Annotated in this window: 51 protein-coding genes and 1 pseudogene (1 of these 52 only partly in view); 24 read left to right on the top strand and 28 right to left on the bottom strand. The window is 63.1% G+C overall.

The window, feature by feature from the left end; all coding sequences use genetic code 11:
* From dhaL to BLR85_RS09545, 8 genes are all read right to left on the bottom strand, one after another.
* On the bottom strand, window positions 1-508 hold the 5' portion of the coding sequence (gene dhaL, locus BLR85_RS09575; RefSeq protein ID WP_093154520.1) for a dihydroxyacetone kinase subunit DhaL. It extends 131 nt beyond the left edge of the window; the window shows 508 of its 639 coding nt (coding positions 1-508); its start codon is at window positions 506-508; the stop codon falls past the left edge of the window.
* An 11-nt stretch (window positions 509-519) separates the two neighbouring features.
* Window positions 520-1,512, bottom strand: coding sequence for a dihydroxyacetone kinase subunit DhaK (locus BLR85_RS09570; RefSeq protein WP_093154515.1), 993 nt, complete (start codon window positions 1,510-1,512; stop codon window positions 520-522).
* A gap of 10 nt (window positions 1,513-1,522) precedes the next feature.
* A complete protein-coding gene (locus BLR85_RS09565) occupies window positions 1,523-2,290 on the bottom strand; it encodes a GolD/DthD family dehydrogenase (protein WP_093154508.1) in 768 nt (255 codons plus the stop codon).
* A 79-nt stretch (window positions 2,291-2,369) separates the two neighbouring features.
* Window positions 2,370-3,353, bottom strand: a complete 984-nt coding sequence (locus BLR85_RS09560) for a substrate-binding domain-containing protein (RefSeq protein ID WP_093154504.1) — start codon at window positions 3,351-3,353, stop codon at window positions 2,370-2,372.
* A gap of 76 nt (window positions 3,354-3,429) precedes the next feature.
* Window positions 3,430-4,425, bottom strand: a complete 996-nt coding sequence (locus BLR85_RS09555; RefSeq protein WP_093154500.1) for an ABC transporter permease — start codon at window positions 4,423-4,425, stop codon at window positions 3,430-3,432.
* 26 nt (window positions 4,426-4,451) lie between these two features.
* Complete coding sequence (locus BLR85_RS09550) at window positions 4,452-5,933, bottom strand: sugar ABC transporter ATP-binding protein (protein ID WP_093154495.1); 1,482 nt, start codon at window positions 5,931-5,933, stop codon at window positions 4,452-4,454.
* A 435-nt stretch (window positions 5,934-6,368) separates the two neighbouring features.
* Window positions 6,369-6,512, bottom strand: coding sequence for a hypothetical protein (locus BLR85_RS29080; protein WP_170844516.1), 144 nt, complete (start codon window positions 6,510-6,512; stop codon window positions 6,369-6,371).
* Window positions 6,513-6,560: 48 nt separating this feature from the next.
* Window positions 6,561-7,298 (bottom strand): LysR family transcriptional regulator, encoded by a 738-nt coding sequence (locus BLR85_RS09545; protein ID WP_170844515.1) that lies wholly within the window; start codon window positions 7,296-7,298, stop codon window positions 6,561-6,563.
* A gap of 264 nt (window positions 7,299-7,562) precedes the next feature.
* Between BLR85_RS09545 and BLR85_RS29075 the strand changes: the two genes are divergently transcribed.
* From BLR85_RS29075 to BLR85_RS09515, 8 genes are all read left to right on the top strand, one after another.
* Window positions 7,563-7,775, top strand: coding sequence for a hypothetical protein (locus tag BLR85_RS29075; RefSeq protein WP_212635055.1), 213 nt, complete (start codon window positions 7,563-7,565; stop codon window positions 7,773-7,775).
* Between the two features lie 39 nt (window positions 7,776-7,814).
* The gene (locus tag BLR85_RS09540; RefSeq protein WP_244520671.1) at window positions 7,815-9,251 is read left to right on the top strand and encodes an aminotransferase class V-fold PLP-dependent enzyme; all 1,437 of its coding nucleotides are present in this window, start codon (window positions 7,815-7,817) and stop codon (window positions 9,249-9,251) included.
* Window positions 9,252-9,380: 129 nt separating this feature from the next.
* A complete protein-coding gene (locus BLR85_RS28445; RefSeq protein WP_244520670.1) occupies window positions 9,381-9,758 on the top strand; it encodes a tripartite tricarboxylate transporter substrate-binding protein in 378 nt (125 codons plus the stop codon).
* Window positions 9,707-10,504: a tripartite tricarboxylate transporter permease gene (locus tag BLR85_RS09535; RefSeq protein ID WP_212635054.1), complete on the top strand. Its 798-nt coding sequence runs from the start codon at window positions 9,707-9,709 to the stop codon at window positions 10,502-10,504. Before BLR85_RS28445 ends, BLR85_RS09535 begins: the two co-directional genes overlap by 52 nt.
* Window positions 10,505-10,627: 123 nt before the next feature.
* Window positions 10,628-11,656, top strand: coding sequence for an NAD/NADP-dependent octopine/nopaline dehydrogenase family protein (locus BLR85_RS09530; protein WP_093154478.1), 1,029 nt, complete (start codon window positions 10,628-10,630; stop codon window positions 11,654-11,656).
* Window positions 11,657-12,079: 423 nt separating this feature from the next.
* Window positions 12,080-14,605 (top strand): phosphoenolpyruvate--protein phosphotransferase, encoded by a 2,526-nt coding sequence (ptsP, locus tag BLR85_RS09525; protein ID WP_093154473.1) that lies wholly within the window; start codon window positions 12,080-12,082, stop codon window positions 14,603-14,605.
* Window positions 14,606-14,620: 15 nt separating this feature from the next.
* A complete protein-coding gene (locus BLR85_RS09520) occupies window positions 14,621-16,672 on the top strand; it encodes a PTS sugar transporter subunit IIBC (protein WP_093154469.1) in 2,052 nt (683 codons plus the stop codon).
* Between the two features lie 313 nt (window positions 16,673-16,985).
* Window positions 16,986-19,004 carry a DEAD/DEAH box helicase gene (locus BLR85_RS09515; protein ID WP_093154464.1) on the top strand — a complete coding sequence of 673 codons (2,019 nt, stop codon included), beginning with the start codon at window positions 16,986-16,988 and terminating at the stop codon, window positions 19,002-19,004.
* Between the two features lie 31 nt (window positions 19,005-19,035).
* Here BLR85_RS09515 and BLR85_RS09510 read toward each other — a convergent pair whose 3' ends face one another.
* The 6 genes from BLR85_RS09510 to BLR85_RS09485 all read right to left on the bottom strand — a co-directional run bounded on the left by BLR85_RS09510 (window position 19,036) and on the right by BLR85_RS09485 (window position 24,513).
* The gene (locus BLR85_RS09510; protein WP_093154460.1) at window positions 19,036-20,511 is read right to left on the bottom strand and encodes a sulfotransferase; all 1,476 of its coding nucleotides are present in this window, start codon (window positions 20,509-20,511) and stop codon (window positions 19,036-19,038) included.
* Window positions 20,508-20,735: a hypothetical protein gene (locus tag BLR85_RS09505; RefSeq protein ID WP_231700968.1), complete on the bottom strand. Its 228-nt coding sequence runs from the start codon at window positions 20,733-20,735 to the stop codon at window positions 20,508-20,510. Before BLR85_RS09505 ends, BLR85_RS09510 begins: the two co-directional genes overlap by 4 nt.
* Complete coding sequence (locus tag BLR85_RS09500) at window positions 20,723-22,033, bottom strand: arylsulfotransferase family protein (RefSeq protein WP_093154455.1); 1,311 nt, start codon at window positions 22,031-22,033, stop codon at window positions 20,723-20,725. The genes BLR85_RS09505 and BLR85_RS09500 overlap by 13 nt, the downstream gene beginning before the upstream one ends.
* A 103-nt stretch (window positions 22,034-22,136) precedes the next feature.
* Window positions 22,137-22,556, bottom strand: coding sequence for a GtrA family protein (locus BLR85_RS09495; protein ID WP_093154451.1), 420 nt, complete (start codon window positions 22,554-22,556; stop codon window positions 22,137-22,139).
* Window positions 22,553-23,989, bottom strand: a complete 1,437-nt coding sequence (locus BLR85_RS09490) for a UbiA family prenyltransferase (protein WP_244520669.1) — start codon at window positions 23,987-23,989, stop codon at window positions 22,553-22,555. Before BLR85_RS09490 ends, BLR85_RS09495 begins: the two co-directional genes overlap by 4 nt.
* Before the next feature lie 224 nt (window positions 23,990-24,213).
* A complete protein-coding gene (locus tag BLR85_RS09485) occupies window positions 24,214-24,513 on the bottom strand; it encodes a hypothetical protein (RefSeq protein WP_093154447.1) in 300 nt (99 codons plus the stop codon).
* A 267-nt stretch (window positions 24,514-24,780) separates the two neighbouring features.
* Here BLR85_RS09485 and BLR85_RS09480 point away from each other — a divergent pair, with 267 nt between their 5' ends.
* From BLR85_RS09480 to lipB, 4 genes are all read left to right on the top strand, one after another.
* Window positions 24,781-26,214 (top strand): ATP-binding protein, encoded by a 1,434-nt coding sequence (locus tag BLR85_RS09480; RefSeq protein ID WP_093154443.1) that lies wholly within the window; start codon window positions 24,781-24,783, stop codon window positions 26,212-26,214.
* Complete coding sequence (locus BLR85_RS09475) at window positions 26,201-26,884, top strand: response regulator (protein WP_093154439.1); 684 nt, start codon at window positions 26,201-26,203, stop codon at window positions 26,882-26,884. The genes BLR85_RS09480 and BLR85_RS09475 overlap by 14 nt, the downstream gene beginning before the upstream one ends.
* Window positions 26,885-27,073: 189 nt before the next feature.
* Entirely contained in the window at window positions 27,074-29,068 is a 1,995-nt protein-coding gene (locus BLR85_RS09470) for an acyltransferase family protein (RefSeq protein WP_170844513.1), read from the top strand.
* Window positions 29,069-29,096: 28 nt separating this feature from the next.
* Window positions 29,097-29,837 (top strand): lipoyl(octanoyl) transferase LipB, encoded by a 741-nt coding sequence (gene lipB, locus BLR85_RS09465; protein ID WP_093154430.1) that lies wholly within the window; start codon window positions 29,097-29,099, stop codon window positions 29,835-29,837.
* 55 nt (window positions 29,838-29,892) lie between these two features.
* Here the strand turns inward: lipB and BLR85_RS09460 are convergent, their stop codons facing one another.
* The 3 genes from BLR85_RS09460 to BLR85_RS09450 all read right to left on the bottom strand — a co-directional run bounded on the left by BLR85_RS09460 (window position 29,893) and on the right by BLR85_RS09450 (window position 32,319).
* The gene (locus tag BLR85_RS09460; RefSeq protein WP_093154425.1) at window positions 29,893-30,543 is read right to left on the bottom strand and encodes a hypothetical protein; all 651 of its coding nucleotides are present in this window, start codon (window positions 30,541-30,543) and stop codon (window positions 29,893-29,895) included.
* Window positions 30,544-30,573: 30 nt separating this feature from the next.
* Window positions 30,574-31,272 (bottom strand): peptidoglycan-binding domain-containing protein, encoded by a 699-nt coding sequence (locus BLR85_RS09455; RefSeq protein ID WP_093154421.1) that lies wholly within the window; start codon window positions 31,270-31,272, stop codon window positions 30,574-30,576.
* A 300-nt stretch (window positions 31,273-31,572) separates the two neighbouring features.
* A complete protein-coding gene (locus BLR85_RS09450; protein WP_170844512.1) occupies window positions 31,573-32,319 on the bottom strand; it encodes an SDR family NAD(P)-dependent oxidoreductase in 747 nt (248 codons plus the stop codon).
* 249 nt (window positions 32,320-32,568) lie between these two features.
* Here BLR85_RS09450 and ctaD point away from each other — a divergent pair, with 249 nt between their 5' ends.
* From ctaD to BLR85_RS09435, 3 genes are all read left to right on the top strand, one after another.
* The gene (gene ctaD / locus BLR85_RS09445) at window positions 32,569-34,242 is read left to right on the top strand and encodes a cytochrome c oxidase subunit I (RefSeq protein ID WP_093154413.1); all 1,674 of its coding nucleotides are present in this window, start codon (window positions 32,569-32,571) and stop codon (window positions 34,240-34,242) included.
* Between the two features lie 287 nt (window positions 34,243-34,529).
* A complete protein-coding gene (locus BLR85_RS09440; RefSeq protein WP_093154408.1) occupies window positions 34,530-35,030 on the top strand; it encodes a DUF2244 domain-containing protein in 501 nt (166 codons plus the stop codon).
* A 6-nt stretch (window positions 35,031-35,036) separates the two neighbouring features.
* Complete coding sequence (locus BLR85_RS09435) at window positions 35,037-35,951, top strand: hypothetical protein (RefSeq protein WP_093154404.1); 915 nt, start codon at window positions 35,037-35,039, stop codon at window positions 35,949-35,951.
* Window positions 35,952-35,969: 18 nt separating this feature from the next.
* Here BLR85_RS09435 and BLR85_RS09430 read toward each other — a convergent pair whose 3' ends face one another.
* Window positions 35,970-36,401, bottom strand: coding sequence for a GNAT family N-acetyltransferase (locus BLR85_RS09430; protein ID WP_093154399.1), 432 nt, complete (start codon window positions 36,399-36,401; stop codon window positions 35,970-35,972).
* A gap of 67 nt (window positions 36,402-36,468) precedes the next feature.
* Window positions 36,469-37,302 (bottom strand): type II toxin-antitoxin system RelE family toxin, encoded by an 834-nt coding sequence (locus tag BLR85_RS09425; RefSeq protein ID WP_093154394.1) that lies wholly within the window; start codon window positions 37,300-37,302, stop codon window positions 36,469-36,471.
* Between the two features lie 282 nt (window positions 37,303-37,584).
* On the opposite strand from BLR85_RS09425, the gene BLR85_RS09420 reads away from it, so the two are divergent.
* Both BLR85_RS09420 and BLR85_RS09415 read left to right on the top strand, forming a co-directional pair.
* Window positions 37,585-38,277 (top strand): outer membrane protein, encoded by a 693-nt coding sequence (locus tag BLR85_RS09420; protein ID WP_170844511.1) that lies wholly within the window; start codon window positions 37,585-37,587, stop codon window positions 38,275-38,277.
* An 87-nt stretch (window positions 38,278-38,364) separates the two neighbouring features.
* Window positions 38,365-39,174 (top strand): c-type cytochrome, encoded by an 810-nt coding sequence (locus BLR85_RS09415; protein ID WP_170844510.1) that lies wholly within the window; start codon window positions 38,365-38,367, stop codon window positions 39,172-39,174.
* A gap of 9 nt (window positions 39,175-39,183) precedes the next feature.
* Here BLR85_RS09415 and BLR85_RS09410 read toward each other — a convergent pair whose 3' ends face one another.
* Window positions 39,184-39,726 carry a GNAT family N-acetyltransferase gene (locus BLR85_RS09410; RefSeq protein ID WP_093154381.1) on the bottom strand — a complete coding sequence of 181 codons (543 nt, stop codon included), beginning with the start codon at window positions 39,724-39,726 and terminating at the stop codon, window positions 39,184-39,186.
* Between the two features lie 17 nt (window positions 39,727-39,743).
* The gene (locus BLR85_RS09405) at window positions 39,744-40,202 is read right to left on the bottom strand and encodes a GatB/YqeY domain-containing protein (RefSeq protein WP_093154671.1); all 459 of its coding nucleotides are present in this window, start codon (window positions 40,200-40,202) and stop codon (window positions 39,744-39,746) included.
* A gap of 194 nt (window positions 40,203-40,396) precedes the next feature.
* Between BLR85_RS09405 and carA the strand changes: the two genes are divergently transcribed.
* From carA to BLR85_RS29820, 3 genes are all read left to right on the top strand, one after another.
* Window positions 40,397-41,554, top strand: a complete 1,158-nt coding sequence (gene carA / locus BLR85_RS09400; RefSeq protein WP_093154378.1) for a glutamine-hydrolyzing carbamoyl-phosphate synthase small subunit — start codon at window positions 40,397-40,399, stop codon at window positions 41,552-41,554.
* A gap of 91 nt (window positions 41,555-41,645) precedes the next feature.
* Entirely contained in the window at window positions 41,646-43,292 is a 1,647-nt protein-coding gene (locus BLR85_RS09395; protein ID WP_244520667.1) for a glycosyltransferase, read from the top strand.
* 36 nt (window positions 43,293-43,328) lie between these two features.
* Window positions 43,329-43,616, top strand: a complete 288-nt coding sequence (locus BLR85_RS29820; protein WP_244520666.1) for a hypothetical protein — start codon at window positions 43,329-43,331, stop codon at window positions 43,614-43,616.
* Window positions 43,617-43,636: 20 nt separating this feature from the next.
* Here the strand turns inward: BLR85_RS29820 and BLR85_RS09390 are convergent, their stop codons facing one another.
* Entirely contained in the window at window positions 43,637-44,287 is a 651-nt protein-coding gene (locus BLR85_RS09390; protein ID WP_093154374.1) for a GntR family transcriptional regulator, read from the bottom strand.
* A gap of 133 nt (window positions 44,288-44,420) precedes the next feature.
* Between BLR85_RS09390 and BLR85_RS09385 the strand changes: the two genes are divergently transcribed.
* Complete coding sequence (locus BLR85_RS09385) at window positions 44,421-45,071, top strand: pyrimidine 5'-nucleotidase (protein WP_093154369.1); 651 nt, start codon at window positions 44,421-44,423, stop codon at window positions 45,069-45,071.
* Between the two features lie 14 nt (window positions 45,072-45,085).
* Here the strand turns inward: BLR85_RS09385 and BLR85_RS09380 are convergent, their stop codons facing one another.
* Complete coding sequence (locus BLR85_RS09380) at window positions 45,086-45,367, bottom strand: GlsB/YeaQ/YmgE family stress response membrane protein (protein WP_212635052.1); 282 nt, start codon at window positions 45,365-45,367, stop codon at window positions 45,086-45,088.
* 177 nt (window positions 45,368-45,544) lie between these two features.
* On the opposite strand from BLR85_RS09380, the gene BLR85_RS09375 reads away from it, so the two are divergent.
* Window positions 45,545-46,210 (top strand): sulfotransferase, encoded by a 666-nt coding sequence (locus tag BLR85_RS09375; protein WP_093154364.1) that lies wholly within the window; start codon window positions 45,545-45,547, stop codon window positions 46,208-46,210.
* A gap of 240 nt (window positions 46,211-46,450) precedes the next feature.
* Window positions 46,451-47,578 (top strand): beta-ketoacyl-ACP synthase III, encoded by a 1,128-nt coding sequence (locus BLR85_RS09370; protein WP_093154360.1) that lies wholly within the window; start codon window positions 46,451-46,453, stop codon window positions 47,576-47,578.
* Window positions 47,579-47,758: 180 nt separating this feature from the next.
* Here BLR85_RS09370 and lpdA read toward each other — a convergent pair whose 3' ends face one another.
* From lpdA to sucC, 5 genes are all read right to left on the bottom strand, one after another.
* The gene (lpdA, locus tag BLR85_RS09365) at window positions 47,759-49,153 is read right to left on the bottom strand and encodes a dihydrolipoyl dehydrogenase (RefSeq protein ID WP_093154355.1); all 1,395 of its coding nucleotides are present in this window, start codon (window positions 49,151-49,153) and stop codon (window positions 47,759-47,761) included.
* Between the two features lie 143 nt (window positions 49,154-49,296).
* Window positions 49,297-50,781 (bottom strand): 2-oxoglutarate dehydrogenase complex dihydrolipoyllysine-residue succinyltransferase, encoded by a 1,485-nt coding sequence (gene odhB / locus BLR85_RS09360; RefSeq protein WP_093154350.1) that lies wholly within the window; start codon window positions 50,779-50,781, stop codon window positions 49,297-49,299.
* Window positions 50,782-50,785: 4 nt separating this feature from the next.
* Complete coding sequence (locus tag BLR85_RS09355) at window positions 50,786-53,737, bottom strand: 2-oxoglutarate dehydrogenase E1 component (RefSeq protein ID WP_093154344.1); 2,952 nt, start codon at window positions 53,735-53,737, stop codon at window positions 50,786-50,788.
* Between the two features lie 225 nt (window positions 53,738-53,962).
* Window positions 53,963-54,850 carry a succinate--CoA ligase subunit alpha gene (gene sucD / locus BLR85_RS09350; protein WP_093154334.1) on the bottom strand — a complete coding sequence of 296 codons (888 nt, stop codon included), beginning with the start codon at window positions 54,848-54,850 and terminating at the stop codon, window positions 53,963-53,965.
* Window positions 54,851-54,855: 5 nt separating this feature from the next.
* Window positions 54,856-56,049, bottom strand: a complete 1,194-nt coding sequence (gene sucC, locus BLR85_RS09345; RefSeq protein WP_093154330.1) for an ADP-forming succinate--CoA ligase subunit beta — start codon at window positions 56,047-56,049, stop codon at window positions 54,856-54,858.
* An 807-nt stretch (window positions 56,050-56,856) separates the two neighbouring features.
* Between sucC and BLR85_RS09340 the strand changes: the two are divergent.
* Window positions 56,857-57,267, top strand: a pseudogene (locus tag BLR85_RS09340) (IS5 family transposase); the annotation flags it as partial.

The following is a 57,267-nucleotide window of genomic DNA, read 5'->3' as shown; positions in this document are numbered from 1 at the left end:
CGATCGTGCTGTCGCGTCCGGTCTCCGCTGCCGCCTTCATCGCCACCAGCGCCTCCGGGAAGGTATTGCCTGCCGCAATGGACGCATCGAAGGCATCCACGGCGGGGGTGAAGGCATCCAGAAGCGTCTTGTCACCGACCTTGGCCGAGCCGATATCTTGCACGCCTTCGAGCCCGGCACGGATCATTGCCCCGAACTTCGCCGCGTCTATCGTCTCCGCCTCGCCGAGCGAGTCGGCCATGTCCGAGAACATCATGCCATAGAGCGGGCCCATGGAACCGCCGATCTCGGACATGAGCACGTCCGAGAGCACTTGCAGCGCCTCGGTGAGCGTGCCCTCGGGATCGAGCCGGTCAGCGGCCCGCCCGAACCCCTTGGCCATGTTCACGCCATGATCGCCATCGCCGATCTTTCCGTCGATCTCGGAGAGATAGGCCTTGTTGTCGACGATCACGGCGGCGACACCAGAAATGATGCCGCCAGCGCCCTTGTTATTGATTTCCTGCATCGATTTCTCCTTCAGAAGCCCGGGCAGGCCGTGTCCATGTCCAGAAGCGGCTTGAGTTCGTCATCCAGCGCCAGGACCGTGAGGGTCGCGCCAACCATTTCGAGCGAGGTGAAATAGTTGCCGACATAGGCCTTGTAGACCTTGAGCCCGGCAGCCTCGATCTGGCTCGCCATCCGGTCGAAGAGGACATAAAGCTCGTCGACCGGCGTCGCGCCGAGACCGGAGACCAGCACCGCCACTTCCGTGCCCGCGGGCAGGTTGTGGTCGTCGAGCACGATCCTGGTCATGTCGTCGGCCACTTCATTGGCCGTCTTCAGTTCCTCGACGCGGGTGCCCGGCTCGCCGTGGTGGCCGATGCCGACTTCCATCTTGCCCGGCTCGATCTCGAAGTTCGGATGACCGACAGCCGGCAGCGTGCAGGGGCCGAGGCCAACGCCGACGGAGCGGCAGTTGTCGATGGCCTTCTGCGCGGTGGCGATGACCTCGTCGAGCGATGCACCGGTCGCGGCCTTGGCGCCGCCGATCTTCCACATCATGATTTCGCCGGCCACGCCACGGCGCTTTTCGCGCTCGGTGGCAGGTGCGGAGCAGACGTCGTCATTGGCAACAACCGTCTTGACCTCGATGCCGTCCCTCTTGGCCATCTTGGCGGCCATCTTCACGTTCATGTTGTCGCCGGCATAGTTGCCGTAGAGAACAGCCACGCCCGCACCGCCATTGGCGGCCTTGATGCAGTCATGGAAGCTCTTGGCCGTCGGCGAGGAGAACAGCTCGCCCACCGCGGTGGCGTCGACCATGTTCTTGCCGGTATAGCCGATGAAGGCCGGCTCGTGGCCCGAACCGCCACCGGTCACAATGCCGACGCGGTCCTTCTCGCCCGCCCATTGCGAGAGCACGACCCGGTTGTTCTCGGCGTCGAGCTTCACCATGTCGGAATGTGCCCGGACGAAGCCCGCGACCGTTTCGTCGACGATGTCGTCGGGATTGTTGATAAAACGTTGCATTTTCAGTTCCTTACTTGATCGTGTACCCGCCGTCGATGATCAGGTCGGCGCCATTGAACATCGCTGCGCCTTCGGAAGCAAGGAACACCGCTGCCGCAGCAATCTCGCAGGGTTCGGCGAAGCGTCCGACGGGAATCTGCGCGATGGCCTTCTCGCCTTTCTCGCCGGCCCAGGCGTTCTTGCCGAGTTCGGTCAGAACGACCGTGGGCGAGATCGAGTTCACGTTGATCCCGCATTCGCCCCATTCGATGGCGAGGCACTTGGTCAGGCCGAGAACACCGAATTTCGAGGAGCAATAGGCGACGTGCTCGTCGATGGCGACGGAGCCGGCCTGCGAGGCGAGGTTGATGATACGCCCGCCGCCCTGCTCGATCATGATGCGGCCGATGGCCTGGGCGACGAGGAAGCTGCCGGTCAGGTTGACGTCGATCGTCCGCTTCCAGAAATCGAAGGAGATGTCTTCGGCCGGGGCGAGGGCCGCGATCCCGGCGCTGTTGACCAGAATGTCGATACGGCCGAGTTCGGCCTTTGCGCGATCAGCGGCTTTTTGAACAGAGGCGGGGTCGGCAACGTTGCAGCCGATGGCGATGGCGCCTTCGAGGCTGTCGGCCCGGGCCTTGGCGGCCGCTTCGTCAAGGTCGACGACTGCTACACGGACGCCTTTTTCGGTAAAGGCCTCGGCGATGGCGGCACCGATCCCGGAAGCGCCTCCGGTCACGAAAGCCGTCTTCCCCTCGAGCGGAAAATTGAAGTTCAGTGTGTCGGGTCCCGAAGGCATTGCGAAGGTCCTCTATTAGAAGTTGAAGGGCCCCGGTCCGAACCCCGCGAACGGGTGTCCGGGCCGGGGTGGAGGGAGGTTACTGGCGCATTTCGAGCAGCGCGTCCACGTTCTCCAGGGTCACCGGAGTCCACGGAACGTTGTACTCGGCATCGGCGCCGTCATTCCACGGCATGTCCGGATATTGTTCCCAGATCGCCGACATCGGCTCGTAGGAAGGATCGACTGCCTTGATGGCGAGGTCGAGCGCACCTTGTGCCTGGGCGAAGCCGTCCTGAAGGATCGAAGCCATTTCGTCGGCCTTGACCGCGTTGAGCGCGTCGGTGACGCCGTCGATACCGGCAATGGCGAAATCGTTGACGTTCAGACCGGCGGCCTTGATCGCTTCGATCGCACCGAGCGCCATTTCGTCATTCTGGCCGATCACGCCGGCGATGTCGCCGGGATGGGCGGTCAGCCAGTTTTCCATCAGCGTCTGGGCTTCGGCACGCGACCAGTTGGCGGTCTGCTGCTCGACGACCTTCACATCGGGGCATTCGGCCAGAGCCTTCTGGTTGCCTTCGAGGCGCTGGATCTGGGCCGACTGGCCGATCGGGCCTTCGATGACCACGACGTTGCCGGTGCAGCCGATCTTGTCGAGAACGTATTTGGCTTCCATGTAGCCCGACTGTACGTCGTCGGAACCGACATAGGCCTTCAGCTTGTCGCTGTTGACGCGGGTGTTGGACCCGAAGACGGGGATGCCGGCCTCGTCGGCCAGGCGAACGGCTTCGGCACCGGCTTCAATGTCGATAGGCACGAAGATGATCGCGTCGAAGCCCTGGGTGATCATGGTCTCGAACTGTTCTTGCTGTACGAGCGCGTCATAGCGGCCGTCGAAGATGGTCACGTCGACCTTGCCCTCGGTTACCGCCGGGTGCTGTTCGAGCGCCGCCGCCCAGAGCTGCATGAATTCGGCGTTCAGGCCGTAAACGGCTGCGCCGATCTTCGGCGTGTCAGCCAGAGCCGCAGTTCCGCTCAGCAGCGCGGCTGCCAGAGTCATGGTTTTCATCAGTTTCGTCATGGTGCTCCTCCTAAGTGTTGCACACTTCACCCTGCCGCCCGCAGAACACGGACGCCAAAACACTGAATTTATTCACTTACTCCGCTTTATGCCGAGCCTGGTCCAGCATCACCGCGGCCACGATCAGGGCGCCCTTGATGACTTGCTGGTAGTAGGATTCCACGCCCATCAGATCGAGGCCGTTATTGACCACGGCAATCAGAAGGGCACCGATAAGCGTTCCGGTCACCTTGCCGACGCCGCCCGAGAGCGATGTGCCGCCGATGACCACAGCCGCGATGGCATCGAGTTCATAGGCGATGCCTGCCTGTGTCAGCGCCGAACCTGTCCGCGCCGCCAGGATCATCCCGGCGATGCCGGCAAGCGCCCCGGAGATGACATAGACCGTCAGGCGCACACGCCGGATGTTGATACCCGAGACCCGCGCCGCATGCGGGTTGCCGCCCACCGCGTAGACCGTCCGCCCGAAGCGCGTCGCGCTGAGAACGAAGAGCGCCGCCAGAAAGATCACCGCGAAGAGGATGATCGGCATCGGGATACCGAGGATCGAGCCGGTACCGATATAGCGAAAACCGTCGGTCAGCGCCGGGACGGGCTTGCCGCCGGTGTAAAGCAGCGTCATGCCGCGCGCCGCAGACAGCATGCCGAGCGTCGTGACGAAGGCCGGCACGTTGAAACGTGCGACGATCACCCCGTTCACCCAACCGCAGGCAAGGCCTACCGCCACGCCCGCGGCAAGCGGAATCGCTGCGAAATAGGGTGCGCCTAGGACCGCGGCTGTCGTCGATGTCGTGGCGAGCGAGGCCGAAACGACCCCGGCAAGGGCCACGACCGATCCCACCGAGAGGTCGATCCCGCGAGTCAGGATGACGAAGGTCATGCCAATCGCAAGGATGCCGTTGATGGATGTCTGGCGCAGCACGTTGAGAATGTTGCGTGTGGTCAGGAAATACTCGTTGGCGAAGGTCAGCAGAACGCAAACCAGGATGAGCGCCATCAGGATCCCGTATTTCTGGCCGTATTCTGCCGCCAGCGCCTTGAAGTCACGGTTCTGGCTTGCCGCTTCTGCCATCGTGGATTCTCCTTGAATAGTCATTGTCACGCTGCCAGGTGCACGAGTTTTTCTGCCGACAATTCGTCACGCGTCAGCATTCCGCTGACCCTCCCGTCACGCATGATGAGCACGCGATCCGCCATGCCGAGCACTTCGTCGTTTTCCGAACTGACCATCACGACAGCCCCCCCGGCGCGGGCGAAATCCGAGATCACCCGGTAGATTTCCCGCTTTGCGCCGACATCGACGCCACGAGTAGGTTCGTCGAGCAGCAGCACCTTGGGTTCGGTCAGGAACCACTTGCCAAGAACGACCTTCTGCTGGTTCCCCCCCGACAGGCCAGAAACGGGAAGGCGGTCATTGGGGGTCTTGATGTCGAACATCTCGATCATCCGGCTTGCGGCGGCGCTTTCGCGCCCGCTCTGCATGACCGGCCCTACAGAGAGTTCCTCCAGTTGGGCCATGCAGATGTTGGACCGCACATCGGCGTCGAGTACCAGCCCGGTGCCCTTGCGGTCCTCGGTCACCAGCGCGACCCCCCGTTTGATCGCTTCGGATGGGGTGGCCATACGGACCTTTTCACCGAAGAACTGGATCTCGCCGCCTTCATCCTGTGTCAGACCGAAGATCCGCTCGAAGATCTCGCTGCGCCCCGAGCCCATGAGCCCGTAGAGCGCAAGGATCTCGCCCTTGCAGACCTCGAAGGAGACGTCCTTGACCCAGCCCGCTGCGTTGAGGCCCGATACGGAGAGAGCGACCTCGCTCGTTGCCTGGTTCTCCTTCACGAATTCCTCTGTGAGAGGCCGGCCGACAATCATCTGGATCAGTTCTTCGCGGGAGACGTCCGCGATCTTGCCATCGGCAACGAAGCGCCCATCCCGGAACACGGTGTATTCGTCTGCCACATCCATGATCTCGGAGAGACGGTGGCTGACATAGACGATCCCTTTTCCGGCGGCCTTGAGCCGCTCGATCGTCTCGAAGAGCTGATCGACCTCCGCCTCACCGAGCGCGGAGGTGGGTTCGTCCATGATGATGACTTCGGCGTCGTAGGACAGCGCCTTCGCGATCTCCACGAGTTGCACCTCGGCCACTGTCAGATCCATCATCAGGGTCTTGGGCGAGATGTCGAAACTGAGGCTGTCCAGCAGCTCCTGCGCATTATGGTTCATGGTTGCGAAATCGACCCGGCCGAACAAGCCCACAGGCTCCCGGCCAAGAAAGATGTTTTCGGCAACCGACATCGCGGGAACGGGGCTCAACTCCTGCTCGATAATGGTGATCCCGGCGGCGCGGGCATCGGAGGGTTTGTCGAAATCGACCTCCCGCCCGTTGAGCCGAATGACACCGCCATCGCGATCCTGAATTCCCATGACGATCGTAAGCAACGTCGATTTTCCCGCGCCGTTCCCCCCGCAAAGGGCGTGGACCGTTCCAGCACGCAGGGTGAATTGGCCATTACTCAGGGCAGCGACACCTCCGAAGTTCTTCGTAAGATCGCGCACCTCCAAAAGCGCCTCTGGCACCGGCTCCTCCCATGGTTTTCCGGATCTGCATCCGCTCGTTCCAAACGCAGTAGCATCAAAAAACCTTACTTATGTCAATCATAATCCAGCAAATGTAAGGTCATGCAAATTTTCCCAAATTTTTCAAATTATTAATATAATGTATTTTTGCGAAAATCTCTCGATTCCCGCAGAAAATCGGACCGGATCATTGCCAGTTGCGCACGACTCGGACGGTGCGCGCTGCAAAACCTGGACAAAGCGGATCACTCAGGAGCAGCCAAACAAGACCGGCCGACAGTCTGGTAACGGCTCCAGCGCGACAGCGCGAAACCGGCCATTCCGGCGCAAGTCCGGGCGGTCAGCGGGCTTCAAGATTGCCGTTGGGTTCGGCTCCTTCCGGCACGGATCCCTGCGCGGATCCATCGGGGAAGCGAAACGCCCCGCTTCCAGGGGTCAACCCGATTTCAGGATACGACCGATCAGCTTGCCCTGGCTCACCAGGTCGCGGACACACTCCTCCAGCAGTTTCTTGACTGCTTCGGCTGCGGCAGAGAGCCTGTCGCTCTCGCTCCAGGCGATCGACAGGACCCGTTCCACCGCCGGGTTGACGATCTCCTTGGCCTGAAGGACGCCGGTTTCGATCTCCTAGGCGAAGGCCGAATAGGGAACGACCGTATAGGCGGGCCCGGAAAGGATGATGCTGCGATAGACCGGGATCGATTCCTGCTCGACCAGGATGTTCAACGGCTGATTCTCTCCGATCGCAATAGTCTCAAGCGACACCCGAAAGTGATTGTTGCGCGTCCCCATCACGAGCGGGAATCGCCTGAGATCGCGGAACTCGATCGTGGCGCCTATGCTGTCAGGAAACTCTCTTCCGACCAGATAGAATTTCTGGCTGACCAGCGGAAAGGACCGGACATGATCCAGCGCGGCAACATTCGGCAGCAGCGCCACATCGATGGCGCCGCTCCGCACGAGGTTGCTGGTCATGACGGCATGGGAATCGCGAGTCCTGAGATTGATGCCCGGATGGGCGGATCTGGTTTTCCAGAACAGGTATCCCGACAGGACGGGCGACAGCGATGCCGCGATGGCAATGCTCACGTCGCCAACCATCGACTCGCCCGTGTCGATCACCTCCTGGTGGATCTGTTCGACCCGCCGCAACAGCGCCGTGCCGCGCTCGTAGAGGCGTTCGCCCGCTTTCGTCAACGCCACGCCCCGCACGGTGCGCTCGAACAGGGCAATCCCCATTTCGTCTTCCAGCGCCCGCATGTGCTTGCTGAGCGCCGGTTGCGCCAGGTGCACCTCGCGCGAGGCTGCGGTGATGGAATGGCAGTCGACGACCGCCATGAACAGCTTGGGACGATCCAGTCGCATCGGGGGGGGGCACCTATCAGGGTTCCTGTCAGTGCCATACCAAAACGTTATGAAACTCATAGTTAAGTAATCTTTTTCATATGCAAAACAGGGCGCTACCACTGACCGAAAGCCGCACTGCCGTGTGATGGGCTCCACAGCCGAAAGCAAAACCCGCGTCGAAGGTCTTAGGGGTTGGTGTCCACGCCATGAGCGGGCGTGGCAGACTGATGCTTTTTGCCTTGCCACACAGGGCTCGATCGTCGGCGCTGACGCAAAGTTTTGATGGTAAGGTTTGTGAAATACAGCCGAAAGATCGAAGAGGTGTTTGCCGGAAGACTGAAGAAGAGCGACCGGCTCTTCTCTTTCTGGACGCATCTTCCCGACATCGACCGTGACGCTGAGAAAATCGCCGCGGCGACGGTGGAGTTTCAGAAAACCTTCGATCTCGACTTCGTCAAGAACATGCCCAACGGCATGTATGCCATTGAGGATTAGGGAACCGAGATCGACGTCTCGGACATTCCCAACTGCGGCGTGGTCAAGGTCGTCTCCACGCCGTTCCAGACGGTGGCGGACTGGACTAAACTCGCGCCCGCCGATCTCGACAGCGGCGCGTTCGAGCGCGAATTGCAGGCGATCAGCCTGATCCGGGAAGCGCTTCCGGATGTACCCATCCTGTTCACCGTCTTCAGCCCGATTTCGATTGCCAACAAGCTCAGCGAGGGGCGGGTACTGCAACAGCTTGCCAATCCGCAGAACCACGCCCCGATCCACCGGGCGCTTGCCATTCTTGCGGAGGACGTCGCGCGGCTAAGCGAGCGCGCACTGGCGGCCGGTGCGACGGCGGGGCTGAACCGGATCGTCGGTTTGCTCGATATCCGCGAGCGGGTCCTGCAGGGGGAAAAGATCACCGTTCTGATCGGCCCCTACGAGCACCACTCGAACATCCTGCCCTGGCGCGAGACCGGCGCCGAGGTGCTGGAAATCGACGAAGGGGTGCATGGTGGGGTGGATCTGACGTACCTGGAGAGCAAACCCGCCTCGCTCGACGCGCGCGACCTTGTCGTCGGTAGCTTCTCGGCCGCCTCCAACGTGACCGGAATACTCACCGATCCAGATCCGGTCTGCAGACTGCTCAAGCGCTACAACGCACTGTTCGTCTGGGACTATGCCGGCGGCGCCCCCTACCTGAAGATGGACATGAACCCCGCCGCCGATTCCGCCAAGGATGCCATTGTCTTCTCGCTCCACAAGTTCCCCGGCGGCCCCGGTGCCTCTGGCATCATGATCGTGCGCGACAGCGTCGTGCAGCGGCAGTCTCCCACCGCGCCGGGCGGCGGCACGGTGAGTTTCGTCTCCCCAAGGGGCGAGAGCTACAGCAGCAAGTTGGAAGATCGCGAAGAAGGCGGCACGCCCAACGTGATCGGCGACATCCGCGCCACGCTGGCGATTCTGGTCAAGGACGCGGTCGGCACCGATCATATCCACGCCCGAGACGTCGCGCTGCGAGACCGGCTGACCGCGGCATGGAAGTATCACCCCTGCATCGGGTTGCTCGGGCAGGTTCCGGGCGCGGCGGCGCTGCCGTTCTTCTCCTTCCGGGTTGTCGATACCGAAGGAAACCGCATCCACCACCAGCTTTTCACCCGTATGCTCAGCGATCATCTCGGCATCCAGGCGCGCGACGGGTGCGCCTGCGCGGGGTCCTACGCACACCGGCTGCTCGGGCTGGACCCGGAAACTTCCAGGGAGCTTTACGCCCAATTGGAGGCGGGTGACGAGTTGAAGAAACCGGGCTGGATCCGGCTCAACCTCAATTACCTGCACAGCGATGACGAGGCGGATCGGATCATAGACGAGATCCCGAAGCTTGCCGCCCGGGCCGCCGCGCTTCGGAGGCTCTACAAGGCAGATCCCGCCACCGCGAGATTTGCCGTGGCGACCTCCGCAATCGACAGGACCATGGCTTGAAAAGGGAGCGTTTCCATAGCATCCATGAATTGTCTGGCCGCGGGATAACTCTGGCTCCCGTAACAAAAAAACAGGCGGACCCAACCGCCCGACGACCAAACTACGGAATCCAACGCACAGGAGACCCCAATGACGAATTCCACCGCTCTCGGCCGCATGATCGCTGGTGTACTGACGGCCGGTATGCTGGCCGCGCCGGCGCTCGCCGAATACCCCGAAAAGGCGATCGACGTGATCGTGGCCTTCAACCCCGGCGGGGGCACCGATGTTGCCGCGCGCACGATCGAACCCTTCATCGAGAAATATCTCGACGAGGATATCGTGATCCTGAACAAACCCGGTGCCGGAGGCGAGGTCGGCTTCTCCCTGCTCGCAACGTCGGATCCCGATGGCTACACGATGGGCTTTATCAACTTGCCGGCGATGTTCGCCTGCTCCTACACCCGCGAGACGGCTTGCGTCGCGATTTCTGGTCCTTCGTGCCGACATGGCTGCGCAGCAGCCTGATCGGCGTCTGGGTCGGCATCCTGCCCGCCACCGGCGGCTCGATGGCGGCTTTCATCGCCTATAACGAGACCAAGCGCGTATCCAAGGAGCCCGACAGCTTCGGCAAGGGCAACCCGCTGGGCATCGCGGCAGCCGAATGCGGCAACAATGCCGACAACGCCGCCGCCATGATCCCCGCGCTCACGCTCGGTGTTCCGGGCAGCGGCGTTTCGGCCGTGATCCTCGCTGGCCTGCTGGTGCATGGCCTGCAACCGGGGCCGCAGCTTTTCCGCGACAGCCCGGATATCGTCTTCGGCTTCATGTGGCAGATGTTCCTGACCTCGATCCTGCTCTTCGCACTGGGCGGCAACGTGGCCATGCGACTTTTCGCGCAAGTGATGCGCCTGCCACAGCCGGTGCTGGCGCCGATGATCCTGTGCCTGACCTTTGTCGGGATCTATGCGCTCCGCAGTTCCATGTTCAACATCTGGCTGATGTTCGCCATCGGCATCGTCGGCTACATCCTCGACCGGCTCCATTTCCCACTGGCGCCGATTGTGCTCGGGCTGATCCTCGGTGACCTTGCGGAGCAGAACCTGCGCCTGACGCTGCTGATCAACCAGGGCGACTGGTGGTCGCTGGTGCATTACCCGCTCTCCATCCTGCTGGCGGCACTCAGCTTCCTCATTCTCTCACTGCCGCTGATCGGAATTCTGCGGCGTAAGCTGGCCGGGAATGGCGCGGCTGCGGACGCCTCGTCCAACTGACTTTCCGGGCGGGTCGACGACACAACACGGGGGCGCGTCGGCATTGATCCGGCGCGCCCCGAAATTTGACATCCGCGCGCAAGGGCACGGCAGTTCCGAAGCGATCTGATTGGGAGAAACGGCATGAAGATTTCAGTTCTCGGCGGCGGACCGGTTGGCCAGACCTATTGCGCGCTCCTGCTTGAGGCGGGCCATCACGTTCGTCTCTACTCTCAAAGCGGACGCGCGGAACACGAAACGCGGTTCTTCGGCGCCATCAACATGACAAAGACGATCACCCCGGTCCGGACATTGCCGGAAGCCGTCGCCTTTGCCGACGCCCTCCTGATCGCGCGGCAAGCCCCCGGCCTGCAGCCACTGCTGGACGCCATCGCCCCGCTGCTGAAACCTTCGCAAAGTGTCATCTTCAGCGCCGAGCTGTCCTTTGCCTCTTTCCACCTCGCCCGCAAGCTGCGCGTGGCTGGAAGCGAGGCCCGATTGATCTCGTGGTCGACAACCGCCGCAACGGCGCACAGACGGCCCGAGGGCATCCGCGTCGGCACTTTGCGGGGAACCGTCGACATGGCCTCTTCCGGCAATTTATCCCCGTTGGATGCGATGGCACTGTGCAGGGCACTCTTTGGCGATGTGTTCCGCGATGTCGGCTCCCCCCTCGCAATCGGGCTGAGCAACCTCAACCCGGAGGTGCACCTGGCCAATGTGCTCGGCAACCTGACGCGCATCGAACTGGCCGAGGACTGGGACAATTACGGCGGCATCACGCCTGCCGTTGGCCGCATCATCGAGGAACTGGACGCGGAACGGCGCGGGCTTGCCGCCAGATTCGGGCTCGACGTTCGCAGCGTGTTGCAGCATTTCCAATTGACTTTTCCCGACATCGAGATCGGCAATGTCCACGAGACGACGCAACGGATTGCCGCACGTGGCCGTGGCCCGAAGGGCCCGGTTTCGACGGATACGCGCTACATCACCGAAGACCTGCCCTATGGTATCGTCCCGCTCTGCGAACTGGGGCGTCGACGGAACATACCGCTCCCCCTGCACGAAGCGGGGGTGCGGTTGCTGTCGGTCGGGCTCGGCGCCGATTTCACCACCGAGAACGGCATGATCGGTGAGGCCCTGGACGAGATCTGCGGCGATGTCAGCGACTGAGAACGGCTGCAGCAATAGCGTGCCCCCCCGAGACGCCCGTTTTCGGCGCGCCGGGGGCGCTTGGCGTCATGCCCATTCGTCTTTCCTCAGCGGCAAAGGTGTGAATCTCCAACGAATACTGGATTGAACGCGCGAACCCGGCCTAGGATCAGGAAGCGCGGGCACGAATCGTGGGGAGGCTGATCATCGGATCCCGCAGGGCATTCAGGCCGGATATTTCGGGGGCCGAACGGGCCTTTCCCGACAGCAATCGCTCAGGCCGGCGACGGCGGGCCGACCGCGGCTGCGCGCGGCCCGCCCTTGGAACGCTCCAGCCTCGCCACCCCACACCCGGCAAGACGCATAGCTGTGATCATTTCATCTCCCGTCTGGGAAAGACGGGAAACATGTCGGCGGAGGACGAGCCGACAACAGGAGGACAACATGCCCAGAATTGAACTCGTGGCGCCGCTTGATGGCGTAATGTTGCCTCTCGAACAGGTGCCCGATCCGGTTTTCGCGGGCAAGATGGTAGGCGATGGTGTTTCGATCGACCCTCTCAACCAGCTTCTGACAGCGCCCTGCGCGGGTACGATCAGCCAACTCCACCGCGCCGGCCACGCGGTGACGATCACTTCGCCCGAAGGGCTCGAAGTGATGCTGCATATCGGGCTCGACACGGTGAAGCTGAAGGGCGAAGGGTTCGAGCCCAAGGTGACAGAAGGGCAGAGCGTCGCCGCGGGCGATCCATTGATTGCCTTCGACGCGCAGATGCTGGCGATCAGAGCCAAGAGCCTGCTGACGCAGGTGATAGTCACCAATAGCGACGTGGTCGCCTCGCTGACGCCTGCCATCGGCACGGTCTCCGCCGGGCGGGACATTATCATGACCGTCGAAATGGCCGCTACTTCCGAGCAGGCCGTTCAGGGTGGCGAGATGATCGTCTCCGAGGCCATCGTGATCCCGAACCCGACCGGGCTGCATGCGCGGCCCGCCGCGGTACTGTCGAACATGGCCAAGAAATTCGCTTCGCGCGTGCTGTTGCAACGGGGCGAGGATCAGGCAAACGCCAAGAGCGTTGTCTCGATCATGCGGCTGAACCTCGAACAGGGGGCCAAGGTGCAGATCGTCGCCGAAGGGCTCGACGCGGCGGAGGCAATAAACACGCTGGCCCCGGAACTGGCCTCCGGGCTCGGCGACGAGGGCACGCCCCCTGCCCCGGCGCCCGCGACCACCGTCATCAAGCCGGTCGCGGCACCCGTTCCCAGGCGGCGCTCCGACGACCCGAACCTGCTCCTTGGCGTCTCCGCCTCTCCTGGCCTCGCCGTCGGAAAAGTGTTCCAGCTCAGACGCACCGAGATCGAGGTTCCCGAGACGGGTGCGGACCCGCACACAGAGCGGCGCCGCCTGGATGATGCGATCGACGTCGCCAAGGTTCAACTGGAAGCGCTTCAAGCCGAGTTGCACGCACAGGCAGACCCGTCCAAGGCGGCGATCTTTGCCGCGCATATGGAATTGCTCGAGGACCCGGACCTTATCGACGTCGCCGAAAGCGCCATCGCAAAGGGCAAGAGTGCCGAATACGCCTGGCAGCAGGCCTATTCCTCGCAGGCGCTGCAACTTGAAGCCTTGCCCAACGAATTGCTCGCCGCCCGCGCGAGCGACCTGCGCGATGTGGGTCGCCGGGTGCTGTCGATCCTGACCGGGGAACCGCTGGAGCAACCGGAACTGCCCGAGGGCACGATCCTCATCGCCGAGGACCTGACGCCATCCGACACGGCCAGCCTCGACCGCAACCGTGTGGTCGGCTTCTGCACCATTGGCGGCGGGGCGACTTCCCATGTCGCCATTCTGGCCCGCGCGCTGGACCTGCCCGCCGTGGCCGGCATCGAGCCACATGCGCTGGACATCGCACCCGGCACGATGGTCGTGATCGACGGCGCTCGCGGTACGTTGCGGCTCAATCCCGACGGCGACGAGGTCGATCGGATCCGGCAGGCGACCGAACGCGCCGAGGTCAAGCGCAAGGCCGATATTGCCGCTGCGCACGAGGATGCCACCACCACGGATGGCCATCGCATTGAGGTCGTCGCCAATGTCGGCGGCGTCGCCGAGGCCGAGGAAGCGGTGCGGCTTGGCGGCGAAGGGGTCGGCCTTCTGCGCTCGGAATTCCTGTTCCTCGAGCGCGCCACCGCCCCCACCGAGCAAGAACAGCGGGCGATATACCAGGACGTTTCCGATGCGCTCGGGCAAAGGCCGCTGATCATCCGTACGCTGGATGTGGGCGGCGACAAGCCCTTGCCCTACCTGCCACTTCCGCGCGAGGAAAACCCGTTCCTGGGCGTGCGCGGCGTCCGCCTCGCCATCGACCGCCCCGAGATCCTGCGCACACAGATCCGCGCGATCCTTCAGGTTCAGGACAACTCACGGCTGGGCATGATGTTCCCCATGATCTCCTCGCTCGATGAATTCCGCTCGCTCAGGGCGGTGGTTGACGAAGAAACCCGGAATACCGGCCGCAGCGAGCCGGTACAGGTCGGCATCATGGTCGAGGTTCCCTCTGCGGCGGTCATGGCCGAGCAATTCGCGCGCGAGGCCGATTTCTTCTCCATCGGCACCAATGACCTGACGCAATACACGCTGGCAATGGATCGCGGCCACCCCAAGCTCGCTCCCCTGGCGGACGCGATGAGCCCCGCCGTACTCAAGCTGATCGGCCAGACCGTCGAAGGCGCCCATGCCCATGGCAAATGGGTCGGCGTCTGTGGCGGCATCGCCAGCGACGAGCAGGCCGTGCCGATCCTTGTCGGGCTGGGCGTCGACGAATTATCGGTCAGCGTGCCCGCACTGCCCTCGATCAAGGCCGCCGTTCGGCAATATTCGATGAGCCAATGCCGCGAATTCGCCGAGAAGGCCCTCAAGGCCGACAGCGCCGCCGAAGTGCGCGCGCTTGTTCCGCTCGATTACTGATCCCGGAGACTGACAATGGCAAATGCATTTATCGACAAGAGCTTCGGGACCCTCCAGAAGGTCGGCAAGGCGCTCATGCTACCGGTTTCGGTGCTCCCCGTCGCCGGTATCCTGCTCGGCGTCGGCGCCTCCATCGCCGGTTCCGACAGCCTCGCGCCATGGCTCATAACCGTTGGCGAGATCATGGAAGCCTCCGGTGGTGCGGTCTTCGGCATCCTGCCGCTGATCTTCGCCATCGGCGTCGTGGTGGGCTTCACCGACAATGACGGCGTGGCCGCGATGTCCGCCACGGTGGGCTATTTCGTCCTGACCGCCGCGCTCGGGGTGATGGGGTTGCTCTCCATCCAGCTCTTTGCGCCGGTCGAGCCGATCAGTTTCCAGAACCAGTCGGCCTATGTCGAATATGATGTCGGGCGAGAACGCTTCGTCTGCCTGGACCCAGACGGCCGCACATTGGAAAAGATCCGCATCGCGGATCTGCAGGAGGAAATCGTCACCTGTGGCGACATCTCCATCCCCTTTACCCTGCAGGACGGCGTGGCGCATCTGTCCACCGGCGAGGGCGCGATGCAGCCCTTCCCGGCCGCGCAGAGCCGGGCCGAGATCAAGCAGATCTTCGGTTTCGAGAGCATTGATACCGGCGTTTTCGGCGGCATCCTGATCGGCCTCGTCGCAGCCTCGATGTTCAACCGGTTCTTCCGGATGAAGCTGCCGCCCTATCTCGGCTTCTTCGCCGGCAAGCGCTTCGTGCCCATCGCCACCTCCTTCGCCGCCATCGCGCTGGCCGCCGTACTGGCCGTCATCTGGCCGCCGATCGGTGCGATGATCCGCGATTTCGGCGACTGGGCGGCCTATGGCAACCCGGCCATGGCGGTGACGACCTATGGTGTGGTGGAACGGGCGCTGATCCCATTCGGCCTGCACCATATCTGGAATGTGCCATTCTTCTTCGAGGTCGGCTCTTACACCACGGACTCCGGTGACGTCGTCCACGGAGTCATCAACCGCTACTTTGCCGGCGACTACGAGGCCGGCATTCTCGGCGGCGCCTTCATCTTCAAGATGTTCGGCCTGCCGGCCGCGGCCTTCGCGATCATCCACACCGCGCGCCCCGAGAACCGGGCGCGGGTGTCGGGCATCATGATCTCGGCGGCGCTGACCTCGTTCCTGACCGGCATCACCGAACCGCTGGAATTCGCCTTCCTCTTCGTCGCCCCGCTGCTTTACGCGGTGCACGCGGTCCTGGCCGGCCTTGCGCAGCTCATCACCTTCCTGCTCGGGGCCCGGCTCGGCTTCTCCTTCAGCCACGGCTTCATCGATTTCGCCCTGTTCTGGGTTACGAACATCAAGCCCTGGGTGATCCTGATCCTCGGCCCGATCTTCGCTGCGGTCTACTACCTCACCTTCCGGACCCTGATCGTGAAATTCGATCTCAAGACGCCGGGCCGCGAGACCGAGGACGCGGGTCCAGCCATGGCTGGCGTCGCCTCTGCCGATCAGATGTCCAAGGAGCTTGTGCTGGCCTTTGGCGGGCGCTCCAACATCGCGGGACTCGATGCCTGCATTACGCGCCTTCGGATCGAAGTGAATGATGTGACAAAGGCCAACCAGGACAAGCTGAAGGCGCTCGGCGCGGCCGGTGTGGTTCAGGTCGGCAACAACCTGCAGGCGATCTTCGGGCCGCAATCGGAGGGATTGATGACCGACATGAAAGACTACCTGCGGACGGCGGGCGACGAGGCAGAACTGCCTGAAGGCTCGGCGGCACCAAAAGTGGTCTACAAACCCGACGCGGCGAAGCCACGCGTGGCCGATCCGCACGCAGCCGAGAAGGCGCAGGCCATTCTCGCGGCCCTCGGCGGTGCCGGCAATGTCCAGGTGGCGGAAAGCTGCGCCGAGACGCGCTTGCGGGTGACGCTGGCGGATGACGCGAAACTCGACACGGCGGCGCTCGCCGACGCGGGCGTTCGTGGCATTCAGCGCTTCGAGGACGGTGTCATGCATCTTCTGGTCGGTCTTAACGCGGACCAATATGCCGGAGAGCTACGCGGGGCGATGGCGTCCTAGGAACTGCTCTGTTCCCAAGGTTGGGGTTGGCGCGTGGCGAAGCGTGCTGGGGGCCTTGCCCCCCGCGCCTTCCGGCGCTCCCCCGGGATATTTCCGGTCAGAAGACGTGCCGGACACTCCAGTCTTCTTCTGACGTCAAATATCCCGGGGGTTTGGGAGGCCCCCCAACGGCTACAAGATTGGCGATTCCGACATCCACTTCCCTCTCCCGGTCTTTTTTCATTGAATGTCCCGCGCGTTTCTGTAGATTGCGCCATCGCCTTTCCAGCGGCTCCAAAAAGACGGGCCGCACGTTTCAGCCGAAAGACCTCCCGTGAAAAAAGCCCTTGCCGATGCGCTCCAAGAGCGCGGATATACCAATCTCACACCTGTTCAGGAGGCGGTGACGCAGCCTGAACTGGAGGGAGCGGACCTGTTGGTCTCGGCACAGACGGGGTCCGGAAAGACTCTTGGCTTCGGTCTTGCCATCGCTCCCACGCTCCTGCGCAGCGACGAGGTTTTCGGCTCCGCCGGCGCACCTCTCGCACTGGTCATCGCGCCGACGCGAGAGCTGGCACTTCAGGTCAAACGCGAGCTTGCCTGGCTCTACGCAAAGGCCGGCGCGTTGGTTGCCTCCTGTGTCGGCGGGATGGACATGCGCGACGAGCGGCGCACGCTGGCACGCGGCGCCCACGTGGTCGTTGCCACGCCGGGGCGGCTGCGGGACCATATCATGCGCGGCTCGATCGACCTCAGCGCGATCCGCTCCGTGGTTCTCGACGAGGCCGACGAGATGCTGGATCTCGGTTTCCGCGAGGATCTGGAATTTATCCTCGACGAGGCCCCCGACACTCGGCAGACGCTTCTGTTCTCCGCGACGGTTCCAAAGCCGATCGAGCAACTGGCCCGCAGCTATCAGAAAGAAGCCGTACGTATCGTCACGCGTTCCGAGGCCAGCCAGCATGCCGATATCGAGTATCGCGCCATGCTGGTTGCCGATCGTGACGCCGAGAGCGCGGTCATCAACACGTTGCGCTACCACGAAGCACCCAATGCCATTGTCTTTGGCAACACGCGCGAGATGGTGAACCGGCTGACCACACGCCTGTCCAATCGCGGCTTCCAGGTGGTGGCGCTGTCGGGCGAGCTCTCGCAGACCGAACGTTCTCACGCGTTGCAGTCGATGCGGGACGGGCGTGCTCGCGTCTGCGTGGCGACCGATGTCGCCGCGCGCGGGCTCGACCTGCCGAACCTCGACCTCGTGATTCACGCCCAGTTGCCCTCCAACCACGAAACCCTTTTGCACCGTTCGGGACGCACGGGTCGTGCCGGGCGCAAGGGCGTCAGCGCGTTGGTCGTTCAGCCCAAGTTCCGCAAGAAGGCCGAGCGTCTTCTGGCCGCGGCCAAGATCAAGGCCGAATGGGGCGGCGCGCCGACGGCTGAGGCGGTCCTGACACGCGACGAGGACCGGCTTTTTGCCGATCCGGTCTGGCAGGAAAGCTCGACCGAGTCCGAATCCGAGGTGATCGAAAGGCTCGTACGGAGCTTCCCGGCCGAAAAGATCGCCAACGCCTTCCTGAGCCTCTACCGCGCGCAGCATTCCGCTCCCGAGGAATTGACGGAAATGGACGCGGCTCCGAAACCGCGCCGGGAATTCGGGCCCAGCGTCTGGTTCTCGCTCTCCATTGGCCGCGATTCCGGCGCCGATCCGCGGCGCATCCTGCCGATGATCTGCAAGGCGGGAGGAATCACCAAGACCGAGATCGGCGCGATCCGGCTCAAGGCAGACGAAAGCTATGTCGAGATCGCCGAAGCCAGCGTTGACGGGTTCTGCGAAGCGCTCGGCCCCGACATGATCGTGGAAGACGGCGTCACCGCAACTCGGCTGACCTCGCCGCCCTCCCTGCCCACCGGGCCGCGCAGCGCGCCTTCCAACAAACGCTTCGACGCCGGGGATGGGCCGCGCAAGCCACGTCCGGCAGGGGCTGGCAAACCCAAGTCCGACTGGAAAGACAAGCCGAAGGCGGACTGGAAGGACAAGCCGAAAGCGGACTGGAAGAACAAGCCCAAGCCCGACTGGAAGGACAATCCCGTGCGCGCGGCCGGCGCCGACGGCGACGAGGCCCCCGCGCCGCGCAAGCCTCGCCACAAGGCAAGCAAGCCCGGAAAGACGTGGGAAAAGAGCGACGCCGGCACCTTCGAAGGCAAGGAAATGCCGCGCAAGCCGCATGTGAAGAAAGGCGCGGCGCCGCCGCCGGGCAAACCGTCGAGCAAGAAGAACAAGGCAAGGGCCAAGGCGGTCGTGAATAAGGCCCCCCGTGGCGGCGACGCGTTGCCGCGACGCAAGAAGTAATCCGTCCGGCCGCGCGGCACGCCTTGTTCGATCAGCCGCGCACGGCGCCTTTTGACAGCTCTGCGTAGATCTCCTCGGCCTCTTTCAGCAGGCCGGGAGAAAAGGCGCTGGCATTGAAACTGTCCGCCCCGGCCCGGAAATGGCCGGTGAAATCGGCGCCGTTATCCGGGATTCCGCTCGCTTCACACAGTGCCTGCATCGTGGCTTGCGGTCGCGCACGCAGGTCGTCTTGCGTGACGAAAAGGCAGGCATCGCGTTTGCGAGCGATCTCGTTGAAAGCCGCGATCCAGTAGGACAGCCAGAAATCCGGCTCAGTTGCGTCCCGTTCGGACAGCTCAAAGCCATCAAAGGCGATCGGTTTCAGAAGCGAGCCGAATTCCAGGTGGCCGATATCGCGCATGTAGCGGCGGGTGAAGGCATCGGTCGCGTGCCGTTCGAGGAAATTGCGGTGCTGACGCAGGAGCGAGGCCGCATGCGCGCCGGGGCTGCGCAGCGGCACGACGATCCGGCAACCGGGGAACATCGCGGGCAAAAGCGAGAGCCGCGCGATATTGGCGTTGTTCTTGGACAGGTAATGCACGTTGCCGTCCGACGCGGTCTCAGGCCGCCGCAGATGTCCGATCTTGGCAAAATGGCGGTCGAAGACATCTTCTGCCCGCGGCCGCTGATCGCTCTCCTGCCAGAGCGAAATGCTCCGCGCGCCATATTTCTCCGGCCAATAGAGACGCCACAGGACCTCGTCAAAGGCTTCCGGGCTGTCGAGATCGATCTCCATGCCGTCGCCATGGGCGCGTTCCCGGCGCGCGACCGCACGGGCGCGGCTGCCATAGACGCGCGACCATGAGAGCGGTGCGGTCATGAAGGGCATGTCGCGGTAGCGATGGGTCGCAACCGAGGGCAGCCCGTGCAGCGCGTTCAGAACCGCTGTCGTGCCACCGCGTGCCAGCGAAGTGATGAAGACGGGGTGAGCGAGTTTGACCTCGGAGATCGTCCGGGCGAACAGCCGGTCGTCCAGACGCCCCAGTCCACGCATGACCGCCGGAGAGGCGAATGCCAGCGTGTGCACCAGTTGGTCGCCCGCGTTATAGGGCTCGTCACTTGCCTCCGTCTGTGCGGTGCCAAAGCTGCGGGAGATCCCGCCGCCAACAAGAATGGCGACAATCGACACGCCGATGATGAATTCCGACCGCAGCATCATGTCCATGCTGGCCGCATAGGGAACAAGACCGGCCAGATCCGCCGCGAAGATTGGCAGGGCGGCCAGCGCGAAGGTCGCCAGCAGCCGGGTCGTCAGCCCGAAAGTCTTGCCGATCAGCGAGAGCCCGGCCTTCTGCACCGCGCGTTCCTTGGCCGCGTCGTCCATATCCGGGTCCGACATGGCCGAAACGCCGGCCTGAACAGACGACAGGACGCTCTTGGCCGAAGACGCAATGGCGGTTTTCCAAAGGCCGATGCCGAAACACAGAACCGCGACAAGGCAGACGGCAAGCGGCGCCAGGACGCTCATTTCTCGGCGCCAGCCCCTTGGTCAGCCTGCTTTTTACCCTTCAGCATACGCTTGAGCGGATACCAGAGAAAGCCGACGACCAGCAGCACGACGCCCACGATCAGCGCCCCGGTGATGACGATGGCGCCAAGCCCGGCCCCCGGGCCGATATAGGCCAGCGCCGGATTGGCCGAGATCAACAGGGCCGCACAGAGCATGGCGGCCAGCTTGCTTAGTTTCCGCATCTCGATTTCGCCTCTTCAAAGAATGTCTTGTCCAGTTGCGGCGGCAGCACCTCGGCCCAGAATGCCCGCCAGACGTCGCCGCCTTCGGTCTGGTTCTGGAACCGCCACGCCAGTTTTCCATCAGCGGTATATTCCAGAACCCGTCCTTCGCCAGCCGATGTGACGAGGATATTTCCGCCCGGCAGACGCTGATGCATCCCCATGATCTCGGTATAGAAGCCTACCTCCGGATCGGCACCGTCAATCAGGACGGAGAGCTCCCCGGTTGCAGCGTCGATCTCGACGATCCGGCTGGCGGCCGTCTCCAGCCCGTCCGACTTGGTGAAACTCCTGTTGTCGAAGATCGAGATCCGGTTTCCGCCTGCGAAATCCGGATCGTGGTGCCGCATGACACGGCCGGAGCTGACGAACTTGACGCGTTCCAGGTCGGCATCGAAAACGATGATCGTATGGATGTTTCTCAGCGAGAGCATCACGTCGCCGGGCGCGAACAGGGTGGAATCCATGCCTTCCGGGAAGACCTCGACATCGTTCAGATGCAGGGTGTCGCCCGTCACGGGCAAGGCCAGGTTGTTGAGGTCCGACATGAAGAGCAGGCCCTCGTAACCGGCCTTCATCAACAGCTCCAGGATCGGGACGGTTTTCAGGATCTCGCCGTCCGGGCTAATCTTCTCAAGCGTCCAGTTCAGCACCTGCGGCTGGTGCAGCGGATAGGGCATGGGCGCTTCCGAGGGGCGGATTTCGGCGGGAACCCAGATCGTGCTGTCCTTGTCGATATGGATGGAATGGTGGCCAAGATTTTCCAGTTTCCACAGGATCTCGCCGCAGACATCCATGCGAAAGGTGCTCTGGTGGTCGAAATTTGCCACCAGCGATCCGTCCGGCAGGAAACCGACGCCATGCAGATACATGTCCTGCACGGGCCGGCGCGGGAAATCGCCCTCCCCGTCGGGCCAGATCTCGGTCCAGTTGGTCGCGTATGTGTGGATCAGATTGCCCGCGCGATCGATCACCCGCACCTCGGCGATGCGCTCGTCCAGACCCGCGGCCATGGCGACAAGCCCGGGCTCCAGCGCATCGGGCAGCAGGGTCGCAACCGGCTCCGGCAGAGGCGCGGTCGTAGTCTCCAGGATGCTGTCGCTCGGGGAAATCACCTCCCGGACCGTGTTGTGCAGCTTGATGACCGCCGGAACGGGCGGCCAGGCATTGCGGTAGCCATAGACGCCATAAAGGAAGGACCCCGCGATCACCGTGACGGAAACCGATGTGAAAAAGATCGTGCGCGACCAGTCCGTCAAGACGTCACCATGGCATCGCGCCCTTTCCGGTTTCGAATCTCCGACGGCATTTGGCGGCTGAACAGGGTATATCTCTCACGTCTTTTCACGTCTCTTGCGTCCCTCAAGCTGGCTTCATCCGAGCGTCCGGAAAGACGAATTTCCGGTCGAGTTTGAACTTCACGACATATCCGACGCTCAGGCCCAGCACCGCGCCGATCTCGCGCGCCAGATCCGTCTGCCAGATCGCCCAGGCCGTCGCCTCTGCGCCCCAGAAAATGGCCGTCGTGACAAGACCCATCGCGGTATAGAGGCTGAACTTGCGTCCGTGCACGGCGACTCCGGTGCTTTGGTCGAAAAAGATCCAGCGCTTGTCGAGGATGTACTTGATCACCAGTCCGGCCAGCGTTCCGGTCGCAATGGCCGCCATCAGCCACAGGCCACCTTTGCCGCCGAGCAGCACGACCCGTTGCACGCCGAGGTTGGCCAGCGTCGCGATCACGGCAAAGAAGGCATAGAGGATCACAAGCCGCGCCGTTGTCACAACACTGCCCCCCCGACCGCGAAGCCTAGGATCACCAGGAAGGCGATGCGACTGTTCTTGTCCCGTACGGCAAAGACGACCGGGTCATCATGCATGTGACCGCGATGGGTCAGCATCACGATGCGGCTGATCCAGTAGAGCAGCACAAGGCAGACGCCCCAGAGCGTGCCAGGAAGTGAGTAGAGCTGGGTCACCGAGGCGGAGTTGACGTAGAGCGCCAGCACAAGCACGGCCACGTAGCCGGAACTGATCGCCATCATCGAAATGACCGGCAGATCCTCGGTCTGGTATCCGCGCCCGGAGACGTTGAGCTTGCCGCGCTTTTCATTGTCCACCAGTTCCGCCTGCCTTTTCACCGCCGCGAGCGACAGGAAGAAGAAAATCGAGAAGGCCAGCAGCCAGACCGAGAGCGGGATCGCCGTGGCCGCCCCGCCCGCGACGATGCGCAGCGTGTAGAGGATCGCGAGTGTGCAGATGTCGATCACGACCCGGCGCTTGAGCGTCATCGAATAGGCCGTGGTGGTCGCGAAATAGACCAGCATGAAAAACAGGAAAGAGCGCCCGAGCAGAAGGGAAATCACGACGCCCAGGCCGAGCAATCCCGCTGCCAGCCAGGTTCCATGTTGGATCGGGATCGCACCGGCGGCGAAGGGGCGGGCTTTCTTGCGCGGGTGCGCCCGGTCCACCGAAAGGTCCAGCAGGTCGTTGAGTACATAGACCGAGGAGGCCACCGCCGAAAAAGCCACGAAGGCCAGCACGCTTTGCAGAACGCTCAGGGCGGTGAAGTTATGCGCCGCCAGCATGGGCAGAAAAATCAGCAGGTTCTTCATCCACTGATGCGGGCGAAGCGCCTTGAGATAGGTCCGCGCGGGCACTTTCTCGGCACCGACATGCTCGGCTTCCACGCCCAGCGATGCCGCCGCCTCCCGGAGCTGTCGCGGCGCGTTCACGGTGATCGCCTTGGCCGCCTTTTCCCAGACAGGAAGATCCGCCTCCGCGTCGCCCATATAGGCAAAGCCGCCTTCGCCAAAGCGCTCGACAAGGAAACGCGCCTTTTCCGGGCCTTTCAGATTGGTTGTGCGGTCCGTTCCGTGCACCTCGTCGAAGATGCCCAGATGCGCGGCGATCTCCTCCGCGATGGGTTGGGTCGACGCCGTCACCAGGGCCGTCCGCCCTCCCTTGGCACGCCATGCCTCGATATAGGCGATGACATCCGCGTCATAGGGCAGCGTAGAAATATCGACCGAGGCCACATCTGAAAGCGCCTGCTTCAGCTGTGCCTTTCCATACGAAAGCTGGCGGACCGCCTTCAGCGTTCCGCGCAGATCCTGCCCGAGCCCGGACCAGAAGCATTCGAACAACATATCCGAGCGCAGCAAGGTACCATCGAGGTCGACAGCCAGAACCCCCGAGCTAATCTCATGATCTGTCAAAATTTTTCTCACACTGCTCTTTTTTTGCGACGAAGTGTAGCAAAGAGGGAGTCGGCATGTATCCCCTCAATTGCCAAGCTTTTCACCTGTTGCGCCGAAGCCCCGCTACCGCGATCCGCTGGCAGGATACCCTTGGCCGAAGGCACAAAAAAGCCGGCCTGCCGGGGAAGACAGCAGGCCGGCAGTGCTGCCGTTTCCGGCAGACCTGCTCACAGCGGGACGAGTCAGGATTTGGGCGGTTGCGGCGCGCCTTCCGGCAGGCAGGCGACATTGTTGTCTGGCGTGTCGATGCATTGGCCAGAAGCGCTGTCACCCTTGCCGCGAATGGTCATCTGGCAGGCATCGCCGGTCGACTTGCCGCTGCAGGCCGACAGCGCTTCGGGCGGCGCCCCGTCCGGGCGGCCCTGCCGGGATTGCTGGGCCTGAGCAATGCCGATGAGAAGCCCGGCCATCGCCACGGTGACGGCAATGGCAATGAGGCGCGACAAGATAAGCTGGCGGGCAGCTCTGGGGAGACGGTGCATGATGAAACTTTCCTGCTGGTTCGGATATCTCGACAGGCCCGCTTCTGACCGCGCTCCGTGCAGGTAGAATGAAGGAAAAGTGAAGCTGCCGTTTTTTTCGCGTCTGACCGCCGAAGGCCATGTTCGATCACTGCCGATGCTGTGGATGCTCGACAACCGGTCGGCGGTCCCGGATGCAGGGCGAATAACATTTCGCCTGTGCCAAATCGCTCCGCCGATTGCCGCGAACTTCATTTTCCCTGCAAATTGCTCGATAGAGTGGGCAGCATGAATCTGTTTCGCCGCTCCCTCGCCCTGCAGTTCTTCGCCGCCTTCGCTCTGACCGCCGTTCTGGTCGTGGCGACGCTTGCCGGGCTGGTTTCCTATTCCATGCGGGACGGGTTCTCGCGCTACCTGCTGCAAGGCGAATTGCAACAGCTGGACAATCTGGTCGAGAATTTGTCCCGGCAGCACGACCCCACCCATCCGGGATGGCCGGAACTGGCGGCAAGTCCCGAAGCATGGGCCGATTTTCTCATGACCAATCTCATGCCCGAGCCGAGGCCGCCAAGACTGAGCAGGAAGCCCCCCCCGCCACCGCATGATGCAAGCCCGATGCGACTCGACGCGCGCATGTTCCTGATGGCGCGGGATGGCACCTTGCTCATTCCGCCGCGAGCCCCCGGCAACCTTTCGGAACGCCGCGAGATCCCGGCCGCGGACGGCAGCGGAACGCTCGGCTATGTCGGTCTGACGGCCCCGCGCGGCGGGCGCAGCAAGACCGATCTCTTCTTCCTGAAGGGGCAGACCAAGAATCTCCTGCTCGCCTCGCTTTTTGCCATGGGTGTCTCGGCATTGGCCGCGAGTCTGCTCGCACGCCACCTTCTGAAGCCGATAAAGGCGCTCGAAAGGGGGGCACGAACCCTGACGCAGGGCGAATTTCACCACCGCATTCCCAGTGACCGCAAGGACGAGTTGGGCCAGTTGATCGAACATACCAACGTCCTCGCGCAAAGCCTGCAAGACGCCCGGGATGCCGAAAAGCAGTGGATTTCCGACACGTCTCACGAATTGCAGACCCCGCTCGCGGTGCTCAGGGCCGAGATCGAGGCGATGCAGGATGGCATTCGCAAGGCCGACACGCCCACCCTGGACGAGATGCATGATGCGGTCATGCGGCTGTCCCGGCTGGTGGCGGATCTGAAGACGCTGTCCCTTTCGCGCGAAGGCCGTACTGCCGTCGCCACCCGCCTCACCGATTTCAGCGATTTGCTCAACCTCCGGCTGGATCACGCCGAAATGCGCCTCAACGAGACCGGTCTGGCGGTGGAACGCGACATCGAAGAGGGGCTCGACCTCTTCTGCGATCCCGATCGCATGGAGCAGGTCATGGACAACCTGATCGAGAACACGATGCGTTACACCTCTGTTCCCGGAACAATACGGCTCACCGCCTATCAGCAAGGGGAGGAGGTGATCGCCATTGTCGACGACACCTCGCCCGCGCCCCCCGAGGACGCGATGGATTTTCTCTTCAAGCGCTTCTATCGCGCGGAAGCCTCCCGCAGCCGAAGGCTTGGCGGTTCGGGTCTTGGCCTGTCCATCTGCTCGGCCATCGTCACCGCGCATAACGGCACGATCACGGCGGACGTCTCGCCGCTCGGCGGGCTGCGGATCAGGATAGCGCTCCCCAAACAAGGACCCGCACATGAACACGCCTAGCCACATTCTCGTTGTCGAGGACGAGCCCGCCCTCTCCGACATTCTGCGCCAGTATCTCGAACAGGCCGGTTATCGCGCCACGATCCTGAACGCGGGCACCCACGCGACCGAGACGATCTTGGAAACAGCGCCCGACCTCGTCATTCTGGACCTGATGCTGCCCGGAAAGGACGGGCTGACGATCTGCCGCGAGGTGCGGGCGAAAAGCGATGTTCCGATCATCATGGAAACGGCAAAGGTCGAGGAAATCGACCGGCTCCTGGGGCTGGAACTGGGCGCGGACGACTACATGTGCAAACCCTTTTCACCGCGCGAGCTGGTTGCCCGCGTGCGGGCGATCCTCCGGCGATCGGCGCCGCGGGATGCCCGCGAACAGGCCAATCCTCATGGCATCGTACTGGACGAGAACTCCTGGCGAGCGACTGTCGGCGACGAACCGCTAGACCTGACCCGTCGGGAGTTCCAGCTGCTGCAGGTGCTGCACCGTCGGCCTGGTCGGGTCTATTCGCGCTCGCAGCTGCTCGATTTCGCCTTTCCCGAGAACGCGGCCATCATCGACCGCACGATCGACAGCCACATCAAGAATATCCGTCACAAGATCAAGGCGGTGAGTGGCGATTGGGATCCGATCCGATCCGTCTATGGCGTGGGCTATTCCTACGAGGAATAGGCCGAACGTATTGCCTTTCGGAGATGTTCATTCCTGCGCTTCCACGCGGAGTTGGACTCCCCTGGGGCAGCGCCCAACAAACTTAACCCGGTAGTAACCACTATCGGCGCAAAACCACGGTGAGCTGTCCAACTGGGCAAATGCAAGAATCGCCGGCCCTTGCCGGCCCCACCCAAGGCATGTGGATCGGTGATCCGTTACCGCACCGACATTGACGGGCTCCGTGCCCTGGCGATCCTCCCGGTGGTCCTGTTTCACGCCGGCATCCCCGGATTTGACGGCGGTTTCGTCGGAGTCGACATCTTCTTCGTGATCTCGAGCTTCCTGATCACCTCGATCATCCTGCGCCAGACCGACAATGGCCAGTTCTCGTTGCTCGATTTCTACGAGCGTCGCGCCAGGCGCATCCTTCCGGCCCTCACGGTGGTGATTTTGACCACCTTCGCGGTCGGAAGCCTCGTCCTGTTGCCTGCCGAAATGGACGCGCTCGGAAAATCGGCCGTGGCCACGGTCCTGTTCGCCTCGAATTTCCATTTCGCAGCGAACCAGGACTATTTCGCCCCGGCAGCCGAACTTTCACCGCTTCTGCACAGCTGGTCCCTCGCCATCGAGGAGCAATTCTACCTGCTATTCCCGTCGCTTCTCCTCGCACTGCTGAGGTTCAAGCGCATCGTCGTGTTCGCCAGCCTGCTCCTGCTGGCAACTACGTCGCTTCTTCTGGCCGCCCTTACGCTGCCAGCCCGCCCCGAGTGGGCCTTCTATCTCTTGCCGTTTCGCGCCTGGGAATTCGCGCTCGGCGCAATCCTGGCCCTGCAACCGGCGCGCGGGGCCATGGCCCGCTGGCAGGCGGATGTGCTCGGGGCACTCGGGTTTGGCTGCATCCTTCTTCCTGTAATCTTCTACGGCACTGAAACGGCGTTTCCGGGCCTGGCCGCCCTGCCGCCGGTGTTCGGGACCGCCGCCATCATTCTTTCCGGCAGGCATCACGGCACCCATGTGCGAAACATGCTGTCCTGCCGCCCGTTGGTCTGGATCGGGCTGATCTCCTATTCGCTCTACCTCTGGCACTGGCCCGTGATGGCCTTGCTGCGCAGCGTCCGGGGATCCGTGGAACTGCCCTTGCCTATCGGCTTGTGCGCTGTGGCACTCTCGGTTGGCCTTGCCGCCTTTTCCTATCGCTTCATCGAGCGACCGTTCCGCCATGTCCCAACGGCGGGAAGGGGGCGCAGAAGCGTCTTTGCCCTGTCGGCAGGTTCCCTCTGCATGACCGCCGGAATTGGCGCGGCGCTGGCGCTCAGCGATGGCGCACCCTGGAGAATATCAGGTCATGTTCAGGCGGTCGCCGCCGCCGCACAGGACACGGCGCCGCAACGCGATGCCTGTTTCGGACCCCTTCCCGCCGAAGGTCTTTGCCGAATTGGCGCCTCGCAGACCGAAGGCAAGGCCGATTTCCTGCTATGGGGCGACAGCCACGCGCTGGCAATCCTGCCCGGGCTGGAAAAGGCGGCGCGGCGCGCGGGGCTGAGCGGACTGTTCGCCGGCAGGAGCGCCTGCCTTCCCGTACCGGGTTTGCGCCGAATCCCCGAGGACCGTGCCTGCACCGAGCTGAACCAATCCGTCCTGGCCTTTCTGGAAACACGGCAGGATATGCCGCTGGTCATTCTCTCCGGCCGTTGGACGCTATCCGTGGAAGGGACGCGTTTTGGCGAAGAGACCGGCCGCGATGTTCACCTGCAGGAAATCGCCGGCACCGGCCTTCCGAGCACTCCCGCGCTGCGAAATGCGGAAATCGTGGAGCAGGCGCTCGGCGAGACAGTCGCGGCGCTTCGGGCGAACCACCGTCGTGTGGTGATCCTTGGCCCCGTGCCCGAGGCTGGCTGGGACGTGCCGATCCGAATGGCCAGGAGTGCGCTCACCTTCGGGCGTCCGACGCCAGAACCTTTGAGCCGCGCCGCCCATCTTGCCAGGTCGGGGCGCACCGAGACCCTTCTGGCGCGGGTCGCAGACAGCGATGAAGGCACCAGACACATCTCGCTCAGCGGTGTCTTTTGCGGTGAATTCTGCCGGACGACCGACGCCAACGGTATTCCGCTCTACTCCGACGACAATCACCTGACCCGCCGGGCGGCCGAGGCGCTGCTTGAAGAACCACTTCTGCCGGTGCTGATCGCGGCCCGTCAGTAACCGGCACGGACTTGCTCCCAACGGCGCGATGAGTCAAAGGCTGGAGACGCGAAATGCTGTGACCGCGAAAGCAAACGGAGCGCACCCGATGGTTGAATGGATCACGAGTCCGGGCCTTGTCCCCTATCCCGAGGCAGTTGCCGAGATGGAAAGGCGCGCCGCGGCCATTCACGCGGGCACCGAGGACGAGGCTATCTGGCTTCTTGAACATCCGCCGCTCTACACGGCGGGTACATCCGCGAAGATCGAGGACCTGCGGGAGCCGGAGCGTTTCCCGGTTTTCGACTCCAAGCGCGGCGGGCAATACACCTATCACGGCCCGGGCCAGCGGGTTGTCTACGTGATGCTGGACCTGAACCGGCGTGGACGCGATGTGCGCGCCTTTGTCGAAGCGCTCGAAAACTGGGTCATCTCGACGCTCGATACCTTCAACATCAAGGGCGAGATACGCCCCGGGCGGGTCGGGGTCTGGGTCACGCGACCGGAAAAGGCACCGCTGCCGGATGGCTCCCCGCGCGAGGACAAGATCGCCGCGATTGGCATTCGCCTGCGCAAATGGGTCAGTTTTCATGGAATTTCGATCAATGTCGAACCAGATCTGAGCCATTTCGACGGGATCGTGCCCTGCGGCATTACCGGGCATGGCGTCACCAGCCTGGTCGATCTTGGGCTGCCGGTGACGATGAACGATCTCGACGTAGCGCTCCGCGCAACCTTCGATGACGCCCTGCCTATGCCCGAAGACGGCGGGGCGAGCGAGCCCCAATGAAAGGCGCGCCAAACCGGCGCGCACCTCCATTTCATTTCGGCAAAGTCTGCTCGCGCTATTGCGCGATGTTGAAGCTCGGCACCGAATTCGCGGCTGCCGGCTGCGGCACTGTCCCCATCGCGGCACCGGTGCCGCCGCCCCTCATCTCCGTCGCGGCGGTCAGGATGAGTTCTGCACGTCCGGCCTGTCCCGGCGCAAAGACCTGCGTCGCGCCGCGCGCGACGGCATCCGAACTGGCCTGATACCATTCATAGGCGAGATCGACTCGCGAGGACGTCCCGAAACCTGCCGTCAGGTGATGCCCGAGAAGCTCGCCATAGACCGGCTCGCCCAGCACGACGAGGATCAGTGCCGAGGCGAGGGCCACATCCATGTCATCAACCCGGTAACCGTCGCCGAGGCAGATCCGCGCCGTCTGCGCCATCTGGCTCGGCGCCATGCCGGTGGAGAGCACGAAGGAAGAAACCTTGTCGATCACGGCCGGACGGTTATTGACGGAGACCGACGCGACCTGCTCCTTGAGCAGCGGGGCCAGTTGCTTGCATTGCGCCGTAACGTCGGCAGCGCTCACGCCCTGCACCTGGGTCATGAGCTTCTCACTCTGGGCAATCGCGTAGGTCCGCGCGAGGCAGAACTGCTCGTTCAGCACGATCGTCGGATCGGACATCTGCGATACGTCGGTGAAGCCACCCTTGGCATTGGTCATCAGGTTGACCGCGTTGCAATGCGAGGCGAGCTACCGCTGGCCCACGCCGCCGAAGAAAGACGGCATCTGCGGCGCCTTGGAAGCGGCGGCGGCAAGCTGCGTGTTGGCCGCTCCGGCCACGGCCCCCGCAACCCCGGCAGTGACGGCCGCCGGGCCGGTGGCCTGCGGTTCCGCTGGCGGCGCTGCGACAACAGTCGCCACGGGCGGCGGCGCGCTAACGGTTCCCGGCTGCGCGGTCATGATGCCGGCGGCCTGATCGCGATAGGTAAGCAGCAATCCACGCGTTCCCATCGGGTTCGCCGCGATCATCTGGCTGGTCGCCGGCCCACCGGCCAGCGCGCGGTTATGCGAGGTAAGAAGGAAGTCCTTCTCGTACGTGGTCAACTGCCCCGTGGCCGGATAGCCCAGTTGTGCCTGGTACGCATAGACAGCCGAACGGGAGTTGCGCCCCATCACGCCATCTGGCGTACCTGCATTGAAGTCAAAATAGTTCAAGGCGTGTTGGACAGAGCGGTTCTCGGCGCGTTGCGCCGAAGAAACGGTCGACTTCTTGGTATAGGTTCTCTTGGTGTAGGTTTTCTGGCGCGGCTGGCTGGCAATGGCGCTGCCGATAATGCCGCCGATGATGGCACCTGCCACGGCGTCACCTGAACCGGCATTGGCGCGAGATACCGGATTAAGTGCTAAAGCGACCATGACAATGGCCGAAGTGAGAATGGAACGATGCATGGAACTCCCCCCCGGATGACACAACAGCGGAAAACACCCTCATTTTACGCCATCCGCGGGTATTCACAGAGTCCAAATAGTGGTCAATCCACTGGTTTTTCGGAAAGTTCTAGGGATTTTCAATTGGTTCCGGCACCACAGGCGGCCTCACGTGGGTTTGGTGGCCAAAACATGGGAAGCGAGACCGGATCCTCCGACCGATCCGGATCAGCCACGAATCGACCGGAGCCGATCAGATCCTGCGCTGCCGGGGCGCAGATTGCCGTATCGAAGTCACCGCCATGAGGGCAGAAACCGTCTTCAAACACCCGATGGAAGCCCAAACGGGCGCAGATTCGTGACCCCGCCATCAATTGCGATGGTCTGACCCGTGATGAAACTTGCATCGTCCGAGGTAAGCAGGGCGGCGGCGCGCCCGACCTCGTCCGTGGTCGCGACCCGATGGATGGGCGTCGCCTCAACCCAATGCGCCCGGCTGCCCGGATTTGGCTGCATACCGCCGTCAACGGCACCCGGCGCCAGCATGTTGACCCGGATCCGGTGCTGCGCGAGTTCCGCAGCTGCCACCCGGCCAAGCGCTTCCAGCGCCCCTTTGGACGCCGCGTAGGCCGAGCGCTTCTGCACGCCGATCCGGCCATGCAGCGAGGTCACGAGGACAATGCGCCCTCCCCGGCCATTGCCGCTCGCCTCGGCTTCGACCATGCAACGCGCAACGTCCCGGACCACCCGGAAAGCGCCGATGAGGTTGACATCGAGATGCCCCCGCAGATCCGCCTCCGTAGTGTCTAGGAAATCGGACGTCCACATGACACCGGCGGCATGGACCAGCGCATCGATGCCGCCAAGCTGTTCGTTCGCCTGCCGGACCGCGCCGGTGACGGATTCGGGCTCGCCGAGATCGAAGGGCAGGAAGCTCATCCCGTCTCGACCGCTTGGCGTGCGGTCGAGCCCGACCACCCGGTCTCCACGCCGGAGAAGCGCATGGCAGACAGCGTCGCCGAGCGCGCCGGAACAACCTGTGACAACAGTACGGAGGCAAGCAGACATCGCGGAGATCCGGGCAGGGAATGGGCACCCTTCTCTTAGCTTCCAGCGACGCAAGGTGGAACGTTTTCCCGCCATGATCCCGGCGCAACGCCCGGATCAGCGAAATCCCGCATCCGCAATAATGTTTCGTATCGCGCATATTGAATGTTGCCGCCCCTGCCCTATCACCCTAGGGTAGCGGTCGAACGCGCGGGCATATCTCGGGAAAGGTATGCCCAGATAAACAGGACAGATTACCGGAGGAAATGCATGGCCGATGCTGCCATTCATGGGCATGACCATGAGGACGAGCGGGGATTTTTCACCCGCTGGTTCATGTCCACCAACCACAAGGACATCGGGATTCTCTACCTGATCGTCTCGGCCGCCGTCGGCTTCATAGCCGTCTTCTTCACCGTGCTGATGCGCATCGAGCTGATGACGCCGGGCGTTCAGCACATGTGCATGGAAGGCTTCCGGCTCTTTGCAAGCTCGACCGAGGGCTGTACGCCCAACGGCCATATCTGGAACGTGCTGATCACGGCGCACGGGATCCTGATGATGTTCTTCGTCGTCATCCCGGCGCTTTTCGGCGGTTTTGGTAACTATTTCATGCCGTTGCAGATCGGCGCGCCGGACATGGCGTTCCCTCGGCTGAACAACTTGAGCTTCTGGCTCTATGCCGCCGGCTGTACGCTCGCGGTCTGCTCGGTGCTTAGCCCCGGCGGCAACGGACAGCTCGGCTCCGGAGTGGGCTGGGTGCTCTACCCGCCGCTGTCGGTGCGCGAAGGTGGCCTCTCGATGGATCTGGCGATCTTTGCCGTGCATGTGTCGGGCGCCAGCTCGATCCTCGGCGCGATCAACATGATCACAACCTTCCTCAACATGCGCGCCCCGGGCATGACGCTGCACAAGGTGCCGCTCTTTGCCTGGTCGATCTTCGTCACCGCCTGGCTGATTCTGCTGAGCTTGCCCGTGCTGGCCGGCGCCATCACCATGCTGCTGACGGACCGCAATTTCGGCACCACCTTCTTCGATCCCGCCGGTGGCGGCGATCCGATCCTGTACCAGCACATCCTGTGGTTCTTCGGTCACCCCGAAGTCTACATCGTGATCGTGCCGGGCTTCGGCATCGCGTCGCACGTCATCGCGACCTTCTCGCGCAAGCCGATCTTCGGCTACCTGCCGATGGTCTATGCCATGGTCGCCATCGGTGTTCTGGGCTTCGTCGTCTGGGCGCACCACATGTACACGGTGGGCATGTCGCTCTCCCAGCAGAGCTACTTCATGCTGGCCACGATGGTCATCGCGGTGCCAACCGGCATCAAGATCTTCAGTTGGATCGCCACGATGTGGGGCGGCTCGCTCGAGTTCAAGACGCCGATGCTCTTTGCCATCGGCTTCCTGCTGCTCTTCACTATCGGTGGCGTGACCGGTGTGGTCCTGTCCCAGGCGGGCATCGACCGGGCCTATCACGACACCTATTACGTGGTGGCCCACTTCCACTACACCATGTCCATGGGCGCAGCCTTCACCATCTTTGCCGGGGTCTATTTCTACATCGGCAAGATGAGCGGCCGTCAGTATCCCGAGACCCTCGGCAAGCTGCATTTCTGGCTGTTCTTCATCGGGGTTAACCTGACCTTCTTCCCGCAGCACTTCCTTGGCCGCCAGGGCATGCCGCGCCGCTATATCGACTATCCGGAGGCCTTCGCCACCTGGAACTATGTCAGCTCGATGGGTGCGCTTCTGTCTTTCGCCTCGTTCCTGCTGTTCTTCTACATCGTCTATGCCACCTTGCGGAAAGGCGAGAAGATCACCGAGGCGAACTACTGGAACGAGCATGCGGACACGCTGGAATGGACGCTCCCCTGCCCGCCGCCGGAGCACACCTTCGAGACGCTCCCCAAGCAGGAGGATTGGGACAAGGGCCACGCCCACTGATCCCGCTCGGATGAGATCGGAGGGCCCCGGTGGAAACGCCGGGGCCTTTTTCAATTTGCGGCCAGATTTACGCGAAGCTTGGCCTTGCGGATGTTGCCGCCATTCGGATACGCAATACGATCCTTCGGATCGTGCCTTCGGCGAGGATATTTTGGGAAAGATGATGAGAGTCCAGGCTGCCGATCATCTTTCAGAAAATATCCTGGGGGGAGGCGCGGCTTGCCGCGACGGGGGGCAACGCCCCCCTTCTTGAATATCCGCTTCAAGCAGAGCAACCAGACCCCGTCATGCCCTACGAATGGATTTCCCCTTCCCCCGCTGACCCGCAGGCACCACTGCGGGAACTGCACTTGTGGCCGCACCGGTCGCTGCCCAAGCGTGGCTTTGCGGCCTTCATCGGCGGCACCTTCCTGCTGTTGCTCCTGCCGCTTTACCCGGCCATCGGCTCGCCGGTGCTCTGGGGCCTACTTCCTTTCCTGATGGGCACACTCTGGCTGCTCTACTGGGCGATCCAGAAAAGCTATCGGGACGGCGAAGTGCTGGAGGAGTTGCGGATCTGGGAGGACAAGGTGCGGCTGGAGCGGCATTCCCGCCACAGGGCCACACAGGACTGGGAGGCCAACCCGCATTGGGTAGAGGTCAAGCTGCACGAAAGAGGGGGCCCGGTGGCAAACTACGTGACCCTGCGCGGCGCGAACCGCGAGGTCGAGATCGGCGCGTTCCTCAGCGACGATGAGCGCGTTGACCTTTACAACGAACTGGCGCGATACCTTCCGAGCAGGGGGTAATTTCCAATGGCTCAGGTTCCCGCCACACCCAAACCGCGCCGGGCGTTAATCCGCGCCGCGGCGGCGACGCTCGGTCCGCGCTGGACCTATGAAAAGCTCGCGACGCAATGGTCCGAGCAGGAGGCTTTGGAGCGGCGTGCCCATGCGCGGCTGGGCCCGGCGGAGGAGCCGGCGGTCGTCTTCCTGATCCCGTTGGTAGGTCGCCATCACGTCGATGACTGGTGCAAGATCGAGGAGCGGCTGGCGGATACGGTGGAGAGCTTTCGCCGCCAGAGCAACAATTGCTGGCACGCCGTGATCTGCGGGCAGGACCGGCCAGAGCGGATACGGTTCGACGAGCAGGTCCGTTTCCTGCCCTTCACGAAGCCCTTCGTGGGCAATGACAAATGGGCCAAGCTGGAGACGCTTTTCCGCGCGCTGCCCGATCTGGGCGTCGCCTCCGGCTATGCCATGCCCTTCGATGCCGACGACATGCTGGCCCCCGGCGCCGTCGCCGAGATGGCCCGGCGCAAGCAGCGCGGCGGCTATCTCGTCACTCGCGGCTGGGTGATGGATGCACAAAGCCACGAGGTCGGCCTGTGCACGCCGCAGACGCTGCTACATCCGGGCCGCAAGGCGTTCTGGAAGATGTGCGGCTCCTGCGCTGCCTTCCGCTTCGATTTCAGCCAGGACCGTCGCGACGCCGAATACCTCGCCGCCGTCACCAGCCATGAACACCGCATGTTCCCCTATCTCGCCGCGCTGGCCGGTCGCCGGCTGACGCCCATGCAACAGGAGGCGGTGCTCTACGTGGTCAATCACGGGGAGAATTTCGGCAAGCGCCGTGGCCGCGTTGACTTCAAGACCCGTTACGTGAAGCGCTTCCCGGTCACCGATCCCGGCACGCTCGCGCGGATCGAGGCGGAATTCCCGATGGCGTGAACCCGAACGGACGGTGCATCACGGATGCAAACGCTTCTTCATGTGATAGAGCCGCGTCCCTTTCGGGCGATCTTCGAGCACGCCATAGACCTCGTAACCCATGGATTCGTAGAAGCCGCCCGCGCCCACTGTCTTGAGAAACGCAATGCCTGCGCCCCGTTCAATCGCGGCCTGCTCGACCTGAGACAGCAACTGCCGCCCCAAGCCCTCTCCCCGATGCTCTGCGGCAACCCACAGCAATTCGATTTCGACACCATCCCAGTAGATATTGGCTTCAATCCCCCCGATGATCACTCCTGCATCTGAACGGGCAAAGGCGGCGAACCGTCTGTCTTCGGATTCGGGCGGCAGACCCGGTATGGCCAATAGCTCATATTCTCGGAAACCCGCCTTAAGCCGGTCGAGATCAGAGCGGACAGGACAAAATGTAACCTCGATTTCTACCGGCATGAATCGCCGCCCCTTGCAATTTCCCACGCCTGTATCTTCGCACGGCGGTTACTAGGCTTGATGCGGGTCACAGAGACCCCATCGGCCCGCGTTTCTTGCGGCGGAAGACGAGCTTGGCGGGATCGGAGAAATCTCTGTCCGCCCTGTCGGCCTCCCGCTCCTCATTCGTGCGGCCGCGCTCGAAATAGCGCGCCACCAGATCGCGCTGCTCCCGGCCCACCGTCAACTCGACCTTCTCCCAGCTCGCCTTGATCGCCTCGCGCAGGTCCTGCCCCTCGTTCAGCGGCCAGAAACGCCGGCTGGCATCAGGGTGCTGGAATGGATCAGCGTCTGCGTCATGCATCCGCCTTTCCGGCCGTATCCCCGTGGCAAGGTTCAAGAGCCCTTCCGAGGCCTCCGCGGGCAGGAAACGGCAAATGTCGAGCAGCGTCTCGTCTGTCGCCTTGCGGACTTCGTCGAACCAGTCCTCGGGCACGCCGCAATCAAGCAATGTATCGTCACTTTCGTCCGCAAAGAGCGGCGACTTCGCAACCGTCTGCTCCACGACCCGCTGGATCACGACCTCTTCCACACGCTCGCGCAGCACCAGGATCTGGGCTGCCCCTGTGCGCGGATGGATTTCTAGCTTCCGCTTCTCGGCCCATTTATAGGCGTCGTCGTGATGATCGACATAGGCCAGCAGGACGGAGTCCCCGCGCTTATGGATTATCACCCGCAGGTCGCGGTTGACGCGAACAGACCAGAAATACTTGTCCTTCGACTTGTCGATCCGGTGAAAGGACAGCCCCGGATTGTCCGGGTTCACCTGCAAATCGAAGGCCGTCTGCTTGACGGCGGATTGTTCCTGCTTGGTCAAGTTCTCGAGGCTGTCGGCAAAAGTGTCGGCGATGATCAGTGGCACGCTTCGGCTCGCCCTCGGTTCGACTGCAATTAGGATCGACCATAGCCTGCTGTCCGTTTTCGGCAAACCCGGGGTCGTGCCCGGTGTTGAACCCAAGCCACAGAAAACGCCATTCACCTCCGAATGGTTGAACCCCGGAATGATCGGCATAGGACAGCAAGAGAAAGAGCGGTCCGTGAGTCGGCTCGCCCGCCAGCCGTTCCGGTTGCGCCACAGGCCCCGGGCCCGAGCCCGCCACCTGAGACGATCCGGTTCGCGGACAGAAAAAAGTCAGGCACAGGCATGAACCACATTCGCATTCTCCCGCTCCCCCGTCTCTTCCTGGCAGGTGCGCTGTTCGCGGCACTGTTTGCCCTCGCAGGCCCGGCCCGCGCCGAAATGGTGCTGTCCTTCTACCTCGGTAGCAACGCCTCGCCGGATTCGACCGTGGAGTACGACTTCGCCCGCGGCGACGGAGCGCAATCCACGACCGTCTCCTGGGACGGCGAAACCTTCAAGTTCCCGCCTTATTTCGGCCTGCGTGCGATCTGGTGGTTTGAAGACCATCCCAACTGGGGCGTCGGCATCGACAATGTCCATGCCAAGGTGGCCGCCGACCCGATGCCGGAAGAGTTCACCACGCTCGAGTTTACCGATGGCGTGAACATGATCACCGGCAACGTGCATTACCGCTTCCTGAACGGAACGCGTTTCACGCCCTATGTCGGCGCCGGTGTCGGTATCACCACGCCCCATGTCGAGGCCACGAATACCGATGGGACCAGTGAAACCTTCTGGTACCAGTTCGGCGGCTTCTCGGCACGGGCGCTGGTCGGGCTGGAGGCCCGGATCAATGACCGCTGGAGCGTATTCGGCGAGTTGAAAACGGCCATGTTCTGGATCGACGTCGACCTGCAATACGATGGCTGGCTGGAGACCGACATCCGCAGCAACCAGGTCGCCTTCGGCGTCAATTACACCCTCAGCCGCTGGTAGGGCCGGCGGATGCGCAAGACAGTCCGAGTTCTGAGTTCTGTGCTACTGCTGTCTGCGGCTGCTTGCGAGGTGCCGGAGCAAGCGGTGATGACGGAGTCAGGTGTGGAGGTTTCCCGGGCCAACGGGGAGCTAGTCTTCTGGGCGGGCGGATGCGCTTCCTGCCATGCCAGCCCAGGACGGCTGTCGAGCCGCGCGCCACAACTTGGCGGCGGCCATGCGATCCAGGCCGATCAGGGCCTGTTCCGTGCGCCCAATATCTCGCCGGATGAACAGGCGGGCATCGGCGCCTGGAAGCTTCAGGATTTCGACCGCGCGATGCGGCACGGCATCTCGCTCGATGGCCGGGCCTATTATCCCGCCTTTCCTTATACCTCCTATGCGCGGATGACGGACCGGGATATTGTCGATCTGTTTGCCTATCTGAAGGCGCTGCCTTCCGTGGACAGCCCCAGCAAGGCGAGCCGGGCCAGTTTTCCCGTCAACCAACCCGGCGCCATGCGGACATGGCAGACACTGAACCTGCACCCGGCGCCGGTAATGTCCTTCGAGACACCAAACGCAGAGCTTGCCCGCGGCCAGTATCTCGTTGAGGGGCCGGGCCATTGCGGTACCTGCCACACCCCGCGCAACGCGCTTGGCGGCCAGAAACTCGGGCTCTGGCTGAGCGGGGCGGAGATGCTCGATGGCAGCGGCTATGCGCCCAACCTCACCCCGCACGAGGACGGGCTGGCCGGTTGGAGCAGCGGCGAGATCATCGAGACCTTGCAGCCACATGAGGGGGCGGGTTTCGCTGGCATGGCGGCCATCCGGATCGACCTGACCCACCTGCCGTCGCGCGACCTTGAAGCGATTGCCGCCTATCTCAAGGCGCTGCCACCGGTCGCCACGCGGGACTAGAGGCCCTCGTCAGCCCTGCGTGGGAGGCGATTGCAGCGTACGGCTGCCCTCGCCCAGGGCGCGTTGCATATAGACAGTGTCCACCCATTGGCCGTGCTTGAAACCCACGGCCTTGAGGGTTCCGATTTCCTCGAAACCGAGCGCCCGGTGCAACTCGATGGAGCCGCGATTGGCGCTGTTGCCGATCACCGCGATCATCTGGCGGCGCCATCCGGCCTCGCAGTGCGCAACCAGCTCCGCCAGCAGCGCCCTGCCGACGCCCTGCCCGCGCGCGGTCTCGGAGACATAGACTGAATCCTCGACCGTGTTTCGATAGGCCGGACGCGGACGATAGAGCCCGGCATAGGCATAGCCGAGCACTTCACCGTCCCGTTCCGCCACCAGATGGGGCAGCCCCATCTCGATCACAGCCTGTCGACGCTGGCCAAGTTCGTCGGCGGAGGGCGGAACCTCCTCGAAAGTCGCCAGCCCATGCAGAACCTCGTAGGCATAGATCTTCTGGATCGCCGGCAAGTCCTCCGGCGCGCTGTCTCGAACAAGCAGATCCGCCATGCGGAGCCCTTTCGCGTTCAGCCGAGCTGAGATTTCACCTGCGGTCCAACAGAGCCGAAATCCATCTGGCCGGTATATTTCGCCTTGAGTGCGCCCATGACCTTGCCCATGTCGCGGATGCTCTCCGCGCCGGTGGCGGCAATGGCCTCGGCAATGGCCTTCTCGACCTCTTCCTCGTCGAGCTGGCGCGGCAGGAATTCCTCCAGAACGAGGATTTCATTGCGTTCCTTCTCGGCCAGTTCCAGCCGCCCGCCCTCTTCATAGGCCCGCGCGCTTTCCTGGCGCTGCTTGACCATCTTGCCGAGGATCTGGAGCACATCGGCATCCGTTGCGCCTTCCGTTGCGCCTTCGGCGCGGGTGGCAATGTCGCGGTCCTTGATCGCGGCCGTAATCAGGCGCAGGGTCGACAGCCTGTCGGCCTGCTTGTTGCGCATCGCGTCCTTTAGGCCAGCACTTACACGGTCTCTGAGCTGCATCATTTCGGATATCCTTGGGTTCCCCAACCACGGGCGGGGGTGATAGTAGTTTCGGCGGCATCTGGCAAGCCGCGAGCGGATTCGCCGAAATACGCCCCCACCGGCAACCGCTGCCGAAACGCCTGCTCGCTCTGCCTTGACGCCCCGCCGCCCGCCACATAGTTTGCCGCCGATTTGCCCGCAGGAGTTGCCAGATGCCCCAGTCCAAGCCCACCGCTTGCCTTGCCCTCGCCGATGGAACGCTGTTTTACGGACAGGGCTTCGGAGCAACCGGTCAGACCGTGGCCGAGCTGTGCTTCAACACGTCGATGACCGGCTACCAGGAGATCATGACCGATCCCTCCTATGCCGGTCAGATCGTGACCTTCACCTTCCCCCACGTGGGCAACGTTGGCGTGAACCCCGACGATGACGAGACGGGCGACCCGGTCGCCGCCGGGATGGTCGTCAAGTGGGACCCGACCGAACCCTCCAACTGGCGCGCGGCGGAGAACCTCAAGCCCTGGCTCGAACGGCGCGGCCGGATCGGAATCGGCGGCGTGGACACTCGGCGGCTGACCCGCGCCATCCGGCAGCAAGGTTCGCCCCATGTGGCACTGGCGCACGACCCGGAGGGCAATTTCGACATTGCCGCGCTGGTCAAGGCCGCCCGTGGCTTCCCCGGCCTTGTCGGGCTCGACCTCGCAAAGGACGTGACCTGCGCGCAGAGCTATCGCTGGGACGAGATGCGGTGGGCCTGGCCGGAAGGCTACGCGCCGCAGACCGAGCCGAAATTCAAGGTTGTCGCGCTCGATTTCGGCGCCAAGCGCAATATCCTGCGTTGCCTGGCCTCGGTGGGTTGCGACGTGACCGTGCTGCCCGCCACCGCTACCTCCGCAGAAGTTCTGGCGCATGAGCCCGATGGCGTGTTCCTCTCCAACGGCCCGGGCGATCCGGCGGCGACGGGAGAATATGCCGTGCCGATGATCAAGGACATTCTGGAGAAGACGAACCTGCCGGTCTTCGGAATCTGCCTCGGCCACCAGATGCTCGCCCTCGCCCTTGGTGCCCGGACGATCAAGATGAACCACGGCCATCACGGGGCGAACCACCCGGTCAAGGATCTGGAGACAGGCAAGGTCGAGATCACATCGATGAATCACGGCTTTACCGTGGACAGCCAGACCCTGCCGCAAGGCGTGGTCGAGACGCATGTCTCGCTGTTCGATGGCTCGAACTGCGGCATCAGGATGTCCGAACGCCCGGTCTTCTCGGTCCAGTACCACCCGGAAGCGAGCCCCGGCCCGCAGGACAGCTTCTACCTGTTCGAGCGTTTTGCCGCCGCAATGGACGCGCGTAAGGTCACAGCCTGACCTTCTCCGCGCGGCACGCCCCCATAGGTTAACCGCTCCTTAACCACGCTGTTCACAGAGTCGTCCCAAACGCAGGGATTCCGACTCGCAAATGACCGCGCCCACACGCCTTTCGCAACTGACCAACCTGGTCAAGCCGTCGGATCCGCCGCGTTTTCGAACTATCCGCAACGAACCGCGCGTCATCGACGGCGGCGCACCGGCCAAGAACCTGGTTGGACAGCGCCTGATCCATCGTGGCGCGGTCAAGCCGGGCGACCTGGTCAAGGCGCTGGCGATGCAGGCACGGCAGGATGCCCGGCTGGGCGACATCCTGCTGTCCAACGGCATGGTCACGCAATCCGCGCTGCTGGCGGTGCTGTCGGAGCAATGGCAGGCCGATGTGGTCGAACTGGACTCCCGCCCGCCCGACCCCGAGTTGATCGACGCCTATGGCGCAACGCGCTGCCTGACCGACGGGTTGGTACCGTGGCGCCGCGATGAATCCGGTGTGATCGTTGCGACCACGCGCCCCGAACGTTTCGCAATTTTCCGCGACGAGCTCGAGGCGATCTTCGGAACAGTCCGGATGGCGCTGACAACCGATCCGGAACTGCACCGGGCCATTACGCTCGTCCGCAACCCTCTGCTGGCCGAACGGGCCGAACAACGTGTTGCCTTGAACCTGTCCTGTCGCGCTTGGGACGGACGCAAGGCGGCCCGGATCATCACGCTGGCGCTGGTGCTGGTGACGCTTGTCGGGGTACTCTGGCCGATCGCCACCTTCTCGCTGCTTGCCGCATGGGCGATCGGCACGTTGGCCGTCACCCTCGCACTCAAGACGGCGGCGCTGTTTTTCGCTGTGCGCCGGCGCGCCGGCAATCGGCCGAACCTCTTTCACACGATGCGCCGCAAGGGGCCGACCATCGCTCGCCTGCCGACCGTTTCGGTCATGGTGCCGCTCTACAAGGAGGAGAATATCGCCGGAAAGCTGGTGAAGCGGCTGGAGCGGCTGGCCTATCCCAAGGAGCTGATGGATATCCTGCTGGTGGTCGAGCAGACGGATGCGCAGACGCAGGAGGTTCTGGAGCGCACGGAACTGCCGCGGTGGATGCGGGTGATCGTGGTGCCGGCTGGCGGCGTTCAGACCAAGCCGCGCGCGCTGAACTATGCACTCGATTTCTGCAAGGGCCAGATCATCGGCGTCTGGGATGCAGAAGACGCGCCCGATGCCGACCAGCTGCACAAGGTGGTGCGCCATTTCCACGACCGCGGGCCGGATGTGGCCTGCCTTCAGGGACGGCTGGATTACTACAACGCCCGCACGAATTGGCTCAGCCGCTGTTTCACCATCGAATATGCGAGCTGGTTCGGCGTCGTGCTGCCCGGCCTGCAACGGATGAAGCTGGCGCTGCCGCTTGGCGGCACGACGCTCTATTTCCGCCGCGCCGCGCTCGAAAAGCTGGGCGGCTGGGACGCGCATAACGTGACCGAAGATGCCGATCTCGGCATGCGGCTGGTGCGCATGGGTTACCGGACGGAAATGGTGGACACGACCACCCGCGAGGAGGCGAATTGCCGGGTCCTGCCATGGATCAAGCAGCGCTCGCGCTGGCTCAAGGGCTATGCCATGACCTGGGCGGTTCACATGCGCAACCCGGCCAAGCTCTGGCGCGAGCTGGGCGCATGGCAGTTCGCGGGCTTCCAGGTGCTGTTCCTCGGAACGCTGTCGCAATTCCTGCTGGCGCCGGTTCTGTGATCCTTCTGGCTGCTGGCCTTCGATCTGCCGCACCCGTTGAAGGGCATTATCCCGCCCGGCCTGTACCTGTCGATGATCGCGCTCTTCGTCTTTTCCGAAGCCATCACCATCACCCTCGGGCTTTTCGCCGTGCAACAGCGCGGGCGGCGGTTTCTCATGGTCTGGGTGCCGACCATGCATGCCTATTTTCCGCTGGCGGCCATCGCCTCCTACAAGGCGTTTTTCGAGATCCTGACCAAACCGTTCTACTGGGACAAGACCCGGCACGGCCTGCATGACGAGGCCGCCGAACCCGAACCGGTCTCGCCCGATCCGATGATCTGACCCGGATTGTTCTCAGGCTGTCAGAGCGCCTTGGACGCCTCGCTGTCCTGCGTCAGCCGTTCGATGAAGGCATTGGAGATATGAGCCTTCAGCGCGTCATAGGCGGCCTGCTCTTCCCGCGCCTTGATCGCGGAAACGATCGCTTCATGTTCCACCATCGCCGTCTCTCCCCGACCCTCGGCAGCCAGCGAGGTCGTCGCCATAAGCGCCATCGATCGATAGACGAGGTCGAGCTGCTGAACGAGGTAGCGATTATGGGACGCAAGATGGATCTGCCGGTGGAAGCGGCGGTTGGCGCGGGCAAGCGCCGAGGGATTGCTGATCAGCTTGCGGTCCGCCGCGATCATCTGCTCCATCACGCGCACTTCCTCGACCGCTGCATGACGCGCGGCCAGGCGGGCGGCGAGCCCCTCCAGTTCGGACCGCACCACGTAGAGCTCAGCCAGCTGGTTGTGATCGAGCGATGCCACGATCAGGCTGCGCCCATCGCGCGCCAGAAGCGATTGCGTCTCCAGACGCTGCAAGGCCTCCCGGATCGGCGTGCGGGAGACGCCGAACCGCTCGGCCAGCTCGGACTCGACCAGCCGGTCGCCGGGCTTGTAGACGCCGACGTCAATCGCCTCCAGGATAAGGTCATAGGCATCCTTCTGGGCCGGTTTTTCGTTCGACATCCCGTTTCCTCTACTGCGAGGCGTATAAGCTACAGCAATCGCATGTATATTCAAGAAGCCGAAGGCAAGCGCCGCGACACTGTGGCAACGGCTCCGCTTGCGCCCGTCTTCGCCCGTACATAGGTTTCGCCCCATGGTGACCGATCGCTTTTCTCACGTAACGACTTGGGTCTTCGACCTGGACAACACGCTCTATCCGCCGCATGCGCGCCTCTTCGACCAGATCGAGGTTCGCATGACCGACTGGGTGATGCGCACGCTTTCGGTTGACCGGGACGAGGCCGACCGGCTGCGTAAGTATTACTGGGCCCAATACGGCACGACGCTGGCCGGGCTCATGCGCGAACATGGGGTGGATCCGGCGCCCTACCTGCACGAAGTGCACGAGATCGACCTGAGCCACCTGGTACCGGACCCGGCCCTTGCCAGCGGCATCCGCGCCCTGCCCGGCCGGCGCATCGTCTATACCAATGGCTCGCGCCCCTATGCCGAACGGGTGGTCGCGGCTCGTGGTCTGGGGGGGCTTTTCGACGCGATTTACGGTGTGGAACATGCCGGCTTTCACCCGAAACCGGAACGTGTTGCCTTCGAGGCTGTCTTTACCGCCGACGGTCTGGACCCGGCCCGAGCCGCCATGTTCGAAGACGACCCGCGCAACCTGGCCGCGCCGTTCGAAATGGGTATGCGGACGGTCCATGTCGCACCGGCCCCGGCGCCTGCGCCCCATATTGATCACCACACGGACGATCTGGCGGATTTCCTCGGGCAGTTTTCGCACGCCTGAACTGGCGACGGCCCTCAGATCCGCTTGATGATCCGGATCAGAAGCAACACCGCGGCCGCCCCGATTGAGGCCGCGACGATGGAGCCGAAAAAGCCGCTCCCGAAACGCACGCCGATCATCGGCAACGCGAAATTGGCGAGGATCGCGCCGCCGATCCCCAGAACCGTGTTGGCCAGGAAACCGAAACCGCCGCCCGCCACCAGCTTGCCAGCCAACCAGCCCGCGATGGCCCCGATCACGATCGCGATCAACCACCCCGAGAAAACCATCGTCTCTGCCTGCGAAACTCCATCCATGCCGTTCATGCTCCCCAAGACTCCGATGGAAGAACCCTAGGCACTGCAGCGTTGCACACCAAGCCAAAAGCTCGGTCACATCATGGCACTCAAAAACGCACAAACTGGCGCCCCTGTCTCTTTCCGCCCGCTCCCGTGCATGTTACGGCGAGACCGAAGATTTAAGGATCTGTTTTCATGAAGCATATTTTCATCGTCACTTTCGGACGCACCGGTTCCACGGCTTTGCTCAAAACGCTCAATGCCATCGAAGGAGCCTGTATCCGGGGGCAGAACGGCGCGCTCCTGTGCAGCCTTGCCGAGGCTGCCGAAGCCCTCGCGGACCGGCACCGGGAACGCTCGGGAAACCGCGCGCGGTTCACCGGAAACCCCTGGTACGGCATCAATGAGGCCAACCCCGAAGCCTTCGCCCATTCCCTCGCACGAAGCTTCGTGCGCGACGTGCTGAACCCGCCGGAGGGGACCCGGATCACGGGGTTCAAGGAAATCAACTACACCGACGAGACGCTGACGGACCGGAATTTCGACGCCGTTCTGGGCTTCATGCTTCGCTATTTCGAAGACCCGCACATCATCTTCCTCACCCGAGATCCGGCGGAGGCGTCTCACTCGGGATGGTGGCAGGACCGGGACCAGGACGTGGTCACGGATGTTCTCGAAATGACGATCGAGCGTTTCCACAAGGCGCATGCGGCCAATCCGGAACGCAGTTTTCTCATCGACCACGCCGATTTCGACCGAAACCCAACCGGCCTGCTGCCCCTTTTGGACTGGCTGGGCGAAATGCTCCCGCCGGAGCTGTTGGAAGACAGCCTCGAAGAACGCCTTCTGCATCTGAACTGAGGGATTGGTTGGCTCTGGCAAGTCCCGGTGTGCCGTGGCGCGTCCTGCCCGCGCCCAATCGCACCCGCCCCGCGGGATTTCTCCCCTGCAACGCAGGCTATCACTTTGACAGGAGCCGCGAGGGCCTTGCCCGGCATTTTCTTGCCGCTCAGGCTCGGGTCCGACACCTGTGGATACCGGCACCTCTTGACCTTCCCGTAAACAAGCGATCTTTGACGGGGATCGACAAGGAGTCCCGCGATGTATCAGCCAGCGATCACCGGAACGGGGGTCTTCACGCCCTCTGAGATCATTACCAATGATGAGTTGGTCGCGGCCTTCAACGCCTATGCCGACCGCGTGAACACAGCGAATGCCGATGCCATCGCTGCCGGCGAGGTGGAACCGATACAGCATTCCTCCACCGAGTTCATCATCGCCGCCTCCGGTATCGAGAACCGCTACGTGCTGAACAAATCCGGCGTGCTCGACCCCGGGGTTATGGCGCCGATCCTGCGGGAGCGCTCCGACGAGGAACCCGGCGTGATGGCAGAAATGGCCGTCGATGCCTGCACCAAGGCGCTCGAACAGGCGGGCGTGGACGCCGCCGAGGTCGATGCCGTGCTCTGCGCCGCCTCCAACCACGAGCGCGCCTATCCCGCCATCGCGGTCGAGATCCAGAAACTGCTCGGCTGCGGCGGTTTCGGCTTCGACATGAATGTCGCCTGTTCTTCCGCCACCTTCGGCATCCAGGCCGCGGCCGACATGATCCGCGCCGGCTCCATCCGCAAGGCGCTGGTGGTCAACCCGGAAATCTGCTCGGCCCACCTCGAATGGCGCGATCGGGACTGCCATTTCATCTTCGGCGATGTCTGCACCGCCGTGCTGCTGGAGCGCGAAGAAGACGCGAAGGGGCCGCATTTCACCATCCGCTCCACGCGGTTGGCGACGGAATTTTCCAACAATATCCGCAACAATAACGGCTTCCTGCGTCGTACCCGCAAGGGCCACATGCAAGACCGCCGCGACATGCTCTTCATGCAGGAGGGCCGCAAGGTCTTCAAACAGGTGCTGCCGATGGTCAGCGCCCATATCGCCGCGCACATGGCCGACGAGGGTATCGCCAAGGAAGACCTGAAGCGGATATGGCTGCACCAGGCCAACAAGACGATGAACGATTTCATCGGCAAGAAGGTGCTGGGCCGCGTGCCCACGCCCGAAGAACAGCCCAATATCCTGCAGGACTACGCCAACACCTCCTCCGCCGGTTCCATCATCGCCTTTTCCAAGTTTTCCGAGGACATGCAGACTGGCGATATCGGCCTGATCTGTTCGTTTGGCGCCGGCTATTCGGTAGGCTCAGTCATCGTCGAAAGGAAATCCGCATGATCCGCATCTCCACGCTGACCGCCATGCTTGTCCTCCTGGCAGGCTGCGGCGGCGTTCCCCTCGTCCCCATCATTTGAAAAAGGGCCCCAAGGGGCCCTCTTCTTCTGTCCAAAAATATCCTCGGGGGGAGCGCCCCGACCGGGGCGCGCGGGGGGCAGACAGCCCCCCGTCCCCGGCCAATCAGGCGTGGATCGGTCCGTCGCCACAGGCCATCGCCGCCTCACGCACCGCTTCCGAGGTGGTCGGGTGGGCGTGGCAGGTGCGGGCAAGATCCTCGGCCGAGGCGCCGAACTCCATCGCGACGCAGATCTCGTGGATCATCTCGCCGGCCACCGGGCCGATGATATGGGCGCCAAGGATGCGGTCGGTTTCCTTGTCGGCGAGGATCTTCACGAAGCCGTCGGACTGCATCATCGCCTTGGCGCGGCCATTGCCCATGAAGTTGAACTTGCCAGCCTTGTAGGCCCGTCCCGCCTCCTTGAGCTGCTCTTCGGTCGCACCGACCGAAGCCACCTCGGGCGTGGTGTAGATCACGCCGGGGATGAGGTTGTAGTCGATATGCGGCTTCTGCCCGGCGATCATCTCGGCCACGGCGCCGCCCTCGTCCTCGGCCTTGTGCGCCAGCATCGGGCCGTCGATCACGTCGCCGATGGCGTAAACGCCGGGGATATTGGTCTGGTAATGCGCATCGACCTCGATCTGGCCACGCTTGGACATCTTGACGCCGAGTGCGTCGAGCCCCAGCCCTTCGGTAAAGGGCAGACGGCCGGTGGCGACGAGGACCACGTCGGCATCGACCGTGTGCTCGGCCCCATCCTTGCGCATCGCGTACGTGACCTTGGCCTTGGTCTTGAGCGTCTCGACCTTGGAAACGGCGGCGCCGGTGATGATATCCAGCCCCTGCTTCTTGAGGATCTTCTGGAAGGCACGGGCAACCTCGGCATCGGCGCCCGGGGTAATACCGTCCAGGAACTCGATCACGGTGACCTCGGTGCCGAGGCGGCTATAGACGGAGCCAAGCTCCAGCCCGATCACGCCTGCACCGACCACGACCATCTTTTTCGGGATCTTCGGCAGTTCCAGAGCACCGGTGGAGGTGACGACGATCTTCTCGTCGATCTCGACTTCGGCGCCCGGGATCGAGGCCGCAGAGGAGCCGGACGCGATGATGATATTCTTGGCTTCGTGGATCTCGTCTCCGACCTTGACCTTGCCAGCCTCGGGGATCGAGCCCCAGCCCTTCAGCCAGTCGATCTTGTTCTTCTTGAACAGGAACTCGATGCCCTTGGTGTTGGTGTCGATCACGCCCTGCTTGTAACCGAGCATCTTTTCGAAATCGACCTTCGGTTTGCCGGCCTTGATGCCCATTTCCTCGAAATTGTGCTCGCTCTCGTGCAACAGGTGCGAGGCATGCAGCAGCGCCTTGGAGGGGATGCAGCCGACGTTGAGGCAGGTGCCACCGAGGGTTTCGCGGCCCTCGACACAAGCGGTTTTCAGGCCCAGTTGGGCGCAGCGGATGGCGCAGACATAGCCGCCGGGGCCGGCGCCGATTACGATAACGTCATAGCTTGCCATGATGTGTTCCTTTGCGGTTGGCGCGCGCCTTTGGGCGGCGTGGGAGGGGGGCCGTCTGCCCCCCGGCGCCTTGCGGCGCCTCCCCCGAGGATACTTCAAGAAAGAGGATGCGACGGCCGCGGGATCGGCGGCCGCCGTCGGGATCAGAGATCCATCAGCAGGCGGCGCGGGTCTTCGAGCGCTTCCTTGACCTTCACCAGGAAGGTCACGGCGCCCTTGCCGTCGACGATGCGGTGATCGTAGCTGAGTGCCAGGTACATCATCGGGCGGGCGACGATCTCGCCGTTGATGACCATCGGGCGCTGCTGGATCTTGTGCATGCCGAGGATACCCGATTGCGGCGGGTTGAGGATCGGCGAGGACATCAGCGAGCCATAGACACCACCGTTGGAGATGGTGAAGGTGCCGCCCTGCATCTCGGCCATGGAGAGCTTGCCGTCGCGGGCGCGGCGGCCCTTCTCGGCGATGGCGGCTTCGATCTCGGCAAAGCCCATCTGGTCGGCGTCGCGGATGACGGGGACGACGAGGCCCTGTGGCGTGCCGGCGGCGATGCCCATATGGACGAAGTTCTTGTAGACGATCTCGTCGCCGTCGATCTCTGCGTTGACCTCGGGCACTTCCTTCAGCGCGGCGCAGCAGGCCTTGGTGAAGAAGGACATGAAGCCGAGGCGAACGCCGTGGCGCTTCTCGAACTCGTCCTTGTATTGCGAGCGCAGCGCCATCGTCTCCGTCATGTCCACCTCGTTATAGGTGGTCAGGATCGCGGCGTTGTTCTGTGCGTCCTTGAGGCGGCGGGCGATGGTGGCGCGCAGGCGGGTCATCTTGATGCGCTCTTCGCGGGCCGCATCCTCGGCCGGGACCGGCGCGCGCGGGGCGGCCGGGGCGGCGGGCTTGGCGGCCGGCTTGTTGAGCGCGGCGATGACGTCCTCCTTCATCACGCGGCCGTCACGGCCGGAGCCCTGGACGGCAGCCGGGTCCATACCTTTTTCGGCCATCAACTTGCGGGCGGAAGGCGCGTCCGCGACGTCCTTGGCAGACGCCGGGGCGGCGGCGGCGGGCGCAGGGGCCGCGGCAGCGCCTTCACCGGCGGCGATCACGGCCAGTTTGGCAGCGGCGTCGACGGTAGAGCCTTCCGGCGCGGCGATCTCGGTCAGGACGCCCGCGACCGGGGCCGGAACCTCGACGGAAACCTTGTCGGTTTCCAGCTCGCACAGCATCTCGTCCTGCGCGACAGTATCGCCGACGGCCTTGAACCATGTGGAAACAGTGGCTTCGGTGACGCTCTCACCAAGGGTCGGGACCATCACGTCGACCGAGGCGCCGCCAGAAGCCGGGGCCGATGCGGCCTTGGCGGGGGCAGCTTGTGCGGCGGGCGCCGGGGCCGCACCTTCGCCGGCCTGCAGCGTGGCCAGCAGGGCATCGACACCGACGGTTTCGCCTTCGCCGGCGACGATCTCGCCCAGCACACCGGCGGCCGGCGCCGGGACCTCGACCGTCACCTTGTCGGTTTCCAGCTCGCACAGCATCTCATCGACGGCGACAGCATCGCCAGGTTTCTTGAACCAGGTTGCGACGGTGGCTTCGGTGACGCTTTCACCCAGGGTGGGCACGCGGACTTCAATGGTCATTTTTTCACTTCCCTTCGATGGTCAGCGCTTCGTCGATGAGCGCGGCTTGCTGTGCTTTGTGCATGGAGGCCAGGCCGGTAGCCGGCGAGGCGGAGGCGGCGCGGCCGGCATAAGCCGGACGGCTATGGGTTGCGCCGATGCGGGTCAGGACCCATTCGATATTCGGCTCGATGAAGGTCCAGGCACCCTGGTTCTTGGGCTCTTCCTGGCACCAGACCATCTCGGCGCCTTTGAAGCGCTCAAGTTCCTTGACCAGCGAGATCGCCGGGAAGGGGTAGAACTGCTCGATACGCAGCAGGTAGATATCGTCGATGCCGCGGGCGTCGCGCTCTTCGAGCAGGTCGTAATAGACCTTGCCCGAGCACATGACCACGCGGTTGATCTCGGAGTCCGGTTTGAGCTGGGTGTCCGAATTGCCCTTCTGCGCGTCGTCCCAGAGGACGCGATGGAAAGAGGATCCGGTGGTGAAATCCTCGCGGTCCGAGATGCAGAACTTGTGGCGCAGCAGCGATTTCGGCGTCATCAGAACCAGCGGCTTGCGGAAGGAGCGGTGCAGCTGGCGGCGCAGGATGTGGAAGTAGTTCGCGGGCGTCGAGCAGTTCGCCACGATCCAGTTATCCTGACCGCACAGTTGCAGCCAGCGCTCAAGGCGCGCGGAGGAGTGCTCCGGTCCCTGCCCTTCGAAACCATGCGGCATCAGCATGACGAGGCCGGACATGCGCAGCCACTTGCTCTCACCCGAACTGATGAACTGATCGAACATGATCTGGGCGCCGTTGGCGAAGTCGCCGAACTGGGCTTCCCAAAGCGTGAGCGCGTTCGGTTCGGCCAGCGAGTAGCCATATTCGAAGCCGAGCACCGCATATTCCGACAGCGCCGAGTCGATCACCTCGTACTGCGCCTGGCCCTCGCGGATATGGTTGAGCGGGTAGTAGCGCTCTTCCGTCAGCTGGTTCACGAAGCCGGAATGGCGCTGCGAGAAGGTGCCGCGCGTGGAGTCCTGACCCGCGAGACGCACCGGGTAGCCCTCGGTCAGAAGCGAGCCGAAGGCCAGCGCCTCACCGGTGGCCCAGTCGAAGCCCTTGCCGGTTTCGAACATTTGCGACTTGGCGTCGAGCAGCCGGCCAACCGTCTTGTGCAGCGGGTAGCCGTCAGGGGCAGTAACCAGTGAACGGCCGACCGCGTCGAAGGTCTCGTCCGGGATCGCGGTTTCGCCGCGCTGGTAGCTGTCGCCCTCGCGGTCGAGATGCGACCAGCGGCCGTCGAGCCAGTCTGCCTTGTTCGGCTTGAATTCCTTGCCGGCCTCGAACTCGTCGTTCAGCTTGGCCTGGAAGGCGGCCTTCATGTCCTCGATCTCGCCCTCGGGGATGAGGCCGTCCTTGACCAGCCGCTCGGTATAAAGCGCAAGCGTCGTCTTGTGCTTCTTGATGTTGTTGTACATCACCGGGTTGGTGAACATGGGCTCGTCGCCCTCGTTGTGACCGAAGCGGCGGTAGCAGAAGATGTCGATCACGACATCCTTGTGGAATTTCTGGCGGAACTCCGTGGCGACCTTGGCCGCGTGCACAACGGCCTCGGGATCGTCGCCGTTGACGTGGAAGATCGGCGCTTCCACCACCAGCGCGTTGTCCGTCGGATAGGGCGAGGAACGCGAGAAATGCGGCGCCGTGGTAAAGCCGATCTGGTTGTTCACGACGATATGGATCGTGCCGCCGGTGCGGTGGCCCTTGAGACCGGACAGCGCAAAGCATTCCGCAACGACACCCTGACCGGCGAAAGCCGCGTCACCGTGCAGCAGGATCGGGATCACCGAGGTGCGATGCGGGTCGTTGTTCTGGTCCTGCTTGGCGCGGGACTTGCCCAGCACGACCGGGTTCACGGCTTCGAGGTGCGAGGGGTTCGCGGTCAGCGAGAGGTGCACCGAGTTGCCGTCGAACTCGCGGTCAGAGGAAGCGCCGAGGTGATATTTCACGTCGCCGGAGCCGTCCACGTCCTCGGGCTTGAAGCTGCCGCCCTGGAATTCGTTGAAGATGGCCCGGTAGGGCTTGCTCATCACGTTGGCGAGCACGCTGAGGCGACCGCGGTGGGGCATGCCGATCACCACGTCGGTCACGCCGAGCGCACCGCCGCGCTTGATGATCTGTTCCATGGCCGGGATCAGGGATTCACCGCCATCGAGACCGAAGCGCTTGGTGCCCATGTATTTCACGTGCAGGAACTTCTCGAAGCCCTCGGCCTCGACCAGCTTGTTGAGGATCGCGCGGCGCCCCTCACGGGTGAACTGGATTTCCTTGCCGAAACCCTCGATCCGCTCCTTGAGCCAGGCGGCCTGCTCCGGGTCCGAGATGTGCATGTATTGCAGCGCGAAGGTGCCACAATAGGTGCGCTTCACGATGTCGAGGATCTGGCGCATCGTCGCCACTTGCAGACCGAGCACATTGTCGATGAAGATCGGCCGGTCCATGTCGGCGTCCTTGAAGCCGTAGGAGGCCGGATCGAGCTCCGGGTGTGGTGTGGCATCGCGCATGCCCAGCGGGTCCAGATCGGCAACCAGGTGGCCCCGGATCCGGTAGGCGCGGATGATCATCAGGGCGCGGATGGAGTCCAGAACGGCGCGCTTGATCTGGTCGTCAGAAACCTCGACGCCCTTTTCGGCCGCCTTGGCCTTGATTTTCTTGCCGGCATCACGAACTTCCGGTTCAGCCCATTCACCGGTCAACGCCGCGGTCAGCTCATCGGCGATGAAAGTGGACGGCCGCGCCCAGGACGGGCCTGTCGCCTCGGCCCGCACTTCCTGTTCCTCATCGCCGAGTTGGCGGAAGAACTCGCCCCAGGCTTCGTCGACCGAGGTCGGGTCCTGGGAATAGCGGGCGTAGAGTTGCTCCACATATTCCGCATTGTGGCCTTGCAGGAAGCTGGACGCATGGAAAATATCGTTGCGGCTGTGTTCGGTCATGGCGAGTCCTTGGCGCTTTTGTTGTGTTCGGACCTAAGGTTGTCTGTGGCGAAATTCCAGTTGTTCGGCACCCATTGTCGGAGACAATTTGTCAGGCACAAAGCCTTGCTCCACATGCCGAAACTCGGGCCGCATGGAACGGCCCGAGCAGTGATTGCGGGGGAGGATGTACAAGCGGTTCGCTGTCGCTCGTCCCATTGCGGGTTTACCCCCCCCAGCCGTCACTCAGCCCTTGTCGATGGCCTTCAGAACCGCCTGGCCCAGGTGAGCCGGGCTTTCGGCGACGGTGATGCCCGCGGAGAGCATGGCTTCGATCTTGTCCTCGGCACCGCCCTTGCCACCGGCGACGATCGCACCGGCATGGCCCATGCGGCGGCCCGGAGGGGCCGTGCGGCCGGCGATGAAACCGGCGGTCGGCTTCCAGCGGCCGCGCTTCTTCTCGTCGGCCAGGAACTGCGCGGCTTCCTCTTCGGCCGCGCCACCGATCTCGCCGATCATGATGATCGACTGGGTTTCGTCATCGGCGAGGAACATCTCCAGCACGTCGATATGCTCGGTGCCCTTGATCGGGTCGCCGCCGATGCCGACAGCGGTGGACTGGCCGAGGCCGGAATCGGAGGTCTGCTTAACAGCCTCGTAGGTCAGCGTGCCCGAGCGGGAGACAACGCCCACGGAGCCGCGCTTGTGAATGTGGCCCGGCATGATGCCGATCTTGCAGGCATCCGGCGTGATGATACCGGGGCAGTTCGGGCCGATCAGACGCGACCTGCTGCACTGCAGCGCGCGCTTGACCGTCATCATGTCCATGACCGGGATGCCTTCCGTGATGCAGACGATCAGCTCCATCTCGGCGTCGATGGCCTCGAGGATCGAGTCCGCCGCGAAGGGGGGCGGCACGTAAATCACGGTCGCGTTTGCCTCTGTCACGGCCTTGGCTTCGTGCACGGAGTCGAAGACCGGCAGGCCAAGATGCTCCTGGCCACCTTTGCCCGGCGTTACGCCGCCGACCATCTTGGTGCCATAGGCAATCGCCTGCTCGGAGTGGAAGGTGCCCTGCGAGCCGGTGAAGCCCTGGCAGATCACCTTGGTGTTTTCATCAACGAGAACAGCCATTCTTCTTATCCTTTCACCGCTGCGACGATTTTCTGGGCGCCATCGGCGAGATCGTCCGCCGCGATCACGTTCAGACCGCTGGAGGCAATGATTTCCTTGCCCTTTTCAACATTCGTACCTTCGAGACGCACGACCAGCGGAACCTGCAGGCCAACCTCTTTCACCGCGGCGATCACGCCCTCGGCGATGACATCACAGCGCATGATGCCACCGAAGATGTTCACCAGGATGCCCTTCACGTTCGGGTCCGAGGTGATGATCTTGAAAGCTTCGGTGACCTTTTCCTTGGTCGCCCCGCCGCCCACGTCGAGGAAGTTCGCCGGCTCGGCACCGTAGAGCTTGATGATATCCATCGTCGCCATGGCCAGGCCCGCGCCGTTCACCATGCAGCCGATGTCACCGTCGAGCGCGATGTAGTTGAGGTCGAACTTGCTGGCTTCCAGCTCTTTCGGGTCCTCTTCGGTCTCGTCGCGCAGCGCGGCCACGTCAGGGTGGCGATAGAGCGCGTTGCCGTCGAAGCCCATCTTGGCATCGAGGCACTTGAGGTCGCCCGTGTCGGAAATGATCAACGGGTTGATCTCCAGCATATCCATGTCCTTCTGGACGAACATCCGGTAGAGCGTCTTCATCAGGGCAACGCATTGCTTGACCTGCGGCCCCTTGAGGCCGAGCATGAAGGCGATGCGGCGGCCATGGTAGCCGTGATAACCTGTGGCCGGATCGACGGAGAAGGACAGGATCTTTTCCGGGGTCTCGGCAGCCACCTCTTCAATATTCATCCCGCCCTCGGTGGAGCAGACGAAAGAGATGCGCGAGGTCTGGCGGTCGATCAGCAGCGCGAGGTAAAGCTCACGCTGGATGTTGGAGCCATCCTCGATATAGACGCGGTGGACTTCCTTGCCCGCCGGGCCGGTCTGTTCGGTAACGAGCGTGCGGCCAAGCATCTTTCTGGCTTCCTCGGCGGCCTCTTCGACCGACTTTGCGATCCGTACGCCGCCCTTTTCGCCAGCTTCCGGCTCCTTGAAATGGCCCTTGCCGCGGCCACCCGCGTGGATCTGAGCCTTGACGACCCAAAGCGGCCCGTCCATTTCGCCGGCGGCCGTCTTGGCCTCCTCCGCCTTGTAAACGATACGGCCATCACTGACCGGGGCGCCGAAGTCGCGAAGCAGAGCCTTCGCCTGGTATTCATGGATGTTCATGAAAATGTCCCGTCTAGCTGCGATTTTTGCCTGATTGGCATACCTTCGTGTGCCGTCAAACCGTTTTTTGTCAAAACGGGGATCTGTTAGCGCAAAATCGTACTTTTGTGATCACACCCACAAAAAGTGTGATCACAAATTAAAATCAAGCGATTCGCTGCAGGTGAAATTCAACGCGCGACGTCGGTGGAATTACACCGTATTCGGGCCCGCTGGGTTCAGATAGGGCGACCACCGGGAGCCGCGCATCGTTTCCCGATCCAGCACATGATTCCGGCAGCGCCATCCCCCGCTCGGCCGACGCTTCGCGGTCGGCTCCGCCGAGGCACTCGATGGGAAGTGTCCATTATGCTATATTTTCAATCAATTTTATGTCAGAGAACTTACCCCACATCAACAGATGTTCTGAGTGGCGGGCATGGCCCCGAATGCCCGCAAACGCGAAGAAAATTCTCGGGGTCGGGACTGATAATCCGTGAAACTTCTTATTACAACCTCGCTTGCCGCCATGCTCTGCATTTCGGTTTCGGCTCCGGCCATTGCGGACAGCGAGAACTGAGACGCAGAGAAGGCTGCCCAGGTCGAACAAAGTCGCAATACCGATTCCGGACACGGAAATGGCAGTGAAAAGCTGCGCCGTGTCGAATGGCGAGACATTAACAACTAGGAAAACAGAAGAAACCGGGATCCGGGCAATTCCGGCGATCAGTGTCAGGGCGGGAAGACCGAAATAGCTGCGCTTGCTAGGTCGTGTTGACAAAAGGGATTCACACTCGGCGATAGGCGTGATTCAAGCTGGTATCTGCGATGGAGACCAGCTTGGCACGAGACCTGATGTCGGACGAGGAGTGGGCGTTCTTTGAGCGTTTCATCTTGTCTGTTCGCGCCTCGAATGGGCGCAAACCCACAAACCACCGGCGTGTTCTTGATGGTGTTTTCTGGATCGCTCGGACAGGAGCACCATGGCGGGACTTGCCCGAAGAGTTCGGAAAATGGTCAAGTGTCTATCGGCAGTTCCGCCGCTGGACGCTCGCCGGTCTCTGGGAACAGATCCTGGAGGCGCTGACCGAGAGCCGGATCGTCCCTGACGCCCTGCAAATGGTCGATAGCACCGTGGTTCGCGCCCATCATCAGGCAGCGGGCGCTAAAGGGGGACTCCGCGACAGGGTTTTGGCCGCTCAAAGGGTGGCTTCACGACCAAGATCCACCTCCGGGTGA

The sequence above is a fragment of the Aliiruegeria lutimaris genome, assembly GCF_900099935.1.
Taxonomy (GTDB): domain Bacteria; phylum Pseudomonadota; class Alphaproteobacteria; order Rhodobacterales; family Rhodobacteraceae; genus Tropicimonas; species Tropicimonas lutimaris.
This window is presented reverse-complemented; position numbering and strand designations above follow the sequence as displayed.

Excerpts from the sequence above, each read along its gene's own strand:
- BLR85_RS09570 (WP_093154515.1), bottom strand. The coding sequence starts at position 1,512 with ATGCAACGTTTTATCAACAATCCCGACGACATCGTCGACGAAACGGTC.
- BLR85_RS09565 (WP_093154508.1), bottom strand. The coding sequence starts at position 2,290 with ATGCCTTCGGGACCCGACACACTGAACTTCAATTTTCCGCTCGAGGGG.
- BLR85_RS09560 (WP_093154504.1), bottom strand. The coding sequence starts at position 3,353 with ATGACGAAACTGATGAAAACCATGACTCTGGCAGCCGCGCTGCTGAGC.
- BLR85_RS09555 (WP_093154500.1), bottom strand. The coding sequence starts at position 4,425 with ATGGCAGAAGCGGCAAGCCAGAACCGTGACTTCAAGGCGCTGGCGGCA.
- BLR85_RS09545 (WP_170844515.1), bottom strand. The coding sequence starts at position 7,298 with ATGCGACTGGATCGTCCCAAGCTGTTCATGGCGGTCGTCGACTGCCAT.
- BLR85_RS29075 (WP_212635055.1), top strand. The coding sequence starts at position 7,563 with ATGGTAAGGTTTGTGAAATACAGCCGAAAGATCGAAGAGGTGTTTGCC.
- BLR85_RS28445 (WP_244520670.1), top strand. The coding sequence starts at position 9,381 with ATGACGAATTCCACCGCTCTCGGCCGCATGATCGCTGGTGTACTGACG.
- BLR85_RS09530 (WP_093154478.1), top strand. The coding sequence starts at position 10,628 with ATGAAGATTTCAGTTCTCGGCGGCGGACCGGTTGGCCAGACCTATTGC.
- ptsP (WP_093154473.1), top strand. The coding sequence starts at position 12,080 with ATGCCCAGAATTGAACTCGTGGCGCCGCTTGATGGCGTAATGTTGCCT.
- BLR85_RS09520 (WP_093154469.1), top strand. The coding sequence starts at position 14,621 with ATGGCAAATGCATTTATCGACAAGAGCTTCGGGACCCTCCAGAAGGTC.
- BLR85_RS09510 (WP_093154460.1), bottom strand. The coding sequence starts at position 20,511 with ATGAGCGTCCTGGCGCCGCTTGCCGTCTGCCTTGTCGCGGTTCTGTGT.
- BLR85_RS09505 (WP_231700968.1), bottom strand. The coding sequence starts at position 20,735 with ATGCGGAAACTAAGCAAGCTGGCCGCCATGCTCTGTGCGGCCCTGTTG.
- BLR85_RS09485 (WP_093154447.1), bottom strand. The coding sequence starts at position 24,513 with ATGCACCGTCTCCCCAGAGCTGCCCGCCAGCTTATCTTGTCGCGCCTC.
- BLR85_RS09480 (WP_093154443.1), top strand. The coding sequence starts at position 24,781 with ATGAATCTGTTTCGCCGCTCCCTCGCCCTGCAGTTCTTCGCCGCCTTC.
- BLR85_RS09475 (WP_093154439.1), top strand. The coding sequence starts at position 26,201 with ATGAACACGCCTAGCCACATTCTCGTTGTCGAGGACGAGCCCGCCCTC.
- lipB (WP_093154430.1), top strand. The coding sequence starts at position 29,097 with ATGAGTCAAAGGCTGGAGACGCGAAATGCTGTGACCGCGAAAGCAAAC.
- BLR85_RS09460 (WP_093154425.1), bottom strand. The coding sequence starts at position 30,543 with ATGACCAATGCCAAGGGTGGCTTCACCGACGTATCGCAGATGTCCGAT.
- BLR85_RS09455 (WP_093154421.1), bottom strand. The coding sequence starts at position 31,272 with ATGCATCGTTCCATTCTCACTTCGGCCATTGTCATGGTCGCTTTAGCA.
- BLR85_RS09450 (WP_170844512.1), bottom strand. The coding sequence starts at position 32,319 with ATGTCTGCTTGCCTCCGTACTGTTGTCACAGGTTGTTCCGGCGCGCTC.
- ctaD (WP_093154413.1), top strand. The coding sequence starts at position 32,569 with ATGGCCGATGCTGCCATTCATGGGCATGACCATGAGGACGAGCGGGGA.
- BLR85_RS09440 (WP_093154408.1), top strand. The coding sequence starts at position 34,530 with ATGCCCTACGAATGGATTTCCCCTTCCCCCGCTGACCCGCAGGCACCA.
- BLR85_RS09435 (WP_093154404.1), top strand. The coding sequence starts at position 35,037 with ATGGCTCAGGTTCCCGCCACACCCAAACCGCGCCGGGCGTTAATCCGC.
- BLR85_RS09430 (WP_093154399.1), bottom strand. The coding sequence starts at position 36,401 with ATGCCGGTAGAAATCGAGGTTACATTTTGTCCTGTCCGCTCTGATCTC.
- BLR85_RS09420 (WP_170844511.1), top strand. The coding sequence starts at position 37,585 with ATGAACCACATTCGCATTCTCCCGCTCCCCCGTCTCTTCCTGGCAGGT.
- BLR85_RS09415 (WP_170844510.1), top strand. The coding sequence starts at position 38,365 with ATGACGGAGTCAGGTGTGGAGGTTTCCCGGGCCAACGGGGAGCTAGTC.
- BLR85_RS09410 (WP_093154381.1), bottom strand. The coding sequence starts at position 39,726 with ATGGCGGATCTGCTTGTTCGAGACAGCGCGCCGGAGGACTTGCCGGCG.
- BLR85_RS09405 (WP_093154671.1), bottom strand. The coding sequence starts at position 40,202 with ATGCAGCTCAGAGACCGTGTAAGTGCTGGCCTAAAGGACGCGATGCGC.
- carA (WP_093154378.1), top strand. The coding sequence starts at position 40,397 with ATGCCCCAGTCCAAGCCCACCGCTTGCCTTGCCCTCGCCGATGGAACG.
- BLR85_RS09395 (WP_244520667.1), top strand. The coding sequence starts at position 41,646 with ATGACCGCGCCCACACGCCTTTCGCAACTGACCAACCTGGTCAAGCCG.
- BLR85_RS09390 (WP_093154374.1), bottom strand. The coding sequence starts at position 44,287 with ATGTCGAACGAAAAACCGGCCCAGAAGGATGCCTATGACCTTATCCTG.
- BLR85_RS09385 (WP_093154369.1), top strand. The coding sequence starts at position 44,421 with ATGGTGACCGATCGCTTTTCTCACGTAACGACTTGGGTCTTCGACCTG.
- BLR85_RS09380 (WP_212635052.1), bottom strand. The coding sequence starts at position 45,367 with ATGGATGGAGTTTCGCAGGCAGAGACGATGGTTTTCTCGGGGTGGTTG.
- BLR85_RS09375 (WP_093154364.1), top strand. The coding sequence starts at position 45,545 with ATGAAGCATATTTTCATCGTCACTTTCGGACGCACCGGTTCCACGGCT.
- BLR85_RS09370 (WP_093154360.1), top strand. The coding sequence starts at position 46,451 with ATGTATCAGCCAGCGATCACCGGAACGGGGGTCTTCACGCCCTCTGAG.
- lpdA (WP_093154355.1), bottom strand. The coding sequence starts at position 49,153 with ATGGCAAGCTATGACGTTATCGTAATCGGCGCCGGCCCCGGCGGCTAT.
- odhB (WP_093154350.1), bottom strand. The coding sequence starts at position 50,781 with ATGACCATTGAAGTCCGCGTGCCCACCCTGGGTGAAAGCGTCACCGAA.
- BLR85_RS09355 (WP_093154344.1), bottom strand. The coding sequence starts at position 53,737 with ATGACCGAACACAGCCGCAACGATATTTTCCATGCGTCCAGCTTCCTG.
- sucD (WP_093154334.1), bottom strand. The coding sequence starts at position 54,850 with ATGGCTGTTCTCGTTGATGAAAACACCAAGGTGATCTGCCAGGGCTTC.
- sucC (WP_093154330.1), bottom strand. The coding sequence starts at position 56,049 with ATGAACATCCATGAATACCAGGCGAAGGCTCTGCTTCGCGACTTCGGC.